Source organism: Kitasatospora sp. NPDC002543, from assembly GCF_053594915.1.
The window spans coordinates 1-51,179 of sequence record NZ_JBSFWR010000022.1; the positions used below are offsets into that span (position 1 = coordinate 1).

Below are 51,179 nucleotides of genomic sequence, written 5' to 3' on the forward strand. Positions count from 1 at the left end.
TCCTGGACACCGTTCTCCGCGACCACTGGGCACTAAACCCTTGGTTGGGGGGGGGCTGCGGTCGGGGGGGGTGAAAAGTACTCCGCCGCCGCCGCTGTTTGGTCACAGGTCCGTCACACCATGCGGGCTCAGCCACCACCGGGCGGTAGGTTCGTGGCCCACCAGACCGAGGAGGCCCCGTGCCCAAGATCGTCACCCGCCGCCGCATGGGCCCGTTCGCCCTCGCAGGCCACATCTTCATGATGCTCTGCACCTGCGGACTGTGGATCCCCGTCTTCCTCATGGCCCGCCGCGGCCGCAAGACGGTGACGAAGTACAAGGGTTTCGAGGACGGCCAGTACCCCCAGCCCTGACGTCAGCGCGGCAACCGCCGCCGCGACCTAGGCGTGACCGCCCGGGGCTCCGGTCCCGGTGCGTCGTCCGGCGCGTCCATGACTACGGTCAGGTACGCGCGCAGCCCGTCGCCGTACCGGCTCTGCCGATAAGACACCGGCCCGGCGGCGCCGCCGGCCTCGATCGCGGCGGCCGCCGCACGGACCGCCGCAGGGTGCCCGATCAGCCGCACCTCCACCGGATGCTGGGTCACGGCGCGGTGGCCCCCGCCCCACGCTGGTTCGAGGCGTTCGACAGGTACGCGGTGAACGCGTCCGCGAGCTCGGGCCCATGGTGGTGCTGCACCCATCGGACAGCCGCCGCTCGCTGCCGCATAGTGGCCGCGAGCGAGCTCAGGTTGGCCGCTGTCTCGCGATTCTCAGCGGCGACTGACTGGGCGTCGTACAGGCCGACCAGGCCGTCCCACACGCTGAGCATTTGGCGGGCGGACATGCCGGGCAGTGGCGGATGCCGGGCGAGGAAATCGGCGAGCTCTGGGGTCACCACCCCATGATGGTCGGTCCCGGCGGCCGACCGGGCCGGAACGCACGAAGTGCCCCCGCCCGGCCGAAGCCGACGGGGGCACTGCTGCCCGCGAACGCGGGCCCAAGCCTGTGGGTGAAACAAGGCCACGGGCGATCCCCGCAAGTGCGGGGCCGATGGGCATGACTGTAGCGGATGAGGTCGCCGTCGACACCCACTTGCAACTATGCCTCACGTGAGGCATAGTTAGTGCTGTCGCAGCCACCACCCACGGAGGACGCCATGACCACCGACATCTACAGCCACACCGGCAACCGCACCATCGCCACCTACCCCCTCCTCTCCGACGTCCAGACCATCACCGGGCTGGACCGCGACCAGGCCCACAACCTCATCCACGCCACCCTCGACCAGCTCATCGCCGAGGACGGCGAGGACAACGTGATCGTCACCCAGCGCCCCGACCGCCCCAAACTCGCCGCGAACAACCCCCGCGACCTCGACGTCACCCACTGGACCACCATCACCGACGACGCCGCCGAGTTCGTCCGTGCCACCGCTGCCGAATACGAGCCCGAGTGAACGCCGAACTCTGGACCGCCGACGAGGTAGCCGAATACCTCGGGGCCTCCACTGCTGCCTCCGTCAGGCGCACCCTGTCCCGCTGGGGAGTGCCCGCCGTGGACTACGTTCCGCATCCCACCAGCAAGCGCCCCCGAGCCCTCTACTCGGCCGACGCCGTCCGTGCAGCCAAGGCCTCGCGCCCCGGCCGCGGCAGTCGGACCGACCTTCGCTAGCACGACGAAGCGCCCCCGCCGGTCGAAGCCGAGCGGGGGCGCGGTGCGTTCAGCGGGGCTGCTGCTGGAGGTCCCGGACCGTCTGTTCGATCCGGTTGACGGCGTCCCTCAAGGAGCCGCCCGAGTTGGGCCGCATCTCGTGCTCGATGGCGGACAGCCGCTCCATCACCCCGGGCCGCGCCGGCACGCCCGGCCGGGCCGGCGCGCCTTGCCAGTCCTCGGACCAGGAGTCCAGCGCGCGGTGCAGCCGGCGGACCGTTCGCCAGAGCAGGCCGAGGACGGCGAGGACGGCGCCGAGGGCGGCGGCCCATGCGGCGAGCGCATCCACCGCGATAACGCCGGTCGGGTCGGCGACGGTCACTCCCGCACCGCCTGCCGCAGCACATCGGCATCCGGGTCCGGCGCCGACCGCAACCACGACGGCAGCAGCCGATCCACCACCGGCAGGGCCATCACCCTCGTGACGCCGGCCGCGACCGCGAGACCGGTGCCGACGCCCCACGCCGTCTGCGGGATCCCCGACGCGTCGATGATCAGGGGGGCGGCCGCGGCGAGCGACAGCCCGGTCTGCACCGTGGTGCGGATGGTGCGGCGGGTCGAGTCGCGCATCAGAACGGTCCTCCCTTGGCGGTGAGCTTGGCGACGGAGGCAGACAGGGCCTCCACCATGGTGGTGAGCTTCGCAAGCTGGTCGTCCGCGGTCTTGGCCCCGTTGATCGCTTCGATCGGGCTCGGCCGGTACCCGTTGGGCAAGGCCGCGAAGTCGGGCATCGGCGAGGCCAGCACCTGCCGCACGATCTCCGGCAGGTCCGCGCGGAGCTGCGCGACCTTTTCGTCCGCCTGCTTGGCGCCGTTCAGCAGCTCGGCCACGTTCGGGATGTAGCCGTCGGGCAGGGCCGCGAGCGGCACCCGGGTGGCAAGGAACTCGTCAGGGGTCATGTCGTCCTCCTCGGCGCTCGGCGCCGGGCTGGTGGTGGTAAAGCCCGGCCACGAGCCGGGGTCCTGGTGGTCGTTCTCCGGCACGTGCGCGTGCGCGTACCATCCGCCTGCGGTCTCCCACGTGCGCTCGTTCCGGCGGCTGGTGAAGTCGGTCGGCCGGCCCATCGGCCACGCGTCCGGGACGCCCCACGATGAGATCCAGGCGTGAAGCCGGTCCCACCCGGCGCACGGGGTGTCGACCAGCCGCGGGTAGACGCGGCCCTGGTAGCGGCAGTATGGGAAGAACACCGCCTCGACCTGGATGACCACACGGCCGGCCCGGTTGGTGCGGGTGCCGCCCGGCGAGTCCACGACGGACTTGGCACGGGAGGTGGCCGGGTAGAGCTGAGCGATCCGGCCGCTGAACGGATCCCAGATGATGTGCGGGGCCGCCGAGCTGCCGCTGCCGGTGAAGTACGACACCAAGCTGTCGAAGCTGCGCCAGTCCTGCGGTGCCGCGGCGGTCGCGTTGCGGTCCCACGTGATGTGCGCGATCGCCTTCGGCGGGTACTGCTGATCGGTCGGAGCGTGGTCGCCGAGGTCGTGTACCTCGGCGCCCCGCATCCACAAGTCGGGCATCGGCCCCTCCTCGCTCGGGCTACGGCCCGTCGGGGCCGGCCATGTCCCTTGCGAGCGTAGGGAGATCACCCCCAGGGGCAGCCCGGCTACCAGCCACCCCTACGAACCCAGCAGGTACGCGCCCTGCAGCTCCGCCCGGATCGTGCCGCCGTTCCCGTCCACGCCGCCCGTCGTCGCCCCAGACGTCCGCTGCACCTGCACCACCACCCGCACCCAGCCACCCGGGCCGTACCACGGCGTCATGTCGACCGTCATCTGCGGGTAGACGTACGTCCACGTCGCCGGGACCTGCCCGGACGCCACCGTTGTCCCGGCGACCACGAGCCGGTAGTCGCCGCCGGTGTTGATGCCGCCGACCTGATCTCCGACCAGCCCGACGGTCACGGTCATGCGCGGGCTGTCCGTGGGGACCTGCGCGATCAGCAGGTCCTGCCACACGGTGCTCGACGTCCGGGGCGCGGTGAAGAACCCGCCGGTGCCGAACCCGACCGGCCGCCACGGGTAGGCGGCGCCCTTCCCGGAGATGGTGTCCGCGTAGATGATCGCGTTGCCGGCCCGGTCGTACATGGCGACGCCCTGTGTCGGGAACCCGGTTGTGGACCACGAGTTGCCGTCCTGCTGCGCGAACAGCAATTCGTTGCCCGGGGTGTCCCGCTTCATCCGCATGCCCATCTGCGGGGTGCCGTTGACGTCGGGCAGGCCGATGTCCCCGATCCGGATCACCTCCCGGGTGGGGTCCTGGGCGGACATGACGATGATCGCGCCGCCCTGACGGATCCGCAGGGTGCCGTTGGTGAGCGTGGTCGTGCCGATCTGGTTGGTGCGGGTCAGCTCGGCGATCCGCCGCTCCAGCTCGGCGACCCGGTCCTCCAGGGTCTGCTGCCGCAGGTACTCGGGCATCTCACGCTCCGCACGTCAGGGCGACCGTCTCCGGGCCGCCGGTCACCGTCACCTTGATGCTGAGGATCCTCAGCTCCTGCACCCGCCCCTGCGGGTAGTACGGGCCCGGGTCGATCGCGAACACCGCGGAGTCGCCGACGGTGTACGAGCCGAGGACCGGGTCGGCGTCCGCGTCGACCACGAACGTCGGCGCCGTCGTCGCCTGCGACCGGGCGGTCAGCGAGGCCTGCGCGTGCGCCTGGATGGTGGTGGGCTGCGTCACCCCGTCGAACGTCTCCACCGCTTCCATCAGCGGGTAGCCGGCGCCCCACTGATCGGGGGCCTCAGCGACGCCGGTCACCACGTCCTGCCCGGCCCCGGACCCGCGGGCCCAGCAGCGGTTGGCGTACTGCGTGCCGTCCTCGGGCCAGTCCGGGGTGACGATGTTGCCGCCGGGCCCGTACTGGAACTGGAACCCGGTCGCGGAGGCGCGCCGTCCTCGGCGTGGGTACCAGACCGCCCACCGCCGGTACCGCGATCCGTTGGCGTTCCACCCCGACTCGACGCCCCAGTCGAATCCGTTGTCGACTGCGGCGAGTTGACGGATCAGGGTGAGGATGTCGTTCCGCTCCTGCGCAGGATCGTATGTCCGGGCCCGGGTGACGCCCGTCGGGTTGACCAGCGGGTTCGTGTCCACGTGGATCGTGCCGGCGTTGCTCGGGTCGGCCTCGGCGTACCGCAGTAGCGACCAGACGATCCACACCTGATCGTCGAACATCCGCTGGCCGTCCGGCACGTACCGGGTGTCCGTGTTGTTGGCGACCAGCAGGTTGTAGTCCGTGGACAGCAGCCGGTTGACGTACCGGCGCTGCCAGTACGACGGGAACTCCGAGCCCTGCAGCTCCATACCCCAGATGATGCCGTTCGCCGAGGTCATCGGACGGCGAGTCCAGATGATGCCGGCCCACACGATCACGCCGTCCCGGTCGATGTACAGGGCAGTGCGCGCGGGGACGGTCGCGTCCATCGGGCCGAGCTGGACGGTCTCGTCGTTGAGCGGCACCGTGCCCTTGAACGTGCCGACCCCGTTCAGCTCGGTGGAGTACTCGGCGCCGATGACGGGCAGTTCGGCGAGCGTGCGGTCCGTCATCACGTCGCAGAACAGGTAGGTGTACTGGTGCATCAGACCGCGGCCTCGTAGGTGATCGACCAGTGGACCCGGGTGTTCTGCGAGGCCCCGACCGGGGAGGAGTTCGACACCCCGGAGGAGGACTGCGAGTTGGTGCCGGTCTTGACGAGGAACCCGCAGGTGGTGGCTCCGCTGGTGATCTGCGTGAGCCCGACGTACTCGTTGTCGCCCGCGTTGACGTAGTCGCATGTGCCGGTCTGGAGGATGCCGCTGCCCGCGGCCTGGACGGGCAGCGACATCGACCACAGGCCGGTGCCGCCGTTGCTGGTGGAGCCGAGCTGGAGGCTGCCCACCCAGGTGATCATCCGGCCGACCCGGCACCAGCGGCTCGTGAGGGTGCCGTTGCCGAGCGTGGGGTTCGTGGTGGACGCCGTCCACGCCGGGACGAACGTGGTCCAGGCCCCGGCGGTGATCTGCTCGTCGGTGATGACCTGTCGAGTGGTGCCGTCCTGGCGTCCGTAGCGCAGGACGCTGGTGTCGGTCAGGTACATCACCTGCCCGGGCGCCGGGTGGTCGGGCACCGCGGTGGAGACGACGGGCAGGATCCCGCCGGCCGCGACCTGGAACACGCGGGCGTCGGTGATCTTCGCGTTGGTGATGGAGGTGACGCCGGCGTCGACCGCGATGTCCGCGAGCACGGTCGAGTTCGGCGGCAGAACGCCGCGGGTTGTTGCCCCGGCGGACGCGGCGTACGGGCCCTGCACCACCACCAGTGCGCCGGCGTTGACGGTGCCGAGGGTCTCGGCGTCCAGCACCTGCACGCAGATCGTGTCCTTGCGGTACTGGCTGCCGGACGACGCGGCGATCGGCAGCGTCACCGCCCCGTCGTTGACCGCCACGTACGCGCCGTAGTTCGCCAGATCCTTGTTCTGTACGTACGAGATGCCGGCCGACACGGAGACGGTCATGTTCGGCGTTGACTGCGCGGTCACCTGCATCTCGCGGCCCTGGTACGACGGGCGAACACCGCCGCGGGTCCGCAGCGATGCCTCGTCCGCGCTGCTGCCGTGGTAGCCGAGCAGGCCCGTGATGACCGACAGGCGGTCGGTGCGGGCGGAGTAGGTGCCGCCCTGCTGGTACGCGGGCGGGCTGATGATCGCCATCGGGTGTCCTCTCTACAGGGTGGCGTCGCGCCACGTCACGGTCAGGTAGGTGGGGGTACCGCCGCCGCCGTACGGATCGCTGCGGTAGACGAACGTGTTGGGGCCGGGCTGCATGATCGGCCAGTCCGACCCGGCAATCACCCAGTCCCGGCGCGGCGTCGACCCGTTCGCGAGGACGGCCCGGGTCGCCGTGTTGATCAGCACGAACTCTCCGGGCGCCAACGTGGCGTTGAGCTGGAGCACGGCGCCGGTCTCCGACAACTGCACCGACGGCCGCACGCACGGCCCGTCGATCCGCAGCACCGGGAACGTCTCGGAGGCCCCGTTGCTGGTGCAGGTGATCGTGCCGCCCGTGCCGCCCGTGCCGTAGAGCCACGGGTAGGTGCGCGGGTACGAGCGGCCGGACGCCGGCGCGTACGCCGCCACCGGGCCGCCGGTGTACTGCGCGAGGGAGTACAGCCGCGGGTCGGCGCAGTAGAACTGCACCTGCGCCACGGCCAGCCGCTGCAACGAGGTGGCGTCGTACGGGATCCGGCGCCGCCGGACCTTGCCGTAGACCATCAGCCCGCGGTCGGGGAACTGCAGCTGCTGCGGCACGACACCGGGCTGGAACGCGCGCTTCAACGCGATGGTCAGCCGGCCGAGGTCGTCCGGGTCCTGGCCGCGCAGGGTGATGCCCAGAGTGATCACGCGGGCGCCGACGTAGTCCGGGCCGGTCCACGTGCCGTGCGCGCCGGTGCGGTCGACGTCGTACGCACGGACGTCGGGCATGTCGTCGAGGTCGGGCAGGTCCGAGATGGCGTAGGGGGTGCCCGGGCCCATGGTCAGGCCGTTCCACACCACGCGTCCGACAGCGGCCATTACCGCACCCCCAGCCCGGCCTGCCAGGACAGCTCACGGCTGACGTCCTGGGCCGACACGCTCGTGCCGTACATGTTGATGGTGTTCTGCTGCATCACCGGCCGGCCGATCCCGGCGTACGCCCCGGTGAGTGCGCCCGGGCTGCCGGCCAGCATCAGGCTGTCGCCGTTCAGCGCACCGGAGATCTCAGCGGTGATGCCCTGCAGCTGGTCGCGCAGGGCGGGTACGCGGGCGGAGATGCCCTGCATGAGGCTGTCCATGATGAGCCCACCGGCCGGGGTGAGGATCCGACGGTCGCGCTCGGGCGGGCCCTTCCAGCTGGGCAACCAGTCGGTGAGCCCGCTGAGGGTGTCCTTGACGCTGCTGAAGCCCGACTTGATGCCGTCGACCAGGCTCTTGATGATGCGCTTGCCGACGTCGAGCAGGCTGTTGGCGAGCCGGGTGAAGGCCTCGCCGAGCTGTCCCGGCAGGTCCCAGAAGATCGAGACGACGGCTGAGGCCAGCCCGGCGAGTAGCTGCTTGCCGGCCTGGACGGCCCCGGACAGGTCGCCCTGCAGCAGGCTGGTGACGAGCCGCAGCGCGGGCACGATGATCGCGGTGATCGCCTGCCCCAGTTCACCGGCGAACACCGACGCGAGACGGACGACTAGCGAGATGATCGGCTGCAGGATCGGCATGATCGCGTTGATGAACTGCCCTGCCAACGTCGCCAGTTGGACCAGCACCGGGGCCAGCGCGGTGGCGATCTGCACGAACGACTGGGCCAGCATGGGCAGCGGCAGCTCCTGCAGCAGCTGCGTCAGCACCGGCAGTAGGGCGCCCGTCAGCGTGGTCACCAGCAGGATGAACGGCTCCAGCAGTTGCGGCAGGACGCCGATCACCGGGGACAGGGTCTCGCCGATCACCTGTGCCAGCACGGCGATCACCGGGGCCAACTGCTGGCAGATCGTGGACACCCCGGCCAGCAGCGGCGTCAGGATCGGCAGGGCCGCGGCCACCAACTGCCCGACCACGCCGAGCAGCGGAGCGGCGGCGATCGCCACCTGGGACAGCGCCTGACCCGCGGCCTGCAGCACCGGGCCGAGAGCGGCCATCACGGTGGACAGCGCCGGGCCGAGGGCAGTGATCAGCGCCTGGATGCCCGGCGCCAGCGCCGTGATCACTGGGCCGAGCATCTGCAGCGCCTGGCCGAGCAGCGGGGCCGCGGTGGTGGCGAGCAGGCTCATTGTCTGGAACAGGGCCTGCAGGCCCTGCTGCACTGCCGGGCTGGCGAACGCGGCGGCCATCGCCCCGGTCAGCTTCTCCAGGGTGGAGATGAACCCGGCGCCGTCCGCCTGTGCGGCGCCGAACACCGAGCCCACGATGCTGCCGACGTTGCCCAGCACCCTGCCCAACTGGCCGACCAGAGCGATGGCCTGCTCGATCGCGGCCTGCATGCCGCCCGACTGGAACGATGCGTTCAGGCGCTGCTGCAGCCCGTCCAGGGCGCCGCCGGCCGCCGCCGATAGCCGCTCGAACGACGGCCCTGCCGCGGCACCGATCTGGGCCAGCGCCTGCACCACGGTGGCCGGCACCTCCCGCATGTCGTACAGGCCAGCGGTGGCGGAGGCGAGGGCCTGCCCGAGGACGCCGCTGCTGGCCATCGTGGACGCCGTGTCCAACGCACTCTTGGCCATCAGGTTCAGGGCCGATGCGGCAACCGTCAGCCGTTCCTGCAGCACCGGCAGTACCTGCTCTGCCGTCGACCGCAGGGCATCGCCGAGGCCCAGGAACAGGGCCTGCTGCACGTCGAGCTTGAGACCGTCCAACTGCGGCTTCAATTCGATCAGCGTCTCGACGAACGCCTGCGCCGACGGGGCCAGCTTGGCCATCGCCTCCGCCAGGGGGTCCACGGCGCCGGCCGCCCCGGCCGCCTGCTGGGTCAGGGCCTCCTGCGCGTCCGCAATCGAACGCAACCCCTTCTCCGCGGTCTTCACCTGCTCGGCCTGCGCGTCCGCCAGCGCCTGCCGGCGGTCCCCAAGTTCGCGCTCGGCCATGGCAACCCGGTCGGCCGCAGCGACCTGGGCGTCCGCAACGGCCTGGGTGCGGTCGCCGACGGTGCGGGCGCTGTCCGCGACCTTCTCCTGTGCGGCCACGACCCGCTGACTGCCCTCGACGCCAGCGGCGTTGGCCTGTTCCACCTGGGCCTTGAGCCGGTTGTAGGCGATGCCCTGCTCGTGGAGGCGCTGGGTTGCCTGGTCGAGCGCGAGCAGGGCCTGTTCCTTCTGCCGCTCCGTCGCCGACGGGTCTGCGAGCACCTTGTTGAGGGACTCCTGTGCCTCCTGCACTCGGAGGGTGTTCTCACGCTGGTCGAGCCCGGAATCGGTGAGCCGGTTGTTCAGGTCCTCCAGGTCCTGGCTTGCCGCCTTGCGGGCGTCAGTGAGGGCCTGCTGGGCGGACAGGGCCGCCTTCTGGGCGTCCGCCAAGCCCCGCTCCGCCTGCGACACCGACCGAGCCGCCTGCACCTGAGCGTCCGCTGCCGCCTTCGTCGCATCACCAACCGACCTCTGGGCGTCCGTCACCCTGCGGGCGGCCTGCTCGTTGGCGTCCGCGGCCTGCGTCATCGCGTCGCTGACCGCCCGCTGGGCCTTCGCGGCCTGCTGAGCCGCACCGGCCGCCGCCGCGGCACCGCCCTCCGCCGGCGCCCACGCCGCGGACAGAGCCTCGCTGACACCCTTCGTGCCGATCTTGATCGCGCCGATCGCCGAACCCACCGACAGCATCGCCGTCGCCGCAACGCCGGCGGCCGGCGCCATGTTCGCGAGCGCCGCCGCCAGCCCGGCCACCACCGGCACCACGGCCCCGAGCGTGGCCGCCATCGACCCGGCCGACGCCCCGACCGAGGCCATCGGCCGCAGAGCACCCGCCGCCGACGCGCCCAGTCGCTCCAACCCGCGCCCTGCCCGGTCGGGCCCGTCGGAGTCACCAACGTGCTCAGCGACCTCGTGGACGGCCTCCAGCTCGGCGATCGCCTCGCCCGCGTGGACCTCGACCTCGACCAGGGCGCGCATGTTGTCGATGTGTTGGACGGCGCCGACCACGCTCTCCAACTCGGCGAGGATGGTGCTGGTGTCGAGATCGAACCCGATGTCGGGCTGCTCCGCCGCAAGCCGCCGGAAGTCCACCTGGATTGCCTCCAGCTCCGCCCGGGCCTGCGCGGTGTCGACCTCGACGTTGACCGGGCGCTGCCAGATCTCGACCATCCGGGCGCGCAGGTCCTGCACCTCGCGTTGGGCGTCGGTTGCGTCGGCGTGCAGCTCGATGTCGGGAATTGCCCGGAACGCGGCCTGCAGCCGGACCTTGGTGGCGTCGTCGATCGCGGCGCCGAGGCGGCGGCCGATCGCGGTTCCCTCGCGGGTGGCCGCGGCCTCGGCCCCCGCGACGCCGGACAGGTCGATGTCCAGGCCGGTGACCAGCCGCGGCAGGTCGATCCGCTCTCCGGCCATCGGGGTCAGCCTCCTATCGGCATCTGGGCGAGGGCCATCAGGCCCTCGCGGGTGGCGTACATGCCGGGGTTGTCGTCGGGTTCGTCGTCCTGCTCGACGGCGCCGGTGGCGATGCGGTGCCGGTCGAGCAGGGCGTGCAGCAGGGCCGGGCTCATGTCCCAGAACTCGGCCTCGCTGCGGCGGAGTTGGACGGTACCGATGTAGATCAGGTCAGCCCAGGAGATGCGGTCGTCTCCGGGCTGCCGGCGTTTCCCGAGCTGCCAGAGCCGAATGCTGCGGCGAACGCGGTCTGCATCGCGGCGGCGTACTCGCGGACGCGGGCGAACTCCAGCAGATCGCCAAGGTCTCGGCCGTCGGCGCCCCGCTTGTAGATGATCTCCTCGACGGTGCGGTTGCCCGCCACGTCCTGCCGGTGGCGCAGGTGCGGCGTGAACCCTCCGTCGTGGCCGACCAGTCCGGCACCGATCAGCTCCAGCAGCGGGCCGAACGCGGCGCCGGTGCTGGTGGTGTCGATGGCGGACTGGATACCGGTGACGCCGCCGAACCTCTGCTCCAGCAGCGCGAGCGAGCGGAAGCTGTAGTAGAGGCCGGCGGTGGTGCCGTCCCGGAGGATGATGGTGACGGGCTGGCCGAGAGCCTGGGCGGGGGTGAGGTCGCTCATGTGGGTTTCCCCTGGGGTGAGTTGGGAGGGCGGGCCGTGCGCTACGGGATGGCGACGGCGGTCTCGTTGAGGGTGATGCTCAGCCACTTGCCGGTGCTGGCGAGCGGCACGGCGGAGACCTCGAACGCGGGAATGCGGTAGTCGTCCTGCGCGAAGCCGAGGTCCGGGAACTTCGAGAGCATGCACTTGGAGAGGGTGACGTGGACGTCCCCTCCGATCAGGCTGGAGCCGCCGGGCGGGGTGACGCCCTCGATCTTGAAGTAGGTCGGGGCGCTGGTGCTCGTCAGCTCCCAGACGGCCTTCTGCGCCGGGGTCGCACCGGAGTCGGTCACGACTCCGCCGAGCATCGCCGCGAGCGCGTCGAGGCTGAGCAGGGCGTGCTTCGCGGACGCGGTGACCCCGTCGATGTAGCTACTGGTGTCCAGCAGGGTGTTGTCGCCGCGCAACGTTTTGGACTGGATGCTGCCGGAGATGGCCAGCTCCTGGATGCCCGGGATGTCGATGCTGGTCGCGGCGTAGGTGGCGGTGCCGCCGGCCGGGTCGCTTGTGAGAACGGTCAGCTTGCAGTCGACGATGCTGAACAGCTTCGTCACGTGGGAGAGGCCACCGGCCATGTCAGTTCCCTTCGGGGTCGGTCTCGGCGGGTTGGCCGAGGGTAGGCGGGGTGATCGGCGGGGTCGCGGGCCCCGGGACCGGGGCCGCGGGCGGCGGCTCGACCGGGGCGGGGTTGGGCTGCAGGAGACCGAGGTCGGCCTGCATGTCCCGGATCGTGAGCCGTACGGCGGCCGGCCATTCGTCAGCGGCGTTGTATCGGTCGGCGCCGGTCTGCCAGGGCAGCCAGCCGCCCCACACGAACTGGCTGGTGCCGGGCAGCCCGGGCGGGCCGGGGATGGCGAGGGCACCGGTGCGGCCGGCGTACCAGGCGGGGAGGCGCCAGGCGGGCCACGTCGGGTCCATGTGCGCAGGGTCGGCGGGATGCCACCAGCCCTGCTTCTCGACCAACTCGCGGGGATACCACGTCTGGCCGTCGGGGGTGGGCTCGGCGATGGGCCCGGTCGGCGTCGGGTCGGTGGGGTTGCCGCCGGTTCCCGGGTCGGTGGTGCCCGGGTCGGTGGGGGTGCTCATCAGGTGGTGCCCTTCTGCAGGGTTCGGGTGACCAGGACGGTGATGACGTGGCGGACGGCGTTGTCGGCGATCGGCTCGCGGTGCGCGGTCTGGAACTGCACGGCGACCATGTCGCTACTGCCGGGGGCCGGGACGACGGGCTGCGAGCACAGCCACATCACCCGCTCGGCAAGCTGGTAGTCCTCGGTACTCGGCGCGGTCCCGCCGGCCTGCGTGCGGGCCTGCTGAACGACGTCGACCTGCACCAGCTCCTGGATGGTGACGACCCGGTTGGGGTCGCCGTAGTCGCCGTTCGCGGTCGGGTGGAGGGCGTAGTTGGTGCCCTCCTGCACAACGACGTACGGCAGCGGCTGGCCCTCGGCCGGGCCATCACGGAACACCGGCACGGGGCTGATCAACGGGGTGAGGTAGGCGCGGAACGATCCGGATGTGGTGGCGGCCATCAGCGGATCCCCCTCGCGTGCTGGCGAAGGAACGTCTCCGCCATGGCAATGGCCGGCCGCATGAACGGCTGGGCCCTGGTCCCGGGGTGGTTGACCCGGGCGACGGGGTGTCGGGCCCCGGGCCAGAAGAGCGCCTTCTTGTCCTTGGGGACGATGACGTGCGGTGCGGTCCCGTACTCGACGTCCGTCGCGTACGTCACGTTGGTGCCGATCGTCACGCTGAACCGAAGCCGGCCGCCGGACGGCACGGCGACGATGCTCGACCGCAGGCGCCCCGTGTCCACCGCGCAGAGGCTCTTGGCGTGGTTGACCATGTCGTTGGCGGCGCGCTCGGTCGCTTCCCGGGCGGCGCCGGACAGCCGGTCCAGCGCGCCGCGCAGGGCGCCCTGGAAGTCGGTGCTGCGGACGGTGTACTGGATGCCGGCCATCACGCACCCCCGATCAGCTGGTAGGTGTTCAGGTAGGGCGCGAGGAGGACGTCCGCCGTCGTCACGCCGGTACCGGACCGCGGCGGCGCCGCACCGTCCTCCGTGCCACTGGCGGGCTCGATGACGACGTTGTTGCCCTCGTCGTCCACGCGCAGTCCGCCGGGGGCGATGCCTCCGCCCGGGGTGCCCTGTCCCGTCGTGACGGCCTGCACCCACACCGCGACCTGGGCCGTCGCCAGGGCAACCCCGGGCGGAGGAGTCTCGTAGCCGTACGACCCGGCGACCGACGCCAGCGTGCCCCAGCGGCGCCACAGGTTCGGCCAGCCGCCGGAGTACGACTCAGCACCGGCGATCAGGTCGTCGAAGCCGTACAGCGCCAGCTGCACCGCGTCGACCTGCCCCAGCGTCGCCGAGCTGGTGACCCGGTACGCGGACGGCGGGACGACGTAGTCGGTCGTCCCGGGCCCGGCGGACAGGGTGACCGTCGCCACGGCCCGCACGCGGCGGGGCAGCAGGATGCGCGCTTCGCCGCCGACCTCACCCGACACGGTGAGGTCGGTCGGCTCGAACGCCTGCTGGCAGTAGGCGTCAACTCGCTGCTGCGCGACCGCGATCCACGCGGCGACCTCGACATCGGTGCCAGTGCAGCCGGCGGCGCGGGCCTGGGCGACGGTGCAGTACACGAGGGGTCAGTCCTCCTGTGGGGCGTCAGCGGCCGTCAGCGCGCGCATGACGCCGTCGGTGACGGTCGATCCGGCGACGCAGTGCTGTACGGCGCCGCCGCCGGGGTGGGTGGTGTAGGCGGGACCGGTGAGCCCGCCGTCGGGGTGGAGGGCCTGGTAGGCGTCGGTGGGGGCCGGGCGGCCGACCTCGAAGCCGACGAGGCTGATCCGCTCTGGGCCGGCCGGGGCCTGCTCGGTGGCCGGGTCGGCGTCGAGCTCGACCGGGTCCGGCTCGACCTCGGGCTCGACGGGGGTGGGCTTGACGGCCATCAGCTGCCTCCGATCACGCCGCGGGTCCGCAGCGCGGCCAGCAGGTTGTTGAAGTCGGCCTGGGTCGGGGCCGCCGCGATGTTGTTGACCACCGGGAGGGTGGCGCCGGACAGCAACGCGGCGCCGCCGGAGATGACCTGCACATCGACGGTGGCCTGCTCCGGGCGGCGGGTGCCGCCCTTGGTGAGGTTCGCCTGCAGGGGGACGCCGGCCATTACGGCAGCGCCTGGAACGTGACCTTGGTGAACGCGGCCGGGGTGTGCACCGCGAGGTTCGCGCGGCGTTCCGCCAGGATCACCAGGGTGTTGGCAATGAAGAAGTCGGCATGCGAGTCCGACATCAGGATGGTGACGCCCTGCCGCTCCCACAGCGTCGCGCCCATGCGGAACCCGCCCATCAGCGCGGTGCCCGCGGCCATGGCCACGGTGCTGACGACCGTCAGCCCCCAGATCCGCGGCGGGCCGCCGGCGTCCTGCACGTTGGCGATGACCCGGAACTCGCCGGTCGCCGTGGTGTCCAGCTCGATGTCCTGCCAGTCGCTGGGGTTGAGCACGACGGCGTCCGGCGGGTACAGCGCCAGCTCCTGGACCGTGCGCGCCTTGCGGATGGTGATGAGCTTGGCGTCGGTGTTCCCGCTGCCCGGCTGGTAGGTGTTGATGCCGGACGTGGTGAGGATGCCCTGCATCTCCGTGGTGCCGTTGCCAGTCAGCAGCTGCCGGTCCATCTTGAAGTCCAGGCCGTAGCCGAGACGTCCGTTGATGTAGCCGACCAGCTGTCCGTTGTCGTCCGCGGCCTGCCGGGTGATCGGCACCCAGTGCGCGCAGGTCTTCAGCGAAGTGGTGATCAGGTCGAACTGGAACGGGCCGCTCATGGGCTTGTTGGTGCCCTCTGGCACCACGGCTGCCTTGTTCCACGTGCCCGCCCCGGTGACCGGCCCGGACACGTCCCGCATGTACTCCAGGGTGGTGCCATCGCTCGTCTGCCGGTCCAGCAGGTTGGCGATCAGCAGCGGGTAGTCCGGGCTCTGCGGGATGATCCCCGGCTGCCTGTTGTTCTGCTTGAGCGGGGTGGCGGTGGTGACGGTGCCGGCCGGGGCGTCCCGGTGCTCGACGGCGATCTTGCCGACCATGCCGGACGCGCGGTAGTGCTCCAGCGCCTTCGACCGGACGAACGCCTCGGCCGCGCTGACGGCCGGGTGGTTGCCGTCATCGGGCTGCTGGCCGGGCTGCACCCGGGTGCCGGTGCCCTGCGGGGCGTCCGGCAGGGCGGCGGCCTGGAGCGCGCGCAGTCGGGCGTCGCGCTGCTGGGCCTGCTCGATCTGGCCGGTGATCTGGTCGGCGCGGGCGAGGAGTTCGTCCATGTCGCCGGTGTAGGTGTCGTCGGCGAGGAGGCGGAGCACCTCGTCGCGCTGCTCGGTGAGCGTCGGCGCGCCACCGGCGATCGGGTAGATCGGGTAGCGCTTGGTGGGGTCCTCGCCCCGGTGCGGCCGGCCCTTGCGGGTGCCGATCGCGCGGCGGGTGTTGCTCATCGCCGGGTCCTCTCGGTCCGTGGGACGCGGACGCGCGTCCCAGTGGTATCTGGGTCGCGTCCGTCTTTCACGGCCGGTGGAACGCCCCGGCAGAACCCGTGGCTTGTACGTCCGGTACGGGCGGCCCGGATGGGGAGCACAGTACGGCGGGGCCCGCCGGGGGCAGCTCGGCTACCAGCGGCGGGCCCCGGGTAACGGGCGTCAGCGGCCTGCGGTGGTGAGGCGGAGGCGGGCGGCGGCCCGACGGCGGGCGGCCTGGTCGGCGAGGCGCGCGCGCTCGGCGGCGACCCGGGCGTCGAGGTCGTCGGCCGGTCCGTCGTCGAAGAGCGCGCCGAGGGCGGCCCGCACCGTCTTCAGCTTGGAGCCCGGGACGGCGGCCATCCGCGCGGTGATCTGGCTGACCTCGACCAGCCGCGCGCTGCGGATGTTCCTCAGCTTCTCCTTGTACTCGTCCTCGGGCAGCGCGGCCAGCGCCTCCCAGCTCGGCAGGTCGGTGCGGACGAAACCGACGGACAGCTCCGGCGCGCTGCCGGAGCGGGCCATCGCGCGGGCGTCCCGGCCGGCCTGGGTGTCGTCGTAGCGGCCGGAGATGGCGAGATGGTCGCCGCGCTCCTCCGCCCGGAACGTGCCGACCGGCCGGGCCGGGTCGTGCATGAAGAGGAACGCGAAGTCGCCGCGCAGGCCCTTCCGGAAGACGCCGGGCTGGAACGTCGTGCCGTACGAGTCCTCGACCCCGTACCGGCAGGCGATCCCCTCGAACGTGCCGTCCTCACCCTCGGCGACGCGCCACTCCACCGCGTCCAGCTGCCGCAGCTCCAACTCGGCCATCAGCCCTGCTCCCTCTTCTTCAGGTTGTGCTCGGCGTACACCTCGGCGACGCCGTCCATCAGCCCGCGGTGCGCGGGCGACAGCCTCGGCGAGTACCGGTAGACGAGCGTGCCGTCCGGCCGGGGCCGGTCCAGCTCGTAGACGATGCGGTCGTTGGCCATGGCCAGCACGCGCGGCGGTTCGCCGTTCGGGTCGCGGCGGACGGCGATGCGGGTTCCGTCGTAGGGGCCGCGGCGGACCTCGGTGAGCGGGATGCCCGGCGGCCGGTACGCGCCCTGGTACTGGGCCAGTTCGGCGGCCTGGAGGATGGCGGGGGCCTCGCCCCGCAGCAGGGTGGCCATGTCAGTTCTCCTCGTACTCGAACAGCAGGGTGCACCTGCAGTTGATCGACTGGTTCGCGGGGGCGGCCGGGTCGCCGGGCCACCGGGACTGCGTGGCCGTGAACCGCTTGTTCAACGGCACGGTGTCGCCGTTCGCGACCCGATGCGACTGGCGGGTCCTGGTGTCGTTGGTGGCGAGCCACTTCTTGCGCACCGCGCCGGCGTCTAGCGCGGCCATCACCGCCGCGGCGTTGTAGGCGCCCACCGTCTCGGTGCGGGCGATCATCGTGGCCCGGTAGTCCGACAGGTCCGTGAACACCTTCTGCAGGCGGGCCCGTAGCTGGGGGATCGACTCGCCTTCCGCGACGCCGTGCTGCAGGAGCTGGGACTCCAGCACCTGCCGGGTGGTTGCGGTGACCTGCCCGGCCAGTTCGTCGACCCGGTCCTGCAGGGCCTGCGCGACGGTGGGCTGTTCCAGGTCGAAGCCGTCCTGGACGCCCTCGGCGCCGCGCTTCCACGCACGGCGGATGAACGGGGCGAGCGCCTCGGCCGTCCGCCGCTTCCAGTACCGGGGGTCGAACAAGTCCCGCGCGCGGATGCGCTCCTCCCAGCCGTCCGGGCCCGACGCGACGTCCAGCCCGGTCATCTCGGCGGCCGGCGCCTGCTCGGGGTCGGGGGTGGTGATGCGGACCCGGCCCTCGACGGCCAGCGCGGCGGCCTGCCCGCGCAGACCGGCGAGCCACTCGGCAGAGCGCTGGGGCTTGCCCATCAGCCGGTCGAAGTCGCGGAGGACGGCGGCGGCCTGCTCCTTGGCGAGGCGGCGGATGGCGGCTCGGCCCTCGGCCTCGATCGCGTCGTAGGCGGCGTGCACGTCCTGCGCTGACGGGGTGCTGACGCGCGTCACCTGCGGCGGCCCGGGGGCGATCGGGAGCGGCCGGTGCGGGGCGGCGAGCGCGGCGGCGACCCGGGCGGCGAGCTGCTCGACCAGGTCATCCGGTGCGGCCAGCAGCTGCAGCAGGCCGAGGTCGGCGCGGGCGCCGGCGGCCGGGGCGGGTACGGGGGCGAACTGGGCGCGGTAGGGGGTGATGGTCTGGTCGCCGATGCCGCCGGGCAGCGCGGGTCGGCCGATCTCCGCGCGGGCCTCGTCGATCGTCAGGAGGTCGGCGGCGGTGTTGTCCCGGACCCGGGTGGCGCGGGAGTCCTGGGTCTCCTGCAGCGCGTCGACCGCGTCGTACGCCCACCCTGCGTCCTCGGCGTCGGATGGCAGGAGCCGCAGGTCGACCTCGGAGGCGATCACGTCCAACTTGGGCTTGATCGTGTCGGACCACAACGTCGCCTTGCTGGCCGCCCGGTTCTCGTAGGTCGCCCCTCCCATCAAGTAGTCCCGCGGCACACCGAACGCGAGCATGACCTCGCTCGCGTTGGCCATGCGCGATTCGAGGTAGTCCATCTCCTCCGCCGTCAGCCCGACCCTGGAGTACGACGGAGCCGCCCCGGCCGAGCCGGGCGGGGAGGCGACCAGCAACGCGCGGCCGGCGTTGGCCGGTCCGGCCACGCTGGACTTCCACGCGGCGCGGGCCTGCGCGTACTGCTCCTCGGCCATCTCGCCGAGGTACACCACACCGGTCGGGCTCGCGCCGTTGCGGTAGCTGGAGCGCTGCCACTCGCGGGCGTACGCGTCCATGTCGACGGCGTGCCGTGCGGCCTTCCACGGGGCGAGGCAGCCGAGCGGCTCGAAGGGGTGCGGGTAGCGGATCCACAGCACCTCCTCGGGGAGGAGGGGGATGCGTTGTCCGTCGGACCGGTTGACGACGTAGCCGAGGATGTCGCGGGCGGTGGGCCGGTCGGCGGCCGGCCGGTCGACGACGACCTGCACGGGGTCGTAGATGTTGTACGCGGCCTGGACGTCGCCCTGCCGGGTCTCGCCGCGGTCGAGGTAGACGAAGGCCTGTCCGGCCAGTTCGCCCTGCTGCAGCACGACCGACTTGAAGACCCTCGCGCTGACCTGCTCGTTGGGCCGCTTGTTGAAGAGGTGCGCGACCGGGTGCCCCACGATCTCGTCGCCCTCGGCGTTGCGCACCACCATGTCCACCGAGGCGCCGTTGTCGGCGATCGCCGCGACGCACCGGTACGCCACCGCGCTGTTGGAGTAGCCGCGGGACTCCGCGTCGAGGTCGAGGGTCAGCGTGCTGCCGGACGACAGCACCAGCGGCCGGCGGTCCCGCAGGGTGTCCAGGGCTGCGGGCGCGGTGGAGCGCCGTCCGAATAGGGCGTGACGGGCGTCAGCGAGGCGTCCCACCAGCGTCATCCTCTCGTCAGGCCGCGGCGGCGTAGTTGCCGGCGGCGGTGAGCATCAGGTGTGTCAGGGCCCAGACGAGGGCGTCGAGGCGGTCGGGGCTGTCGGCGAGGCCGGGTACCCAGGTGGTGAGCTGGTCGTCGAGCGGGGAGGAACGGACGACGAGGTGGGCGGCGTGCTGCTCGAACAACGCGGCCACCGGCTCAGCGCGGGTGAGCTTGCCCCGGGAGGCACGCACCACGCGGTAGTTGATGGTCGGGTCGACCTGCCGTAGAACGGTGCCGATCCACTCGCCGCCGTTGTTGACCTCGGCGACGATCGCGTCCGCCCGATGCGCGTGGTACGCCTCAACGGCCTTGCGTGCGGCATCGATCGGCCGCATCCGGCCGGACAGGTCGTCGATCACGTAGCCGTGCTGGCGCATCGTGCCGTTGATGTCGGGCACGCGGGCGGCGCCGAGTCCGGCCACGATGATGCCCATCTCGTCGGCTTCCTCGGTGGAGGTGGCGGCCGGGTCGACCGCGACGACGACCCGGGCGAACGGCGGGGCCGCACCAACGCGGGTGGAGTCGAGCAGGCCGACCGACCACAGGGCGCCCTCGACGTCGGTGAGGATCTCGCCGTTCAGTTCCTGCCTCTCCAGACGGGTGCCGGCGTACTGAGCCAGGAGCTTGGTGCGCATCATCTCGGGCAGGTGGTGGGCATCGCGGGTGCGGCCGCGGGTGGTGATGACATCGTCCCGGGCGAGGAGGTCAACCAGCTCAGGCCGGGGCTTCGGGGTGGTGGACGCGATGTAGTGGGGGTTCGCGCCGATGCGCAGTCCCATGGCGGAGTGCGCGAGCGCGGCGCCGAGGTGTCGCATCGCGGCGGCCTCCTCCAGCCAGACGAGGCACCTGTTGCCGCCGGAGCGGAGGCGTTCGACGTCGTCCGGGCCGTGCGCCCCGAAGAGCTTGGCCTCGGCCCCACTGGGCCACTTCGCGTAGGTGCCGCCGACGGTGGTCCGCAGCATCACCCGGGCGTCGTGGGCCTTGAGCCCGCTGGGCCCGTTGACGGCCGACTCGACGGCGTCACCCTGCGTCGGAGCGATGATGCTCATGCGGTGCCCGCCCGGCAGCCGGGGGTCGCACGGCGGGCCGTTGACGTGCGCGACCATGTACCTGGCACAGCCGTCGGTCTTGCCCGTGCCGCGGCCTCCGAGCTGCAGCCACATGCCGTGCGTCTCGATCTCCCCGGGCGGGACCTGCCACGGGTACGGCGTCCAGGCGTTCCACCGCTTCTGCCAGAGCTGGGCCGCGAGTTCCCGCTCCAGCACCTCCAGCTCTTCGGGGGTGTAGGTCTCCAGCTCGGCCAGCAGCTCGGTGGGCAGCGTCACTGGCCGGCCTCGGCGATCTGCTCGGCCAGCGCCCGGATGCGGGCGATGCGCTCATCGGTGGGCTCGGTCTTGATGCGCACGGGGGCGTCGAGGCCCCACAGGCGGGCGTGCCGGTCCATGGCGCGGATGACGACCTCGGCGGCGCGCGCGTCACCGGCGGCGGCCTTGGGGAGTAGGCCCTCCATGACGGTCTCCAGGACGGTGATCTGCTCGCCGATCAGGGCGTCCCGGTCGGGGGCGGTCTCGCGGGCGCGCTCGGCCAACGCGTTCTGCACGTACCGCCACGCCGTCTTCGGGTCGACGCCGAGCTGTGCGGCGATGGCGCGGTAGGACATGCCGGTGCGCCGCAGTTCGACGGCGTCGGACGCGGCGAATCGGGCCTGCGTGATGTCGGCTCGCTGGTGCGGCATGAAAGGACCTCCCTGCCCAGGGAGGGTAGGGAGGTCTCGGGAACGGGCAGCTCGGCTACCGCGTGTCCAGAAGTTCCTGGGCTGCGGCTCGCTCCGCGGTGGAGAAGCACGTGGGGTTCTGGACGATGACCTGCATGGCCATGCGTGCGTTCCGGCGCCCCTCGTCGCTGCTCTTCGGCGCTGTTGTGGCGCTGTTCAGGAAGTCGGAGAACGACTTGGTGACGTCAGCACACGATGCGGCGGTTGGCGCGGGGGCAGGTGTGCTGCTGCCGGTGGTGCTCACCCGCCCGACGGCAACTCCGGCTACGAACAACACGATCGCGCCTACGACCATGGCACCGGTACGTCGCGCTTCAGCCCGGGCACGGCGGTCAGCCGATCTTGCGGTTTGGGAGGTGAGCTGGTCAGGGATGTCGTTCACGATGCTGCTCTCGGATCAGGCGGCGCGGAGCTGCTGCTCGGGCGGGTAGGTGGCGAGGACCGGCTCCAGACGTTCAACCTCGGCGCGCAGGGTGCCGCGGATCAGCCCGTCGGACAGAGTGCCGTGTCCGGCCTGCTCCAGTGCGGTGCGCATCGTGGCGGTGCCGGGCCGACGGCCGCCGTCGTACAGGGGGCGGAGTACCGCGCACCGCGGGTCCGAGTACGCCGGCGGCAGGGCGGGCGGCGTGGTCGGGCGGGGCGGCAGGACCGGGGCGGTGACGGCCGTCAGCCCCGACTCGGTGGGCGCCGGCCGCCGGTCAAGGGGTGGCTGCGGTGCGGTCGGCTGGCCGATCAGGGCCCGGTACAGCTGCCGCATCAACGCGGTGAACGCGAGCAGGGCGGCGGTCGGGGGGATCGCGGCGACGACCTGGGTGGTGGTGTCGACGTCGGCACCGACGCTCACGACGTTGAGGACGATGGAGCCGGCCGAACCGGTGGCGACGAGGATCATGGCGAGCCAGTCAAGGCGGCGCATCAGCGAGGCCCGGAGGACGAGCAGCTCACCGGACACGACGAACGCGTCCAGGGTGGCCGGCCACGCCCACGCGCGGGCGCCGGTGAGGTGGTGGTCGAGCGCCAGATCGTGCAGGGCCTCGTAGCTCAACCAGAACGCCACGCCGGTCAGCGTGATGGTGACGAGGGCGGCGCCGATGGTGAGGCCGAGGACGGCCCGGTGCCGGTCGACGGCGCGGGTAGGCTGGGTGATGGCCATGGGAGTGCATGCTCCTGCGGTCAAGGGCCGGGCCGGGGCTGCGATCCCCGTGCCTGGCCCGCCTTGTTGTTGCTGGTCAGTCTACCGGTGACGGGCGTCAACACGCCCACGTGGTGCGGGTGTTCACGCGGCGAGGGCCGCGCCACGCTTGTACGGCTGCACCTGGGCCGAGTGCGCCGCGAGGCATGGCGGACAGGCCGGGACACCGAGCAGGAGGTGCAGCCGGTAGCCGCGGCGGGTGGGGCCGTCCGGGCGGGCGTGTTCGGCGTCAAGGGCGGAGGCCCGGTCGTCGCGGACGCGGGCGTCGTACGCCCGGTCGCAGACCCGGCACTGCTCCTGCCGACCGATGTGGCGGCGGCGGGCCTGTTCGGTGCCGCAGCGTGGGGCCGGGTCGACGGGGATACGGGGGAGGTCGGGGAGTTCGGTGCGGGGGGTGCCGCGGTCGTTGTCGGTGCGGCCGGCCCAGGTGCCCCACTCGGCGTGCTCGGTGGCCCAGGTGTTGCAGGCCTGCCGGACGGGGCAGGCGGCGCACAGGGCGGCGGCCTGGTCGAGGGTGTCGGGGGTGTCGAACAGCTCGGGTTGGCCGACGCAGGGGAGGAGACCAGCCTCGGTGCGGGGGATGAACGTGGGCAGCATGGGGTCGGCCTCCTCAGGGTGACGGGTGTCAGCGGTTGCGGGTCTTGCGCTGCTGGCGTTTGAGGGCGCGGCGTGCGGCCCGGTTCGGCTGGGGGTTGGGCGCGTCGTCGGGGACGACGGTCTCGGTGCGGGTGGTGGTGGTCTCCCAGGTGCGGCCGGGGCGGGGCGTGTGCTCGGTGGTCACTGGGGCTCCAGGGTGGTGATGATGCGGGCGAACTGGTCGTCGGTGGCGGCCTGCTCGGTCTCCTCGGTCTGCTGCCGGGTGTCGAGGTGGCCGAGGAGGGCTGACCCGAGGCCGGCGCCGAGGAGGGCGCCGGCCAGGACCAGCCACGGGAACACGGTCACGTGGGCGGCTCGGCAAGGATGTGGCGGGCGAGGCGTTGGGCGGCCGCGTGGACTGGTACGTCGCCGGGGCCACCGGTGACCTGGATCTCGGTGCCGACGTAGGTGTCCATGTCGGTGGCGATCTCGTTGAGGAGGTCTGCGAGTTCGGGCGGCCGGGCGACAGCGGCGGCTTTGCGGACCTGCCTGGAGATGGCGAGGGCGGTGGTTCGGGGTCGGCGTTCGCGGATGCGTTCGCGGGCGGCGTCGCGGTCGTAGGTGGTCACTGGTCGCCTCCGTCGGTCCAGATGATGCGGGTGTGGCCGCCGTGGCCGTGGACGGCGGTGGCGTGGTCGATGTGGGTCCAGTTGACGGTGGAGGGCATGTCGCCGGTCCAGCGGATGGTGACGGTGCCGTCGGGCCACTGGACGCCGTGGGCGACGATGCCGGTGCCGCTGATGCCGGTGATGTCGGTGTCGCGCTGGAGGTGGAAGAGACGGGGCTTGGTCACGGTGGTCTCCTTCGGGGTGGGCTGGTTGTGGATCTGGATGGCGTGGTCGAGGCTGTGGGCGCCGAGCGCGCGGACGGCGCGGAGAACGGCGTTGCGGACGTCCCGTTCGGTGCGGCTTAGGGCGCGGGCGATCTCGTAGTCGCGGTAGCCCTGGGTGCGGTAGCGGAGGACGTCTGCCTCGAAGGCGGTGAGGGCCCTGGTCACTGCTGGCCGCCGTCCTGGCTGAGCACCACGCGGGCGACGGCGAGGGCGTGCTCGGAGTCCTCGGAGCCGGCAGCGGCGTGCCGCTGGAACTCGGCCTCGTCCTCCAGCCACGTGGCGATCAGCAGGCCGGTGGCGGGGTCCATGGTGGCGATCCACTCGCCGTACGGGCGGATGATGCCGGGGGCCTGGCGGTGGCCGGTGACGGCGCCGCCGCCTGCGACACGGTGGCCGTCGGCGGTGCGAACGGTGCCGTAGCCACCGTGCTGGTCGGAGTCGAGGGTCTGGCGGTAGGTCCAGGTGGGTCCGCCGTGGTTGGCGGCGGTGGTGGCGCGGTTGCGCAGAAGGTGTGCTGCGGCGGCGAGCAGGTCGGCGGGGGTCTGGTCGGTCACGGGCGCTCCTCGGGGGCTGGGGCCGCCCGCGGGGTGCGGGCGGCTGACGGGCGTCACCGGGGTGTCAGCTGGTCGTGGCGCGGACGGCGGCGAGGATCGTGGCGGTGGCGCAGGGCCACGCGCGGGCGGTGCGGCCCAGGTGGCTGCACTCTGGACAGATCGTCCAGCCGCCGTGCTGGCGGGGCTGGTGGAGTCGGTCGACAGCGGCGAGGGTGTTCAGCTCGGGCTGCACGACGGTGAGCATCGCGTTGACGAGGCCCTGCCGCTCGCCCCAGGGGCGGACGGAGTCGGCATCGAGGGCGGCGACCAGTCGCTCGCGGAGGCTGGCGGGCGGCGGGGTGTTGGTCACCGGGCACCGCCGGCAGCGCTGTTGAGGCGGACCTGCACCTCGGCGACGGTGTCGAGGTGCCAGCGGGGGCCGATCACGGTGCTGGCGATCTCGGCGGCCTCGGCGAGCACCTCGGCGCGGTACGAGTCGAGCAACTCGGCGGCCTGGTCCTCGGGCAGGCCGAGGACATCGGCGTCGTGCTCGGTGGGGTCGCACAGCGCGGTCAGCAGCTGCTCGCGGATGGTGGGCATGGTGTGCTCCGTGGTGGGTGTGTGTGGTGGCCGGTGGGTGCCGATCGCGGGGGTAGTCAGGTGGTGGTCTGCTGCTGCGCGGCGAACTGCTCGCGGAGTTCGGCGCCGTTCTGGAGGAAGTGGTGGATCATCTGCGGGTCGAAGTCGGTGCCGTGGATGGTGATCATCTCGGCGATGTTGTCGGCGGCCTGTCGGTAGCCGGCGGCCTTGGCGGTGGCGAGTTCGGCCTCCAGCTGCCGGACCCGGTTGAGCAGGGCGGGCACGTCGGCGGCGGATTCCTGCGAGGGGCAGGTCATGAAGGCGGCGCCCCTGCTCTGCTCGTGCAGGACGGCATAGGTGTCGTAGCGGGCCTGGATGGCGTTGAGGTCGAGGGGCGCGTCGGGCTGGGTGCTGGTGCCGCGGCAGGTGAGGCAGGTCGAGCTGTCGTAGCCGTGGCAGGTGGTGCACTCGGCGGCGGGCTGGGGCTGGTTCATCGGGTGGTCTCCTGGGTGGCGGTCGGAGCGGGCTGGTGGATGCGTATGGCCTGGGGGCCGGTGCGGGCGGTGAGGAGCAGGCCGGTGCCGTCGGCGGGGGCGGCGGTGCCGATGCGGATGGGCGCGGTGTCGGGGAGGCGGTCGAGCCAGGCGCGGAGGGCGGGGAGGTCGTCTGCGGGGATGGTGTGGGTCCAGGGGCCGCCGGTGGTGGGGGTGTGGCGTGGGGGCTGGTCGGGGGCGACGGCTTGGAGGGCGGGGCCGAGGACGTCGTGGTGGACGGTGGTGAGGGTGATGGAGCCGGGTTGGCGGAGGAGCCAGGCGAGTTCGGTGGCGAGGAGGGTGGTGCGGCCGGGGGTGTTGGTCATCAGGTGTCCTCGGTGTTGGGGCAGATGGTGGTGTCGCAGAGGAGGTGGGTGTCGTAGCCGGCGGTGGCTCGGTAGGCGGGGAGGGGGTGTCCGCAGTTGGTGCAGAGAGGCTCTTGGGTTCCCCGGTGCGCACCCCCTTCCCCCTCCTTAGGGAGGGGGCGGGGGAAGGAAGGTGCTGTTGGCACGGTTCCCCCGGGTTCCCCAGATGTTCCCGGGGAATGGTTGACCTGCGGTTTTGTCTGGGGATTCCCCGGAGCCGGGGGAAGGTCTGTGGCGCTGGGCGTTTCAAGATCGCGGGGAAGGTGCGGGGGAACCTTATTTGTCGCTTTTGTCGCCTTCGCCTTGCGGACCCGGACCGCCTCCTCGATTCGGTCCTTCCGCACCCGGATGCCGTTCGCCCCGCACCACTCGCGGACCTTCGGATTGCCCCACGTCGGATCGACGCCGGCCGTGTCGAGCTGGTCGACGAGCCACTCGGTGGTGCCCTCGATCAGGGCGGCGCGGTCGGCGAACGTCATCGGTTCGTGGCGGGTGGCTCCGGCGACCCAGTCGTCGCCGATCTTGCGGCTGTGGCGGATCAGGGTGAACTCGTCCGGGCCGATGCCGGTGCGGGAGTGGGTGCGCTTGAGGGAGAGGATGCCGCCGCCCTGGGCGCGCAACTCCCAGACGTGGTCGACGTCCTGGACCTTGGCGGAGGAGCCGCGGGCGCCGCGTTCGTTGTCCTTCCCGAAGTGGTCGAGCCGGATTGAGGCGATGCCGGCGGCCTTGAGCGGCATGAGGGTGTGGCGGTACAGGGCGAGCCAGGTGTCGGCGGTGTTCTCCTCGCCGGAGATGAACCGCGACACGGTGTCGATGACGACGACCTCGGCGCCGACTGCCTTGGCAGTGGCGAGGAGGTCTTGGCCGCCGGCAGCGGTGTCGAGGGGGCGGATCGGGGGGAACGACAGGTAGGTCAGGGCGCCCATGGTCTGGGGGCCGGCGCCGAACGAGCGGAGGCGCTGCTGCAACTCCGGGTGGCCGTTCTCCGCGTCGATGTACAGAACCCTGACTACGGGCTGCGGGGTGTCGCCGAGGGCACTCTGCCCGGTGGCAACCCGCCACACCCACTCCTGCATGAACAGCGACTTACCGGCCTTGCCGTCGCCGACGACGGCGATCTGCTGGCCGGGGGCGAGGAGCCGGCCGGGCAGCAACTGCACGTTGGTGTAGTCGGCGGCGAACAGAGCGCTCCAGTCGAGGGCAGCGGCGAGGATGTGCGCGGGGCCGCCGCCGGAGGCCTGCGCGGTGCGGGCGGCTTCGTGCTCCTGGTAGCGGGCGATGATGGCGCCGACGTCGTCCGGCCCGGCACCAACGTGGGCGGCAGCCCGGATGCGGATGCCGAGGTCGTCGGCCCGGCGGGTGGCGGCCTTGTCACGGACGATCTCCGCGAAGTGGCCGACCGCGCCCGGGGGGACGTTCAGGTTGCTGATGTCGTTGATGAGCATGCCGCCGGCCACTTCGCGGAGTCGGCCGAGCTTCTCGACCTTGTCGCGGACGGCGACGAAGTGGGTGGGCGCCCCTTCGCTGACGAGCTGCCCGATGACATCCCAGATCAGCTGATGCCCCAGACGGTGGAAGTCCGTCCGGTCGAGGCCGGCATCCATGGCCTCGGCGTAGGCCAGAGCGTTGCCCATCGAGCTGCCGAGCACCAACTGCTCGGCGTGCTCGTCCCACGCGACGTCGCGGGTGATGTAGTCCTCGCCGTCGTCCTCCGGCGGGGCCGGGAAGGGGTGGACGTTGCTCACGGTGCGGTGCTCCTAGAAGAGGGTCGGCTGCTCGGCCGGCGGGGGCGGGTTGCAGCCGTAGGGGCCGGGGCGGTGCGGGTGGTGCGCGCGCGGCGGCTGCTGGCCGAGGAGGATCGGCAGCGCGGCCGCGGCGTCGAGCTGGCCGCCGTCGGGGAGGTAGATCGCGAGGGGGTGAGGCTCGGGATCGAGGTGTCGGCCGTCGGGCGTGCGGAGGGTGGTGGCCCCGCACCGCGGGCAGGCGGTGCGCTCCGGGGTGCGGGGCCCGCTCATCACGCCGCGTCGTCGATGTGGAGTCCGACGCCGTTGCGCAGGAGGTCGTCGGCTCGGTAGGTGCCGGCGGCCTCGTCAAGTGTTCCGGCGGCGGTGCGGCGCCGGTACATGTCCTGCTGGGCCTGCCGCAGGCGCTCGTCGGTGAACTCGTCGGCGGCGACCTCGATCGAGGTGATGCGGACCTTGACGGCGCGGTCCTTCTCCTCGTCCGGGCCGGGCTCGGTGCGTTCGGCGTGGGCCAGCTCGATGACGGCGACCCACCGGCCGGCGCGCTGCTTGAACATGGCGTCGGCGAACGGGGCGAGGGCCCGGGAGACGTCGGCGACGACCTTGGAGTCGAACTTGATCTCGGTCATGTGGTGCGCTCCTTCGAGAGGGCCGGGCAGACGGCCCGGTGGGTGAGGGGCAGGTCGCGGGCGCCGTAGACGATGCGGTCGCGGCCGGTGAGCCGCTGGTGGTACCAGCAGCGGGTGCAGAGGTAGTCCGCGGTCGGCGGTCGGGTGTCGGTGGTGATGGTGAGCCCGCCGACCCACCCGGTGGCCGTCACGCGGCGGCCCGGGTGCTGCCGGTCTGGTGCAGGCGCCGGTCGGCCGCCGAGTTCGCGTTCCGGCACGGCGTGCACGCGACCTCGCCGTTCTTGCGGTGCCGCAGGTAGCCGCTGCGGGTGCCGCATTGCGCGGGGCCCCGGTTGCGCTTGCGGGCGACGTTGGCGTGCGACTCCGCGGACAGGCACGGCCTGCACGGCTTCTCGTCGCTGCGGCGGTGGCGCTTCGCCCCGGCCTCGGTGCCGCACTCCGGGTGGTGGGCCACGTAGAGGGCCGGGCGCGGCTTGAAGCCGGCGGCCTCACGCTCGTCGTCGTCCTCGCCGCCCCACACCCCGATCTCGCGGAGCTGTCGGCCGAGGGTGCGGCACGCCACGATGACCGGGCAGGTGAAGCACAGGGCCTTGGCGGCGTTGATCCGGGCCAGCGCGGCGTTGGCGTGCTCGCGGCCCTCAGGGGCGTGGAACAGTTCGGGCTCGTCCTGGCAGGGGAACCGGGTGGTGACCTCGGTGGCGATCATGCGTCGCTCCTCTCGGGCCAGTCGACGCCGGCCAGCGCGCGGGTGTGGGTGGGGGGCAGGGCGGCGCCGGGGTGGCCGAGGTGGGCGAGGCCCATCTCCGCGAGGACCGAGGCGTCGGCCTGGTCGTAGCGGCCGGGGCCGGTGCACTCGACGCCGTAGCGGCGCTGCACCTCGTCGCGGACGCGGCCCTTGACCTGCGTCGGGGTCTCGCCCTTCCAGCGGGCCCGGCCGGTGGCGTAGATGGTGCGGTTGTCGGGCGGGACGACGGCGTACGGGATCTGGCGGCGCCACAGGTCGTGGCGGACCATCCAGCGGATCGCCGCCAGTTCGTCGTGCCCGCGCTGGAGCGCGCGGGAGAACGCCGGGCCCTCGATGACGACCAGCTCGGCGTGCCGGTAGTACGACTGCATCTCGCCGAGCTGGTGGGCGAGGCGCTCGTGTCCGGTCCGGGCGCCGGAGCGGATGGCTTCGGCCCAGCCGCGGCCGGCCACCCCGGTGCACGAGAGGGAGACGTCGAGGCCGATGACGAGCGGGACCGGGGCGGGGGCCCCCGCCCCGGCCGGAGCCGGGACGGAGGCGGACGTGGGCAGCGGGAGGGTGAGCTGGGCGGCCATCAGGCACCGGCCCGTGGGCGGGGGATGAGCGGCCACGCGGCCTCGACGACGGCCTGCGGGTCCTTGCGGCGCAGGTACGCCTGCAGGTCGATGGCCTGCTCGCGCGCCCACGTCTTCTGCCGCAGGTGCAGGAGTTCGAGGCCCGGCGTCTGCAGTTCGGTCGGCCACTTCTCGGCCTGCCGCCACGCGATCCGCGCAGCCGCGAGGGCATCGGCGCCAGCGTCGTGCGCATCACCCTCGGCGAGGCGGATGCCGTACTGCTCGGCGAGGTTGACGAGCTTGCGCGGGCCCTTGCGCCACTTGTCGAGCGCCTTGTCGATGACGAAGACGTCGACCGCGAGCGGCTCACGGCCGGCCTGCTCGGCGAGGCTGGGCAGGCCGTACCGCATCAGCTCCCGGTCGAGGGTGGTGAAGTCGAACCGCAGGTTCATCCCGACAACCGGGATGCCGGCGGCGACCTGCTCGGCCAGCAGCGCGGCCACCAGGGCGACGACCTCCGCGGCCGGGCGCCCCTCAGTCTGGGCCCGCTCCGTGGTGACGCCGTGCACCGCACTGGCCTCCTGCGGGATGTCGATCCCGGGGTCGGCCAGCCACGTGTGCGGCACGGTGGGCTGGCCGCCGCCGACGAGGAGCACGGCGGCGGTGACGATGCGGTCGGACTCGACGTCCACGCCGGTCGTCTCGGTGTCGAAGGCCGCGAGGCGGCCGAGGTGCCAGCTCACTGGGCACCGCCCTTGAGCCACATCAGGAACCCCTGCAGCTCAACCGTGTTGGCCGACCCCGGCATCGTCCCGCCGTTGCGCTCGGCGAATGCCTGCTCGGTCGCGTCAGTCGTCCAGCCCCGGGCGCCCGCGGCGGCCATGATCTGGAACCACACCTCGGTCGGGTCGCCGTCGTCCACGATCTCCGGCTCGATGACCTCCTCGGCCTCCGCCGGCTCGGCCACGGCCGGGGTGAACCGGTCCGCGAGGGCCTTGAGCGCGGCCGACAGCTCCGGGGTCATGTGGCCCTTGCCGTTCGCGGTCTTCCAGATGTCCCGGACCGCCCCGGCGTCCCGCGAGAGCTTCGCCAGCGCCACGTAGTCCGGCACAGGCACGGCCGGCGCGGCCTCGATCGCGGCTCGCTCGGGGGCGCCCGCGGCCACCTCGACGGCGCCGCGGATCTGCCCGGACATCAGCTCGGTCGGGGTGATCTCGACGTCCAGCGTCGGCACCATGAACCGGTTGGTGCCCCGGTCCGTGGTCACCGACTTGGCTTCCATGCCGAGCCACCCGGCCACGTACCCGCCGACCTGGGCCAGCAGTTCGGCCGCGGGCGGCAGCTCAACGGCCGCGTAGTACCCCTTCGAGACGAGCAGCCACTGCCCGAGCGCCGGCAGGTCGCGCAGCATCACGTTGACCCGGGTGGTGATCGAGCAGTCCCGCTTCTCCGGGTTGCACAGGCACGCCCGGTCGAGCTTGTGCTCCGTCACCCCGTCACACCGGCGCACGCACTTGCTGCCCTGGTACAGCTCGTACCACTGAGAGACGGCGTCGGCCGGCGGAACGAGCACCGGCAGCCGGTCGACGGTCGAGTACACCTCGAACTCGGCCGGGCCGCCGTTCGCCGGGGTCCACGGCCGCACCTCGCCGCCATACAGGGCCGCGACCTGCTCCAGGATCGGGCGGCTGGGGGAGGTGAAGCGGAATGCCTGCAGCTTGGCCGGGCGCTTGATCGCCTTGCCGTTCTTGTCGGTTCGGCCGGTGTCGACGGTGTGGCCGATGCGGATCTCGCCGAGCTGCCGCATGCGGCGCTGGAGGTCCAGGATGGGCATCAGGCGGCCCTCTTCTCGGTGCTGGTCGGCAGGCTCAGGGCCTCGCCGACGACGGACTTGGACAGGCCGGACACCCACTCGGCGGCCTGCTGGGTGATGCGGAACGCGGCGAACACGGCGTCGTCGCAGACGACGGGGATCAGCCGGTAGCCCTCCGGCCGCAGGTGCAGCACCACGCCGGTGGTGTGCACCGCGGGCATCGGCACGGTGCTGCCGTCGCGCATCCACGCGATCTCGGCGCGCCGGTACGCGGCCATCTGCAGCGCGGCCTCGGGGTAGACGCCCTTGACGTCCAACTCGCCGCCGGTCTTGGTGTCGCCGATCAGCGCGAGGTTGGCGGGGATGCCGAGCCGGGCGGCGATCAGCGGGGACCGCAGGATGTAGTCGAGGGTGCCGGCGTACCCGAACTCGGGGCTGCCGACGACCATCTCGGACGCCTCGAACGTCACCTGCCAGTCCCGTACAAAGGCGAGGAAGTGGCGCAGGTAGGGGGCGAGTTCCGGGTCCTCGACCAGCTCGGCCGGGACCGGCTGCCCGAGGACATGCGCTTCGATGATGCGATGCACCGCGCTGCCGACCTCGGCCCGTTCGTCCCGCTTGCGCAGCGCGGCCCGGGACAGCCAGTCCCGTTTCTCGGCGCGCTCGTCCGGGCGGAGCGACGCGGCCACCAGGGTCGGGAGGTGATCGAACGCCGCGTCGGCGACGACGCCGGCAGCCCAGCGCGAGAGGACGTCGCCCTTGGTGGAGCCCAGCGACAGGATGGTGGTGACGCGCCGGTACTTCGCGCCGGTGACCTTGTCCCGGTACCAGCCAGCGGACGGCCGCGGGACGCGGTCCGGCCCGGTGGGCTGCGGGGTAGTCTTCCGGCGCCGCCCGGCGGCCGGGGCCGAAGCCCCGGCCGACACGGTGGTGGTCATCGAGGTGTCGCCCCTTCGTTGATCCGCTGGATGTCCTCGGGCGTGTAGCCCAAGGCGCTCTCCAGCTGGGTGGTGAGGCTGCGGATGGTGGTCGCTTGCCGGTCGATCACCATCCGCAGCCGGGCGTTCTCCTGGTGCTGGCCGCGGTGCGCGGCCCGGACCGAGAACGCGGCCCCGGTGTTCTGGGCCTCGGCCGCGACGGCGCGGGCAGCGAGGCGACCGTTCGCGCGGCCCTGCTCCAGCAGGTCAGCCTCCAGCTGGCGGGCCCGGTCGCGGAGTCGGGTCATCGCGGCGGCCTGCTCGGCCAGCGCGCGGCGAGAGATCCACGGCATCACGCACGCTCCTTCCGGGCCCGCTGGTAGTCGCGCGCGGCCCTCTTGCAGTCGTCGCAGGCGTCCTGCTGCCGGTACCGGTGCTGCTGGTAGCCCGCGAGGGTGCCGTGAGCAACCGGCTTCCGGAGACCCGGCGTGGGCGTGGCCCGGCCCGCCCGACTGCGCTTGTACTCGGCGTTCGCCTTCCGGCACGGGGCGCACGGCTCGTCGCTGTGGCGTAGGTGCCGCAGGTAGGCGTTGTACGTGCCGTGCGGCGACAGGTTCTTGCCGCTGCCGCGACGCAGGCCGACGGCGTACAGCAGCTGCTCAACCTCGGTCTCGGTCAGGTCGGCCATCAGAAGTCCCCCTTCTCGATGGCCTCGGACGCGGCCCGGATCAGGTCGCGGGTGTTCTCGGCCACCGTCGTCAGCTCTTCCAGGCGGGCGGTCGTGTGTCCCAGCTCCTCCTGCGTGGACTCCAGCTCGGAGCGCAGGTTGTCGCGCTCCGCCTCCAGCTCGGCGATGCGGTCGTTCAGCTCGTCGATGTCCATCAGGAGGCCCTCCTCTGCTGCTGCGGCAGGGCCGGACCGACCATCGACAGCAGCACCTCAGCCAGCCGTCGGGCGTCCGCCGTTGCGTACCGCGCGTCCGTCCCGCCCAGCCGCGTCAGCAGCTGTTCGACCATGGCGTCCTGCTCCGGGCCGGCGGCCTCGGCGATCGTCTTCAACTCGGCAACCACGCCGTCCGGGTCCTCGACCACCTCGGCGGCGAGGGCCCGGATCAGCGCGGAGACGAGCGGGTGCGCGTCGATCGCGACACCCAGGCCGGTCGGCCGGACCCACAGCGGGTACGCGCCGGTGATCTGCTCGGCCGGCCGCCGGAGCACCCCCGCGGCGTCGAGTGCGGAGGCGATCTCCTCCGGCGTGCCGGAGGTGTTGCCGATCAGGATGGCCGCCCTGCGGACGACCGGGTTCGACGGCGTGCTCATCACGCACCGCCCTTCCGGGAGTTGGTGGCGCGCTCGGGCGCACGGTCGGACCACGCCGCCCGGCGGATCAAGGCCCGCTTGCCGAGCGCGTTGGAGTCGCAGTCGACGGTCAGGGCCCTGTCCGTCGCGTGTTGAACGGTGCCGGTTCGCCAGTACAGGCCGAGCCCGCCGAAACCGTTGTCGTTGGTGAGGAAGCGGATCGGGTCGCCCGGCTGGAAGTCGGCGAAGTCGGCGGGAACGAAGATCATCGGGGGCCGCCCCTCAGCCCGGTGCGGATGATGTCCGCGAGTTCCTCGCGGGCCAGGAACAGCCCGGCGCCGAACCAGCCGGCACACACCAGCAGCAGCCAGATCACGCGACCCACCCCATCCGCCGTGCCGCCGCCGCCTCACGCTCACGGATCGCCCGCAGCCGGGCCTCCGCCGGGAACATGGCCCGCACCAGCGCCGTGTCCGGGAGCGTCTCGTCCTCGGCGGACTCCGTTCCGACGGTCAGCGACACCCCGGGCACGACCTGCCCCAGGTGCAGCTGCCACACCAGACCGCCGCCGGGCCGCGACGACACGGCGACCCCAGCCGTCGGGTACGACGTGAACCAGCTCGACAGTTCACGGATCGACCACGCGGTGAGCGTGACCGTACGGCCGGACACGGCGACGTCGGACGCGTCGAGTGCGACCCCGGGGGAGTGCACGGCATCGCGCAGGACCACCAGCTGGGCGAGCACCTCCGGGGAGAGGACCGGCGCCAGTTCCTCGCGGGTCCACCGCGGGAGGGGGATGCTGCTGGGGGAGACGGCCGCGACGGCGGATCGGATGATGGTCGGGTGGATCGGGGTAGGCTTCATGTGGCCTACCTCCTTCCGTTTCGGGTGTTGATCGGTGGGCCGGGGCCGCCCTGGTGTGGAGCCGGTGGGCGGCCCGACCCGTGTCTGGGGTCAGGCGGCGGCCGGGGCCGCCGTGCGGGACGGCGCCTTTCGGCCAGTTCCGGCGAAGATGGCCCGGAGCCGGGCGATCTGTCCGGCGTCCGGCGGCTGGTCGGTGGCGGAGTCCCGCTCGACGAGCGCCATGCCGGCCGGGCCGAGGATGCGTTCGCGCTGTTCGCGGGTCACGCGGCGACGCTCACGAGGTCGTCGAGCTTGACGCCGTAGGTGCGGGCCAGGTGTGCGGCCGATTCGAACTTGGGCTGTCGGCGGCCGTTGATGATGCGCGAGAGGGTGCCCTCGCTGAGGCCGGTGCGCTGGGCGATGGCGTAGCCCGTGTGGTCGCCGGCGGTGGCGGCGATCTCGATCAGCCGGGTCGAGTTGAAGCGGTACCGGTTCGACACGTGGTTTCACCTCCTTGATTGTCAGGAGTACTGCTTGACTGCTGACAAGAAAGCTACGCCGCTACTTGGCAGACGTCAAGCAAGTAGTGCTGTAAAGGTTTGGTCAGGGCTGGATCGAACATTCGTTCTGTGATGCTGGTGGGTGGCGTGAACCTGTCGCCGAGGCGTTGACCAGCTGGCTTGTCAGCTGACAAGCATGCTCCATGGTGTCAGCTGACACGCTAGCCTTCACCGCATGGATGAGAAGACGCCCCGAAGCCGGGCCGGCGGCCTCCCACCAGGGCGACTGGCCGCCTTCGCCGCCTACGTGAAGGACGCCGCACGCCGCGCCGGCTACGACATCGACAGCCCCCGCGGCGGCGGGAAAACGCAGTTGGCCAAGGACGCCGGCATCGACCCGAGCACGCTCAGCCGATTCCTGACCGGCGCGCGGTCCATCGAGCCGGGCAGCTTCGAGGGACTCGCACGCGCACTCGGAGTGCCCGTCCGTGAACTGCTCGTACGGGGCGGAGTCGTCTCCTCCGAATCCCTCCCCGAGTGGCCGAATCCCGATGTACGATCACGACCCATCACCCCCAGCGAGGCAGCAGCCGAACTCGGCATCACGGATCCGGTCAACCGCGAGATGTTCCTCGCCATGGTGAACCGCCTCCGCGCCGAACGGGCCGCCACGCGCGACGACGCCGACGGGGGTGCGGCAGCCGAGGCATAGGGGCGGTGCATGCAGGTGCAGGGCAGTCGGATGATGGCGGCGGTCGGTGCGGCGACCGGAGTCACAGCCATGGGGGTAGGCGTCACGACTGACCAGCTCGGGCTGGCGGTCTCCGGCAGCGCGCTCCTCATCGTCTCCGCCATGGCCATCTGCGTCGGGGTCGTCCTCCAGGCCCTGCGCGACACCGCCGCCGAGCGCGCCGCACTCATCGAAGAACGCGAGCTCGCAGTGGCCGCGCAGGTCGGCATCACGAGCGAACGCGAGCGCATGCGCTCCGACCTCGCCCGCAGCCGGCGAGCCGCACAGGACCTGCTCGCCCGCGAGCGTGACGCCATGTACCGCGCACTGGAGGAGGAACGTTTCTCCATCCAGCGTCAGGCGTTCGAGGCGGGTGCCCGAATGGCGTTCAGCGGCAGCCTCGACCAGATGCCCGATTTCGCCACGGGCACCATCGTCCACTTCCCTGCACGTCAGCCGACGCTGGACTCCGTACGGGCCGCGTCCGACGACTGATCCGGGCGCTTCGGACCGAGCGTCATCACGATCCGGCCGTCCTGCAGGCTGGGATCTCCTCGACGGGCCGCGCGGTTCAGTGTGATCGTCGCCGTCTCGCGCAGCACGGCCCGCTGCTGCTCCAACGTCAGCGCCTCCCACCGCTCTTCGACATCCTCGCGCCCCATCAGACTGACGAGCAACGGCGAGGCGGCCGTGAACGCCTCCGCCGTAGCCTGGGCTGTTGCGAGCCGGGGCAGCGTCCCTGCCTCGACGGCAATCAGGCTGGCAACGCTGAGCGTGCCGGCCTTGGCGGCGGCTCGGGCGGCGTCCAACTCACCTGTCAACTTGGCCACTAGCGCCACCGCCTCATCGACCGCGGCCTTCCGGTTGGGGTCCTGGAACGCTGCAGCCGAGGCCGGTGTCGCGAGCCAGCGAAGGATCCGTTCCTCGACGTACGCCTCCAACACGTCGGCCACGATGCCGACGCAGAACCGCTCACGGCAGCCGTACTTGAGGCCCTCCGGGCTCTCTACGGACCGCAGAGGGCCGGTGCAGACGCCACACCTGCCGATGCCGACCAGCAGATAGGCAGCCGCAGCCCGCCATGCCTGATCCATCTGGCTATCCAGAATCGTTTGGGCCTGCTGCCACATCAGCTCTGGGACCAACGGAGGCCACTTGCCCTTCCCGATGATCTTCCCTCGGAACACCCTGAACCCCGCGTACGCGGGGCGCCGGAGGACGGCCAGGATGCTGCTGTCGCTCCAGTCCTTGCCGTTGGCAGTGAGGATGCCGTCACGTTGCAGTCCGCGGCGGATGCTGTAGCGGGCCTTCCCGGCGACGAACTCGGTGAAAATCCGTACGATCACGGGTGCCCACTTGGGATCGGCTACCTGCTCCAGCAGTTCACCGGTCTCGGGGTCGTAGCGGCGCGCGTACCCGAGAGGCGGTCGGCCGTGTGGCCGCATCGCCTCGGCGTTGAGCCTGACCGTGCGGAGGTTCCGGTCTCGGATGACCTCGACCTCATCCTCGGAGGCCACGGCGTCGAGTGCGGTGCGCTTCCGGTCCTGACGGCGGCGCATGTCGTAGACGTCGCCGCCGTAGCACCAGAGCGTGCCGGTCTCCATGCAGAGCTGGCGGATCTGAACGTACACCTCCAGGTCGCGTTGAAGGCGGCTGGACTCCCAGGTGACGATGACGTCTGCCTCGCCGGCGCGGACTCGGTCGACCATGTCGGCGAAGCGCTTTCGCTCCCGTTTGGCGTAGCGGGACGCCGAGCGGTTGTCGTCGGTGAACTCGCCGACGACGGCCCAGCCGCGGTCTTCGGCCTCGCGTCGGTTCTCGGTCATCTGGGCTGTGGTGCTGCTGCCCTTCCCGCGGAGGTCCCGGCTGGCGCGGGCGTACAGGAACGCCCTCAGCTGTTCGCGCTGGGGGCCGTGGTCATGGCGGGGGATCTGCATGGTCTGAGGCTAGCGGAGCAACGTGCATTGCAACATGTCTCCAGTTCCATGTGATGGACGTTGCTGCTGTTGTGCCGGACGAACCGGGCCCGCTCGGCGTGGCCCTGGGTCGCCAGCCAGGAGGCCGTCACGGTCAGCAGCAGGACGTACGCGGTGGTGAGCCGCAGGCGGACGGCGGCTCTCAGCGCGGGGTGCCGGGAGACGACGGGGCCCGTCGGTGTCCTCGTCGCGAGGCGATCGCTCATCGTGGCTGGTGCCCTTGCTCGGTGGTTCCCGGTGCCGGCTCGCCCCATGGTGCGGGGCAAGGCCACGACCGGGCGGTCCGAGCGTCAGCGTACGCGAGCGGTCGCCGGGCGGTCGCCGGGTGTCGGGGTCGGTGGGCTGGCCGGGGTCGAGGCCGGGGCTTGGGGGCCGGGCCGGGGTCAGGTCGGCACGGGGGTGGCGGGTGGCGGCGGGGCCGGACGGGGGTCAGGGTGAGGGGAAGGAGTGTCGAGGAGGCGTCGATGGCCGGTAGCACCGCCAGGCACTCCGCGGCGCACCGCCGGCCCCGGTGGGCACGCGCCGTCCACGCGGTGTGGGCCTATGTCCGGCGCGCGCCCGGCACCTACATCTGGCTGGCGATCCTGCTCGTCACCACGCAGGTGATCCGGCACGTCGATCCGGCGACCGCCGACCGCATCCTGCAGCGGCGATCGACCAACCTCCACCACCTCCAGGTCTCGCCGGTACGGGTCCTGGTGACCAGTGCCCTGTGGATCGCGGGCGGCGGCTGGCCGTTCTACTTCCTCCTGTACAACCTCTTCCACGTGCCGGCCGAACGTTGGCTCGGCACGCTGCGCTGGATATCGGTGGCGGCGCTCGCGCACATCGGCGCCACCTATCTCAGCGAGGGCGTGCTCGGCTGGGCGATCCACCGCGGACTGGCCCCGCCGAGAGCCGTCTACACCCTGGACTACGGCGTCAGCTACGCCCTGGCCGGCGTCGTCGCGGTACTCACCTACCTGATCGTGCGGCCCTGGCGCTACCTGTACGCGCTGGGAGTGCTGGTGGTCTACGGGGTGGGCGTGCAGCAGAGCCGGGACTACACCAGCATCGGCCACTTCAGTGCGGCGCTGATCGGATTCGCCTGCTACCCGCTGACCCGCGAACGCCCGGGCGCCTTCGACCCGGTCGCCTCGGCCCGTACGGTCTGGCGGTGGGCCCGCAGGCGGTGACCGGAGAGGTCGACGCCGGAGGCCGGTCCGGGCCGTGGACCCGCCGCGCCGAAGCCGACGGCTGCGGCGCGGCGGGTGTGAAGCGGTCGGGCGCGGCGGGTCGGCGGGCGGGTTCCGGAGCCGCCCGCAGACCGGGGGCGGGTCGGCTACTGGCCGACTCGCTGGGACACGCAGAGGATGTTGCCCTCGCTGTCCTTGAACCAGGCCGCGCGCATGCCTTCGCCCTCGGCGACGCCGTCGACGGTCTTCAGACCGGGGAAGTCGTACTCCTCGAAGGTGATGCCGCGGCCGCGGAGGCCGGCCATCTCGCCGTCGAGGTCGGGGACCTTGAAACTGGCGAGGGTGTGGGCGGCCTGCCCGCCGCTGGGGGTGCGGTAGACGGTGAACCGGGTGCCGCCGCTGTCGCAGACGAACTCCTCCTCACCCTCCTCGGTGAGCTTGAGGCCGAGGGTGTCGGTGTAGAAGGCCTTGGCGCGGGCGAGATCGGTGGCGGGGATGACTGCTTGCAGCGGAGCGTCTCCAAGCATGGTGTTTCGCCTCCTCTCTGTCACCAGGCTAGGGACGTGCGGACTCGGCCGCCCGGTGGGCGCGGTACTGCTTCGGGCCGTGTGCGAGAGGTCGCCGGGAGTCATGCGGGGACCAGCCTCCAGAGCGAGGTGATTTCGGCGGCGCGGGCCGCGCGGAGGACCGGATCGGCCCGACCGGCCCGATCGGGAGCGGTGGCCCGGGGATGGCGGGGGACGGTGTCGAGACGTCCGGCGACGCGCAGCCCGGCCTGGGCGACGGCGCCCAGCAGGTCTGCGCGGGAGCGCAGTCCGAGGCGTTCGGCGAGGTCGGAGAGGACGAGCCAGCCCTCGCCACCGGGCAGGAGACGGCTGGCGAGGCCGTCGAGGAAGCCGTGGAGCATGTGGCTGTCCCGGTCGTAGACGCCCTCGTCGAGGGTGGAACTCGGGCGGCCGGGCAGCCACGGGGGGTTGCACACGACCAGGGCGGCCCGGTCGCGCCCCTGAGGGTAGAGGCCGGTGCCGGCGGGCTTGACGCGGTCGGCGAGACCGAGCCGGCGGGCGTTGTCGTGGGCGCAGGCGAGGGCGCGCGGATTGGCGTCGGTGACCAGGACCTCGCGCAGTCCGCGCCGGGCGAGGAGCACGGCGAGCACACCGGTGCCGGTGCCGAGGTCGTGGGCGGTGGCCGTGGCGGTGATCCGGGCGACCGGCGGCAGCGGCGCCCGGGCGACGAGGTCGACGTACTCGCCGCGGACGGGGGAGAAGACCCCGTAGTGCGGGTGGATGCGGGCGCCGAGGGCCGGGACCTCGACGCCCTTGGTGCGCCACTGGTGTGCGCCGATCACACCGAGGAGCTCGCGGAGGGACACGATTCTGTTGTCAAGGAACGGTCCGTAGGCGCCCAGACAGGCCTCGCGGACGTCGGGTGCCCGGCGGAGCCGGACACGGTGATCCGAGCCGAGCGGCACCAGCAGTGCGCCGAGGACACGCGCGAGGCGGGCGCGTTCCTGCCGGTGCTGCCGGAAGGCCTCGGCCGGTGAGCCTGCGGCGGACGGGGGCCGGCGCCGCTCGGCGCGCCGGCGCATGGCGTGCAGGAGGCGCAGTGCGCCGGGGTAGTCGCCCTGCCAGAGCAGGGCGGTGCCTTCGCAGGCCAGGCGGTAGGCGGCCCCGGCGCTCAGGGTGTCGTCGGCGGCGATCAGCCGCCGTGGTGGGGGCGATCCGTTCTCGCTGTGCCAGGACGCGGGCAGGGCGGACATGGTGGGCAGGGTGACGATGCTGGGCCGGTGGGTGTCGGACACCGGGGCTCCTCGTGGTCGAACGTGCAAAGGGCACGAAGAGCACTTCGACGAGGAGGTGAGCAGCGGGCACACCGGCGGCTGATCGCCACCGAGCGAAGGGCGCGGGGCGTCAGGCCGGGTGCGGCTCACGCGTCGAAGCGCGAGCCGGTGTGTCACCGAGCACGAGGCCCGGCACGGCGGCGAACCGTATGCCACTGATCATCTGCGGGCCCCCTTTCCAACGAGCTGGTCCTGCGCGGTTGTTCGTACGCTTTCACACAGGGTGGTCGAATGGCAACCGATTTATCACCGGCCCGACGCCCAGCCCTGCGGCACGCGTTCCAGCACGCCCGCACCGAACAACTCGTACAGCGGCAGGGACTCCAGGTGGACGTAGCCGATGTGGCAGTCGCAGACCGGCAACGGGCAGGCGCGCGGCCGCAGTCGGGCACGGTAGCTGCCGTCGTAGAGGTTGCCGAGGACGTCCCGGACGAAGTGGCAGCGGCGCACCGTGCCGTCGCCGTCCACCGAGAGCACGGACTCCCCGGTGCGGCACGGCAGCCCGGCGCTGGGGTGGGCGTTCCGGCTGTAGCCGAAGTGCGGGTCGAGGGCGGTCCATTGGGCGGCCTCGGCCTCGGTGTAACCGAGGCCCTCGGCGGCGTTGACCCACAGGTACACGTCCTCGGAGAGCCCGGCGCGCAGCCGGCGGGCCTCGTCGAGGTGCTCGGGCAGGCCGACGACGCCGACGCTGTAGCGCACGCCGAGCGCGTCCAGCTCCCGGCACTTGGCGAGGAACCGGTGACGGGTGATCTGGCCGGGGTGGAAGGTGACCCACAGCGCGAGGGCGTCGAGGTCCGCCTCGGCGAGCCAGCCCGTGCGACAGCTGAGGTTGGTCTGGATCGCGACGCGGCGCACGTGCGGCAGGCGGCTCAGTTCGACCAGCGCGCGGCGGTACCAGGACCGCACCAGCCCCTCGCCCCAGGGGGTGAACAGCAGCGACAGGGTGTCGCCGGTGCCCGCGCGACCGGCCGCCCAGGCGGTGAAACGCTCCAGTGCGGCCCGGTCGGAACGCAGTTGCTCCGGGCTGTCGCGCCGCTTGGCGAACGGGCAGTACGGGCAGTCGTAGTCGCAGGAGGCGAGCGGGCCGCGGTAGAGCAGGGTGAGGCTCCGACCGCCGTCCTCGGGCCGCGGTGCGGCGGAGGGCATGCCGAGGAAGGTCATTTCGCCTCGTACGCCGCCATCAGGGCCCGGACCTCGGGCGAGAACAGCATCGGCCCGACGGCGTCCGAGTGGGCGAGCCCCTCCGGGCTGAGCCGCAGGAACTCCGCGTCGCCTCCGGCGAGCCAGCCGCGCTCGGCGAACAACGCCAGCTCCGCCGGGAAGTCCTCGGCCGGCGAACCGCCGAACCGGGCACGGTAGTCGGCCAGCGGCATGCCCTCGGCCTGGAGCAGCGACTGCACCAGGTGCCGTCGGCGGGGCTCCGCGCCGCCCATCAGGTGGCCCACCTCGGCATGGTCGAAGTCCCGGGTGGCGACGTAGTCGTCGATGATGCCGCGCACCTCGGTGGCGTTCACCGCGTAGTCGAAGGAGTAGTGCAGCCGCGAGGTGTAGGAGCGGGCGCCGCAGCCCAGGCCGACCATGCCGTCGGTCTGGCAGGCGTACTCGCTCGCCCCGGCCTGGGGGGAGGCGGCGCGGCGGAACATCCGCATCGACACCTGCTGGTAGCCGTGGGCGAGCAGGTGGTCGCGGCCGGCCCGGTAGAGCGCGAGCCGGCGGGTGTCCCAGGCGGAGTGGCTCTCCTGCTCGCCGCGCCGGGCCAGTCCGGTCAGCGGGCGGACGTACAGCGGGTAGAGGTAGAGCTCCTCGGGCTGCCAGGCGAGCGCGGTGTCCAGCGAGCGGAGCCAGCTCGCCTCGGTCTGGCCGTCGATGCCGTAGATGAGGTCGATGTTGAGCACCGGGAACCCGGCGGCACGGATCCGGCCGAGCGCGGCCTCCACCTCGGCCCGCTTCTGCGGGCGGACGGCGGAGCGCGCCTCGGCGTCGTCGAAGGACTGCACGCCCAGGCTCAGCCGGGTGGTGCCCCGGGCGGCCAGCACCTCCAGCCGGTCGGCGGTCGCGGTGGCGGGCGAGGCCTCCACCGAGAGCGGCACCGCCCGCAGGTCGGCGCCCATCCGCCGCTCGGCGATGTCGCACAGCCGCTCCAGCTCGGCGGCCGTCAGATAGGTCGGGGTGCCGCCGCCGAACGCGGCCAGGGCGAACCGGGCCCCGTCGTCCAACGCGGAGCGCACCGCCGCGGCCTGGCGCTCCAGGGCGTCCAGGTAGGCCGTGGTCAGCCCCTCGGGGCTGCCGATCCGGGTGAACAGGTTGCAGAAGCCGCAGCGGACCTCGCAGAACGGTATGTGCAGGTAGAGCGAGAGCGCGTGCTGCGCCTCGCCGGCCCACAGTTCGCGCAGCGGCGGGCGCTCCGGCAGCGGGCGGTAGGCCGTCTTGTGCGGGTACGCGTAGACGTACGACTGGTACGGCGATTCGGGGCGCGGGGGTGCGGTGGTCATGCGCGCTCCCCGGAGGTCGCGGTGGCGCTCGCCGCTCGGGCGGGGAGCGTGAAGTGCGCGTACGGGACGGACCAGACCACCTCGTGGCCGATCCGGTGACCGGTGTAGCCGTCCTCGCCGTAGGCGGTGCCGTGGTCGGAGCAGACGATCGCGAAGCAGGGGCGGCGGGCGCTCATCGCGGCGAACAGTCGGCCGATGTGCGCGTCCACGTACTCCAGGGCGGCGGCGTGGCTCGCGCGGGAGTCCCCGTGCTCGCGGGTGGCTCCGGGCAGGTGGAACCAGTTCGGCTGGTGCAGCGCCGACACGTTCAGGAAGAGGAACAGCGGCTGTTCGGCGGACTGTCCGGCGGCGACCCGCTCGGCCCGGGCGACCTGCTCCTCGAAGGACGTCGGCGAGGCCACACCCAGCTCCGGCGCCCAGTGGCTCTCCTGGAAGAGGCCGGGCAGTACCGAACCCAGCGGGCCCTGCTTGTTGAAGAACCCGACGCCGCCGATGCACACCGTGCGGTACCCGGCGGCGGCCAGGGCCGTCGGCAGGTCGGGGGCGTCGAAGACCCAGGTGCGCGGGGCGGTGCTCTCGGAGCCGGCGAAGCGGGCCGCGAACAGGCGCGGGTGGGGGCCGTCCGGGGAGGCCGGCGTCGGCAGGAAACCGGCCAGGATCGCCTGGTGGGAGGCGTAGGTGAAGCTGCCGGGCGCGTGCCGGTGCTCCCAGCGGCCGTCGGGGAGGACGGCGGCGAGGTTCGGGATGCGGCCGGCGGCGGCCAGCTCCTCGGCGACGTCGAGGCGGAGCGTGTCGAGGGTGACGAGGAGGAGGTCGTGGGTGCCCACGACGGCGTTCATGTCGGGGGACGGGGCGGGAGTCCGGTGGTTCATCGAGCGGGTTCCGTGATCTGGTGGTCCGTCGCCGCGGGCGACGACGGGGAGGGGGCGGTGAGCGCGGCCAGTTGGGCGCCGTAGGTGTCGAGGCCCTCGGCGGGGCCGCCGGGCAGGCCGGTGAGGTTGGGGAGCAGGTCGCCGAAGGCGTTCACCTCGCCGACCAGGGCGCGCCGCCAGCCGGTCGTGGGCAGGACGTCGACGCCGACCATCGGTGAGCCGGGGAAACAGGCGGCCGCGCGCTCGGCCGTCTCCAGCAGGGTGGGCCAGGCCGGGCCCGCGGCCTCCCGGGCCAGCTCGACGCTGCCGCGGGCGCCGCCCAGGTGCAGGTTGGTCATCGGCCGGCCGCTGGTGCGCACCACGGCGTGGGTGGCCCGGCCGGCGACCACCACGACCCGTAGGTCCGCCGAGCGGCCGGACTGCGAGGCCTTCGGGATCCACTGCTCGACGTGCAGTCCGTCCGGTGCCAGGGCGTCGACGATCGTGGCGACCTCCCGCTCGGTGCGGTAGCGGCGCACCCGCAGCGAGTTGTGCAGCCGGCCGTCGGCCAGCTCGACCGAGGTGGTGGCCTGCAGCTGCCCGCGCGGCCCGAACTCCAGGGCGACCACCCCGGAGGCGGAGGAGCCGTGCGCCGGCTTGACGAAGACCCGGTGCAGGCCGGCGTCGGCGAGGCGCTCGCGCAGGTGGTCCCACCCGGCGACCTCGCCGCCCAGCGCCCTGGGCACCGGCACCCCGGCCCGGTCGAGCAGCGCGTGCGCCCGACGCTTGTCGAACATCACGCCGATCTCCTCCGGATCGCCGAGCAGCCGTACGCCGGGCCGGGCGGCGAGCGCGCGCAGTGCGGCCATGACCCCCGCGTACCAGGCGGCCGTGCCCTCGACCCTGGTGGGCGCGTAGCCGGGGCCGAGCGCCGGGCCGCGCAGCAGCCGGTCGACCTCCGGCTCCTCGCCGGGCGACTCGATGCGCAGCAGACCGGTCTCGGGCAGCCGGTAGCTGCCGCACAGCACGTCCAGCCAGGGCAGGACGGCGGGCTCGGGCAGCCCGGCGGCCCGGGCGGCGGCCGCGAACAGCGTCACCCGCCGGTGCCCCGGATTGCCGAGGACGGCCAACCGCACGGTCATCGCTTCCTTCCCCCGCCTACTCGGAGACCGAGACGTAGCGGTCGTCCTCGTCGTCCGGGTCGTCGCCCTCGGCGTCGCTGAGATCGAGCTCCACCCCGGACAGGGCCTCGCGCAGTCGCTCCTGCATCGCGTCGCTCAGGTAGTGGTGGTGCAGGTCGAGCTTGCGCAGATGGGTGAGCGGCTGGCCCTCCAGCAGGGCGGTGGCGCCCTCGTCGGAGAGCACGCCCATGGAGAGGTCGAGCGACTCCAACCGGGCGACCACCGGGGCGTGGGCGGCGGCGGCGGCGATCTCGTCCTGGATCTCGCTGTTGGCCAGCCCGAGGTGGCGCAGCCTCGGCAGCCGGGTGCCGTCCAGGAAGGGCGCCAGGTCGTCCGCCGTCGCGTCACCGCCGTACTCGTCCACGCCGAGCCAGAGGTCCAGGCGCTCCAGCGCGGGCAGTTCGGAGCCGGCCACCGCGCGCACCACCGTCGCCGGGAGGCCGCCGGACTCGAGGCGCAGGCTGCTCAGCCGGTCGTGCCGGACCGGCTCCAGGACGAGACCGCTCCCGCCGCGCACGGCCAGCGACCGCAGCCCGGGGAAGGCGTGCAGCAGCGGAGTGACGTCGGCCATCTCCATCCAGGAGATCTCGCACTCGTCGAAGGTCACCTCGCCGAGGAACAGCGCCTCCAGGGCGGGCAGGCGTGGTGCCTGGGCCGTGACGGCCTCGACCGCGGTGCGCACCGACGTGTAGCCGTCCTGCCACCAGGCGCCGATCACCACGGCGCGGACGCCGGCCGGGTCGACCTGTTCCAGGAAGGACTGCCAGAGCTGGACGAAGTCCTGCTTGGACCCGTACTCGAGGGACAGCCGCCAGGCGACGGCGCCCGCGGCGGGCCGCGGCCGGGCGTCGGCGGGCGTGAACTCGTGGATCGGCAGCTCGTGGAAGCGTTCGATGTGGCGGGAGACGGCCATGTCGGATCCTGATGGGTCGAGTGGTCGGACGGGGGCTGGACGGGGGTCGGACGGTCGGGAGGGCGCGTGCGGGAGGTGACGGTTACTCGGCCACGGCCACGTAGCGCCACCGGTCGTCGGGCTTGCCGGGCTCGGAGAGGTCGAGCTCGACCCCGGGCAGGGCCTGGCGCAGGCGCTGCTGCATCTCCTCGGTGAGGTAGTGGTGGTGCAGGTCGAGCTTGCGCAGGTGGGTCAGCGGCTGGCCCTCCAACAGGGCGGTGGCACCCTGGTCGGTCAGCACGCCCATGGAGAGGTTGAGCGACTCCAGCCGGGCGACGACCGGCGCGTGCGCCGCGGCGGCCGCGATGTCGTCCTCGAACTCGCTGTTCTGGAGGCCGAGGTGGCGCAGCGCGGGGAAGCGGGTGCCGTCCAGGAACGGGGCCAGGTCGTCGATCGTCGCGTCGCCGCCGTAGTTGTCCACGCCCAGCCAGAGCTCCAACCGCTCCAGGGCCGGGAAGTCGCAGCCGGCCACCGAGCGCACCACCGAACCCGGCAGCCCGCCCGCCTCGAAGCGCAGCGCCTCCAGCGCCTCGTGCCGCAGCGGCTCCAGGGCCAGACCGCCCTTGCCGTCCCAGTCCTGCGACGCGCCGCGCACCACCAGCTCGGCCAGCCGCGGGAAGGCCGTCAGCAGCGGCGTGATGTCGCACTGCTGGATCCAGGAGATCTCGCACTCCTCGTAGGTGATGTCGCCGACGAACAGCGCGCGCAGGGCGGGCAGCCGGCCGGCGGCGGCGACGATCGCCTCCATCGGCTCCTGGAAACCGTCCGGCTCCTCCGGGGCCCACTGGCCGATCACCAGCGCGGTGACCCGCTCGGTGTCGACGGCGCCCAGGAACCGCTCCCAGAGTTCGGCGAAGGTGACGTCGGACTCGTAGTCGAGACCGACCTTCCAGGCGACCGAGGCCGCGTCCGGCAGCCGGACGGCGCCGGGCCCGCCCTTCTCCTCGGCCGCCTCCGGAGCGTTCGCGAAGTCGAGGACGGGCAGGCCGTGGAACCGCTCGATGTGGTCGTTGACAGTCATGCGCTGCTCCTCCGGGGATCTGGGCCGAACAACTGTCTACCAGCCGGGACTGACAATCCGGTGGTCGGGTCGCCGCCCGGGCGCGTTGTCAGACCCTTGCTCTACGTTCTGGTCCTGGCTCCGGAGAGTGACCGCGGCAGGTGCGGTGGAGCCGTGGGTTCCGGCGTCCGCCGGGGTCCGGCCGTACGGCGAGGGAGGACTGATGTACCGCCAGGGCGATGTGCTGATCGTGCCGGTCGAGGAGAGCGCGGTGCCGCCGAGGGCGGCGGAGTCGGCCGTCCAGCCCCGGGACGCGCGGGGCCGGATGGTGCTCGCGCTGGGCGAGGTCACCGGGCACGCGCACGCCGTGGTCGGCCCCGGCGAACTGCGACGGGAGGCCGGGCCCTTCGGCGCGGGCTGGCTGCACCTGCCCGAGGGCGGCCGGGTGGTGCACGAGGAGCACGCGGCGATACCGCTGCCCAAGGGCTGGTACCGGGTGGTCCGCCAGCGTGAGTACGTCCCGGGCGCGGTGCGGATGGTCGCGGACTGAGTCCAGGACGCCCGCCGGGCCGGGGGCCGGAGGGCGGAGCGGGTACGAGGGCGGAGCGCGGCCGGGGCCGCGGCACGGAACGGGAACGGACGACCGGGCGGGGAGCCCGGCCGGGAACGGAGCAGGGATGGAGACGGTGATCCACGACGAGGTCCACGGCGGGGCGGCGCAGGCGCCCGCGCCGCCCGGGCCGGCCGAGGTGACGGCCCGTTGGCGGGCGGCCGCGGCGGCCACCGGGACGGGCGACCGGACGGAGGCCGAGCGCGCCGTCCGGGCCGCCTACCGGGCGGCCGGGCTGCCCGAACCCGCGGCGATCCGCTGGTTCGGCTCGCCGCTCGCCGCGACGGAGGCCGCGCTCGAACTGCGCGCCGCCGGAGCGGAGAGCGTCCGCGAGGCCGTGCGCACCCGGCCCTGGGAGGAGGCCCGGCGACGGGCCGTCGCACGGGTCGGTGCCACCGGGTGGGCGGGCCACTGGGCGCTCACCGGCGGAGAGCTCGGCCCGGTCACCACCCCGCTCGCCGACCGGCTGCGCAAGGCCGTGCTCGACCGGCTCGCCCCCGAGGCGGACCGGGAGGCGGATGTCGCCGTGGCCGAGGAGGCCCGGGCGCGGCGCACCACCGTCCGGCTGGCCCTGCTGGACGCCGTGCGGGGCCAGCACGACGCGCCGTGGTTCGCCGCCCTGGAGGCCGCCGGCTCGGTCGCCGACGCCGTCGCACCGATCGCCGAGCTGGCCCGGCAGGCCGGCTGGTGGTGGCCGTACCGGGAGGTGGCCCTGCTCAGCGAGCGGCCGACCGCCCTGCACCGTGACGAGGCGGGACGGCTCGACCGGGCGGACGGCCCCGCCCTGGAGTACGCCGACGGCTTCGCCCTGCACGCCTGGCGCGGCATGCCCGTCCCGCCGGAGTTCCTGGCCGGACTGGCCGAGGCGACGGTCGAGCGGATCCGCACCGAGGAGAACGCCGAGCTGCGGCGCGTCCTGCTGGAGCACTACGGCTACGAGCGCTACCTGGCCGACTCCGGAGCCGAGCCCGTCCACCGGGACGAGACCGGGGTGCTCTGGCGGATCGTCCTGCCCGACGACGAGCCGGTCGTGATGGTCGAGGTGGTCAACTCCACCCCCGAGCCGGACGGCACCCACCGCACCTACTGGTTGCGCGTCCCCCCGAGCACCCGCACCGCGCGCGCCGGGGTCGCCTGGACGTTCGGCATACCCGAGAGCGCCTACCACCCGCGGCGCGAGACCTGACCGATGACGCTTCCCGGCGTCCGGAGCAGGCACCCGAGCCGCGTGTGTTGACCCTTACCCCACGTCAGGCCGCACGGTGGGGGCGCAACGAACGCACGGACGATCGGAGGGACGCATGAGCTGGTCGGTGGGACAGGTCTCCGGCTTCGCCGGGGTCACGATCCGGACCTTGCACTACTACGACCGGTCCGGGCTGCTCTCGCCCAGTGAACGCAGCCCGGCCGGGTACCGGCTCTACAACGGGGCGGACCTCGCCAGACTCCAGCAGGTCCTCTTCTACCGGGAGCTCGGCTTCCCGCTCGACGAGATCGCCGAGATCCTGGCGGACCCGCAGGCCAACGCGCTCGACCACCTGCTGGCGAGACGCCGGGCGCTCACCGAGCAGATCACCCGGCTGCAGAAGCTGGTCGACGTCGCCGAGCGGGCCATCGAAGTCCGGCGCACCGGCGTCGAACTGACGCCGGAGGAGCGCTTCGAGGTCTTCGGGGACGTGGTCTTCGACCTCAGCTACGCGGCCGACGCCCACCTCAAGTGGGGCGAGCGGGGCAGCCACCAGGAGGCCCTGGCCCGTGCCGCCGGCCACTCCAAGGAGGATTGGCGGCAGCTGATGGCGGAGGCCGCCGAGTGGCGCGGCAGGCTGCTGGAGGCCTTCGACGGGGGGCTGCCGGTCGACGACCGCGCCGTCCTGGACCTCGCCGAGCAGCACCGGCAGCACATCACCCGGTGGTTCACGCCCTGCCCGCCGGAGATGCACTGCAGGATCGCCGACGACTACGAGGCGGACGCCCGCGCCTTCGCCCTCGTCGTCCCGCCGGCCGAGCAGCGCCCCGGCCTGGCCGGTTACCTCCGCGCGGCCATCGGCGCCAACGCCGAGCGGTGCGGCGGGACCGGCGACGAGGAGGCGGCCCGGTGAGGATCCTCGTCATGGCCGCCGGCTCCCACGGCGACGTCGCCCCCTACACCGGTCTCGGGGCGCACCTGCGCGACGCGGGGCACGAGGTGGTGCTCGCGGCGCCCGAGACCTTCCGCGAGCTGGTGGCCGGCAGCGGCCTCGACTTCCGCCCGCTCCCGGTCGATCCGCGCGGGGAGGGCACCCGGCCGACGGGCGGGCGCTCCGAACTGCTCGCACGGGCCGCGGCCTTCATCGGGCAACTGGGCGACGGGCTCGCGGACGCCGCGGCGCCCGGAGCCGATCTGCTCCTGCTGAGCACCACCACCGCGCCGCTGGGCTGGCACCTGGTGGAGGCCATGGGTGTCCCGAGCATGGGGGTCTACCTGCAACCCACGCTGCCGACACGGGAGTTCCCGCCCGTCGTCGGAGGTGCCCGCCCGCTGGGGAGCTGGGGGAACCGGGCGGCGGGAGCGCTCGGCCAGCGGGTCGTCGACCGTCTGCACGCCGAGGCCGCACGCCGGTTGCGGGCGCGGCTGGGCCTCCCCGCGCTCTCCCAGACCGCGCGCCGACGGGCGGTGGAGCGGGCGAACTGGCCGGTGCTGCACGGCTTCAGTCCGACCGTCGTACCGAGACCGGCCGACTGGCGGCAGGAACTGCGGGTGGTCGGCAACTGGTGGCCGCACGTGGCGGAGGACTACCGCCTCCCCACCGAGGTCGAGGACTTCCTGCGGGACGGGCCGCCGCCGGTGTTCATCGGGTTCGGCAGCATGGCGGCGGGTCAGGGGGAGCGGCTGAGCGCCCTGGCGGTTGAGGCGCTGCGGCGGGCGGGCGTCCGGGGTGTGGTGCAGGCCGGCTGGGCCGGGATCACCGGGGCGGGCGACGGTGTGCTGACGGTCGGCGAACTGCCCCACGCCCGACTGTTCCCGCGGATGGCGGCGGTGGTGCACCACGCGGGTGCGGGCACGGCGGCCGCGGCGCTGCGCGCGGGTGTGCCGAGCGTCCCGGTCCCGGTGACGGCGGACCAGCCGTTCTGGGCCGACCGGCTCACCCGGCTCGGAGCCGCCACCGCTCCGGTCCGGTTCGCCGAACTGACGGCCGACCGTCTGGCGGAGGCCATCCGCCAGGCCGTCGAGGAACAGCGGCTGCGGGCCCGGGCGCAGGGGGTGGCCCGCGCGATGGCGGGGGAGGACGGCGCGGGCCGGGTCGCGGAGGTGGTGGTGGCCATGGGCCGGTAGCGGAACCGCGGGTGGTCGGGCCTCGGGCCTGCCTGCCGGGGCAGGGCAGACCGACCCGAGCCCCGTTACGGGATGCGCGGGTGTCACACCGAGGGGAGTGCGGAGGCCGTCGGGCGCGGCGCGGACGTCAGGCGCGCAGGCCGTGCCGTCTGGTGTACACGAGGTGGAAGGCGAGCAG

Annotated in this window: 72 protein-coding genes (1 of these 72 running past the window's edge); 9 read left to right on the forward strand and 63 right to left on the reverse strand. The window is 72.7% G+C overall.

The annotated features are described in order from the left end of the window. The first annotated feature begins 179 nt into the window (after window positions 1-179). Window positions 180-353 carry a hypothetical protein gene (locus ACWD4P_RS12565; protein ID WP_449779543.1) on the forward strand — a complete coding sequence of 58 codons (174 nt, stop codon included), beginning with the start codon at window positions 180-182 and terminating at the stop codon, window positions 351-353. Between the two features lie 229 nt (window positions 354-582). Here ACWD4P_RS12565 and ACWD4P_RS12570 read toward each other — a convergent pair whose 3' ends face one another. After that, on the reverse strand, window positions 583-876 hold the full coding sequence (locus ACWD4P_RS12570; protein WP_449779544.1) for a hypothetical protein: 294 nt from the start codon (window positions 874-876) through the stop codon (window positions 583-585). A 261-nt stretch (window positions 877-1,137) separates the two neighbouring features. On the opposite strand from ACWD4P_RS12570, the gene ACWD4P_RS12575 reads away from it, so the two are divergent. Further along, window positions 1,138-1,437: a hypothetical protein gene (locus tag ACWD4P_RS12575; RefSeq protein WP_449779545.1), complete on the forward strand. Its 300-nt coding sequence runs from the start codon at window positions 1,138-1,140 to the stop codon at window positions 1,435-1,437. Window positions 1,438-1,701: 264 nt separating this feature from the next. Here ACWD4P_RS12575 and ACWD4P_RS12580 read toward each other — a convergent pair whose 3' ends face one another. The 52 genes from ACWD4P_RS12580 to ACWD4P_RS12835 form a co-directional block, all read right to left on the reverse strand. Beyond that, window positions 1,702-2,013 (reverse strand): hypothetical protein, encoded by a 312-nt coding sequence (locus ACWD4P_RS12580; protein ID WP_449779546.1) that lies wholly within the window; start codon window positions 2,011-2,013, stop codon window positions 1,702-1,704. Further along, a complete protein-coding gene (locus tag ACWD4P_RS12585; RefSeq protein WP_449779547.1) occupies window positions 2,010-2,261 on the reverse strand; it encodes a hypothetical protein in 252 nt (83 codons plus the stop codon). The genes ACWD4P_RS12580 and ACWD4P_RS12585 overlap by 4 nt, the downstream gene beginning before the upstream one ends. Continuing rightward, window positions 2,261-3,208 (reverse strand): hypothetical protein, encoded by a 948-nt coding sequence (locus ACWD4P_RS12590; protein ID WP_449779548.1) that lies wholly within the window; start codon window positions 3,206-3,208, stop codon window positions 2,261-2,263. Before ACWD4P_RS12590 ends, ACWD4P_RS12585 begins: the two co-directional genes overlap by 1 nt. Window positions 3,209-3,307: 99 nt before the next feature. Next, window positions 3,308-4,108 (reverse strand): hypothetical protein, encoded by an 801-nt coding sequence (locus tag ACWD4P_RS12595; protein ID WP_449779549.1) that lies wholly within the window; start codon window positions 4,106-4,108, stop codon window positions 3,308-3,310. 1 nt (window position 4,109) lies between these two features. Continuing rightward, window positions 4,110-5,270, reverse strand: coding sequence for a hypothetical protein (locus tag ACWD4P_RS12600; RefSeq protein WP_449779550.1), 1,161 nt, complete (start codon window positions 5,268-5,270; stop codon window positions 4,110-4,112). Next, window positions 5,270-6,379: a hypothetical protein gene (locus tag ACWD4P_RS12605; RefSeq protein WP_449779551.1), complete on the reverse strand. Its 1,110-nt coding sequence runs from the start codon at window positions 6,377-6,379 to the stop codon at window positions 5,270-5,272. Before ACWD4P_RS12605 ends, ACWD4P_RS12600 begins: the two co-directional genes overlap by 1 nt. Window positions 6,380-6,391: 12 nt before the next feature. Continuing rightward, a complete protein-coding gene (locus tag ACWD4P_RS12610; RefSeq protein WP_449779552.1) occupies window positions 6,392-7,240 on the reverse strand; it encodes a phage distal tail protein in 849 nt (282 codons plus the stop codon). Continuing rightward, on the reverse strand, window positions 7,240-10,725 hold the full coding sequence (locus ACWD4P_RS12615; protein ID WP_449779553.1) for a hypothetical protein: 3,486 nt from the start codon (window positions 10,723-10,725) through the stop codon (window positions 7,240-7,242). Before ACWD4P_RS12615 ends, ACWD4P_RS12610 begins: the two co-directional genes overlap by 1 nt. A gap of 5 nt (window positions 10,726-10,730) precedes the next feature. Beyond that, the gene (locus tag ACWD4P_RS12620) at window positions 10,731-10,880 is read right to left on the reverse strand and encodes a hypothetical protein (protein ID WP_449779554.1); all 150 of its coding nucleotides are present in this window, start codon (window positions 10,878-10,880) and stop codon (window positions 10,731-10,733) included. Window positions 10,881-10,930: 50 nt separating this feature from the next. Then, entirely contained in the window at window positions 10,931-11,386 is a 456-nt protein-coding gene (locus ACWD4P_RS12625; protein ID WP_449779555.1) for a hypothetical protein, read from the reverse strand. A 41-nt stretch (window positions 11,387-11,427) separates the two neighbouring features. After that, window positions 11,428-12,000 (reverse strand): phage tail protein, encoded by a 573-nt coding sequence (locus ACWD4P_RS12630; RefSeq protein WP_449779556.1) that lies wholly within the window; start codon window positions 11,998-12,000, stop codon window positions 11,428-11,430. 1 nt (window position 12,001) lies between these two features. Next, window positions 12,002-12,511, reverse strand: coding sequence for a hypothetical protein (locus ACWD4P_RS12635; protein ID WP_449779557.1), 510 nt, complete (start codon window positions 12,509-12,511; stop codon window positions 12,002-12,004). Continuing rightward, on the reverse strand, window positions 12,511-12,954 hold the full coding sequence (locus tag ACWD4P_RS12640) for a hypothetical protein (RefSeq protein WP_449779558.1): 444 nt from the start codon (window positions 12,952-12,954) through the stop codon (window positions 12,511-12,513). The genes ACWD4P_RS12635 and ACWD4P_RS12640 overlap by 1 nt, the downstream gene beginning before the upstream one ends. Then, the gene (locus tag ACWD4P_RS12645; RefSeq protein WP_449779559.1) at window positions 12,954-13,382 is read right to left on the reverse strand and encodes an HK97 gp10 family phage protein; all 429 of its coding nucleotides are present in this window, start codon (window positions 13,380-13,382) and stop codon (window positions 12,954-12,956) included. Before ACWD4P_RS12645 ends, ACWD4P_RS12640 begins: the two co-directional genes overlap by 1 nt. Then, a complete protein-coding gene (locus ACWD4P_RS12650) occupies window positions 13,382-14,065 on the reverse strand; it encodes a hypothetical protein (protein ID WP_449779560.1) in 684 nt (227 codons plus the stop codon). Before ACWD4P_RS12650 ends, ACWD4P_RS12645 begins: the two co-directional genes overlap by 1 nt. A 6-nt stretch (window positions 14,066-14,071) precedes the next feature. Further along, entirely contained in the window at window positions 14,072-14,374 is a 303-nt protein-coding gene (locus ACWD4P_RS12655) for a hypothetical protein (RefSeq protein ID WP_449779561.1), read from the reverse strand. Continuing rightward, window positions 14,374-14,589 (reverse strand): hypothetical protein, encoded by a 216-nt coding sequence (locus tag ACWD4P_RS12660; RefSeq protein ID WP_449779562.1) that lies wholly within the window; start codon window positions 14,587-14,589, stop codon window positions 14,374-14,376. The genes ACWD4P_RS12655 and ACWD4P_RS12660 overlap by 1 nt, the downstream gene beginning before the upstream one ends. After that, window positions 14,589-15,902 carry a phage major capsid protein gene (locus tag ACWD4P_RS12665; protein ID WP_449779563.1) on the reverse strand — a complete coding sequence of 438 codons (1,314 nt, stop codon included), beginning with the start codon at window positions 15,900-15,902 and terminating at the stop codon, window positions 14,589-14,591. Before ACWD4P_RS12665 ends, ACWD4P_RS12660 begins: the two co-directional genes overlap by 1 nt. A 201-nt stretch (window positions 15,903-16,103) precedes the next feature. Continuing rightward, complete coding sequence (locus tag ACWD4P_RS12670; protein WP_449779564.1) at window positions 16,104-16,730, reverse strand: HK97 family phage prohead protease; 627 nt, start codon at window positions 16,728-16,730, stop codon at window positions 16,104-16,106. Then, window positions 16,730-17,071, reverse strand: a complete 342-nt coding sequence (locus ACWD4P_RS12675; RefSeq protein ID WP_449779565.1) for a hypothetical protein — start codon at window positions 17,069-17,071, stop codon at window positions 16,730-16,732. Before ACWD4P_RS12675 ends, ACWD4P_RS12670 begins: the two co-directional genes overlap by 1 nt. 1 nt (window position 17,072) lies before the next feature. Continuing rightward, entirely contained in the window at window positions 17,073-19,349 is a 2,277-nt protein-coding gene (locus ACWD4P_RS12680) for a phage portal protein (RefSeq protein ID WP_449779566.1), read from the reverse strand. Window positions 19,350-19,365: 16 nt separating this feature from the next. Next, window positions 19,366-20,718: a phage terminase large subunit family protein gene (locus ACWD4P_RS12685; RefSeq protein WP_449779567.1), complete on the reverse strand. Its 1,353-nt coding sequence runs from the start codon at window positions 20,716-20,718 to the stop codon at window positions 19,366-19,368. Next, a complete protein-coding gene (locus ACWD4P_RS12690; RefSeq protein ID WP_449779568.1) occupies window positions 20,715-21,128 on the reverse strand; it encodes a helix-turn-helix domain-containing protein in 414 nt (137 codons plus the stop codon). The genes ACWD4P_RS12685 and ACWD4P_RS12690 overlap by 4 nt, the downstream gene beginning before the upstream one ends. A 55-nt stretch (window positions 21,129-21,183) precedes the next feature. Next, on the reverse strand, window positions 21,184-21,549 hold the full coding sequence (locus ACWD4P_RS12695; protein WP_449779569.1) for a hypothetical protein: 366 nt from the start codon (window positions 21,547-21,549) through the stop codon (window positions 21,184-21,186). A gap of 15 nt (window positions 21,550-21,564) precedes the next feature. After that, entirely contained in the window at window positions 21,565-22,320 is a 756-nt protein-coding gene (locus ACWD4P_RS12700; protein WP_449779570.1) for a DUF2637 domain-containing protein, read from the reverse strand. 123 nt (window positions 22,321-22,443) lie between these two features. Further along, a complete protein-coding gene (locus tag ACWD4P_RS12705) occupies window positions 22,444-22,956 on the reverse strand; it encodes a WhiB family transcriptional regulator (protein WP_449779571.1) in 513 nt (170 codons plus the stop codon). 28 nt (window positions 22,957-22,984) lie between these two features. Further along, window positions 22,985-23,140 carry a hypothetical protein gene (locus tag ACWD4P_RS12710; protein WP_449779572.1) on the reverse strand — a complete coding sequence of 52 codons (156 nt, stop codon included), beginning with the start codon at window positions 23,138-23,140 and terminating at the stop codon, window positions 22,985-22,987. Continuing rightward, the gene (locus ACWD4P_RS12715) at window positions 23,137-23,301 is read right to left on the reverse strand and encodes a hypothetical protein (RefSeq protein ID WP_449779573.1); all 165 of its coding nucleotides are present in this window, start codon (window positions 23,299-23,301) and stop codon (window positions 23,137-23,139) included. Before ACWD4P_RS12715 ends, ACWD4P_RS12710 begins: the two co-directional genes overlap by 4 nt. Then, on the reverse strand, window positions 23,298-23,564 hold the full coding sequence (locus ACWD4P_RS12720; RefSeq protein ID WP_449779574.1) for a hypothetical protein: 267 nt from the start codon (window positions 23,562-23,564) through the stop codon (window positions 23,298-23,300). Before ACWD4P_RS12720 ends, ACWD4P_RS12715 begins: the two co-directional genes overlap by 4 nt. Next, window positions 23,561-23,992, reverse strand: coding sequence for a hypothetical protein (locus ACWD4P_RS12725; RefSeq protein WP_449779575.1), 432 nt, complete (start codon window positions 23,990-23,992; stop codon window positions 23,561-23,563). The genes ACWD4P_RS12720 and ACWD4P_RS12725 overlap by 4 nt, the downstream gene beginning before the upstream one ends. Beyond that, window positions 23,989-24,381, reverse strand: a complete 393-nt coding sequence (locus ACWD4P_RS12730; RefSeq protein ID WP_449779576.1) for a hypothetical protein — start codon at window positions 24,379-24,381, stop codon at window positions 23,989-23,991. Before ACWD4P_RS12730 ends, ACWD4P_RS12725 begins: the two co-directional genes overlap by 4 nt. A gap of 64 nt (window positions 24,382-24,445) precedes the next feature. Beyond that, a complete protein-coding gene (locus ACWD4P_RS12735) occupies window positions 24,446-24,730 on the reverse strand; it encodes a hypothetical protein (RefSeq protein WP_449779577.1) in 285 nt (94 codons plus the stop codon). Further along, a complete protein-coding gene (locus tag ACWD4P_RS12740) occupies window positions 24,727-24,960 on the reverse strand; it encodes a hypothetical protein (protein ID WP_449779578.1) in 234 nt (77 codons plus the stop codon). The genes ACWD4P_RS12735 and ACWD4P_RS12740 overlap by 4 nt, the downstream gene beginning before the upstream one ends. Before the next feature lie 56 nt (window positions 24,961-25,016). Further along, the gene (locus tag ACWD4P_RS12745; protein ID WP_449779579.1) at window positions 25,017-25,433 is read right to left on the reverse strand and encodes a hypothetical protein; all 417 of its coding nucleotides are present in this window, start codon (window positions 25,431-25,433) and stop codon (window positions 25,017-25,019) included. After that, a complete protein-coding gene (locus ACWD4P_RS12750; RefSeq protein WP_449779580.1) occupies window positions 25,430-25,798 on the reverse strand; it encodes a hypothetical protein in 369 nt (122 codons plus the stop codon). Before ACWD4P_RS12750 ends, ACWD4P_RS12745 begins: the two co-directional genes overlap by 4 nt. Continuing rightward, window positions 25,798-27,582, reverse strand: a complete 1,785-nt coding sequence (locus ACWD4P_RS12755; protein WP_449779581.1) for an AAA family ATPase — start codon at window positions 27,580-27,582, stop codon at window positions 25,798-25,800. The genes ACWD4P_RS12750 and ACWD4P_RS12755 overlap by 1 nt, the downstream gene beginning before the upstream one ends. A 12-nt stretch (window positions 27,583-27,594) precedes the next feature. Then, a complete protein-coding gene (locus tag ACWD4P_RS12760) occupies window positions 27,595-27,852 on the reverse strand; it encodes a hypothetical protein (protein ID WP_449779582.1) in 258 nt (85 codons plus the stop codon). Next, window positions 27,852-28,208, reverse strand: coding sequence for a hypothetical protein (locus ACWD4P_RS12765; protein ID WP_449779583.1), 357 nt, complete (start codon window positions 28,206-28,208; stop codon window positions 27,852-27,854). Before ACWD4P_RS12765 ends, ACWD4P_RS12760 begins: the two co-directional genes overlap by 1 nt. Further along, window positions 28,205-28,399, reverse strand: a complete 195-nt coding sequence (locus tag ACWD4P_RS12770; RefSeq protein WP_449779584.1) for a hypothetical protein — start codon at window positions 28,397-28,399, stop codon at window positions 28,205-28,207. The genes ACWD4P_RS12765 and ACWD4P_RS12770 overlap by 4 nt, the downstream gene beginning before the upstream one ends. Next, window positions 28,396-28,914, reverse strand: a complete 519-nt coding sequence (locus tag ACWD4P_RS12775; RefSeq protein ID WP_449779585.1) for a WhiB family transcriptional regulator — start codon at window positions 28,912-28,914, stop codon at window positions 28,396-28,398. Before ACWD4P_RS12775 ends, ACWD4P_RS12770 begins: the two co-directional genes overlap by 4 nt. Beyond that, window positions 28,911-29,528: a hypothetical protein gene (locus tag ACWD4P_RS12780; protein ID WP_449779586.1), complete on the reverse strand. Its 618-nt coding sequence runs from the start codon at window positions 29,526-29,528 to the stop codon at window positions 28,911-28,913. Before ACWD4P_RS12780 ends, ACWD4P_RS12775 begins: the two co-directional genes overlap by 4 nt. Beyond that, on the reverse strand, window positions 29,528-30,250 hold the full coding sequence (locus ACWD4P_RS12785) for an exonuclease domain-containing protein (protein ID WP_449779587.1): 723 nt from the start codon (window positions 30,248-30,250) through the stop codon (window positions 29,528-29,530). Before ACWD4P_RS12785 ends, ACWD4P_RS12780 begins: the two co-directional genes overlap by 1 nt. Then, on the reverse strand, window positions 30,247-31,341 hold the full coding sequence (locus tag ACWD4P_RS12790) for a recombination directionality factor (RefSeq protein WP_449779588.1): 1,095 nt from the start codon (window positions 31,339-31,341) through the stop codon (window positions 30,247-30,249). Before ACWD4P_RS12790 ends, ACWD4P_RS12785 begins: the two co-directional genes overlap by 4 nt. Next, on the reverse strand, window positions 31,341-32,258 hold the full coding sequence (locus tag ACWD4P_RS12795) for a hypothetical protein (protein WP_449779589.1): 918 nt from the start codon (window positions 32,256-32,258) through the stop codon (window positions 31,341-31,343). The genes ACWD4P_RS12790 and ACWD4P_RS12795 overlap by 1 nt, the downstream gene beginning before the upstream one ends. Then, window positions 32,255-32,590, reverse strand: coding sequence for a hypothetical protein (locus ACWD4P_RS12800; RefSeq protein WP_449779590.1), 336 nt, complete (start codon window positions 32,588-32,590; stop codon window positions 32,255-32,257). Before ACWD4P_RS12800 ends, ACWD4P_RS12795 begins: the two co-directional genes overlap by 4 nt. Continuing rightward, window positions 32,590-32,925 (reverse strand): hypothetical protein, encoded by a 336-nt coding sequence (locus ACWD4P_RS12805; protein WP_449779591.1) that lies wholly within the window; start codon window positions 32,923-32,925, stop codon window positions 32,590-32,592. Before ACWD4P_RS12805 ends, ACWD4P_RS12800 begins: the two co-directional genes overlap by 1 nt. After that, the gene (locus ACWD4P_RS12810; RefSeq protein WP_449779592.1) at window positions 32,925-33,119 is read right to left on the reverse strand and encodes a hypothetical protein; all 195 of its coding nucleotides are present in this window, start codon (window positions 33,117-33,119) and stop codon (window positions 32,925-32,927) included. Before ACWD4P_RS12810 ends, ACWD4P_RS12805 begins: the two co-directional genes overlap by 1 nt. Then, a complete protein-coding gene (locus ACWD4P_RS12815) occupies window positions 33,119-33,556 on the reverse strand; it encodes a hypothetical protein (protein WP_449779593.1) in 438 nt (145 codons plus the stop codon). The genes ACWD4P_RS12810 and ACWD4P_RS12815 overlap by 1 nt, the downstream gene beginning before the upstream one ends. Beyond that, a complete protein-coding gene (locus ACWD4P_RS12820; protein WP_449779594.1) occupies window positions 33,556-33,804 on the reverse strand; it encodes a hypothetical protein in 249 nt (82 codons plus the stop codon). Before ACWD4P_RS12820 ends, ACWD4P_RS12815 begins: the two co-directional genes overlap by 1 nt. 103 nt (window positions 33,805-33,907) lie before the next feature. Beyond that, window positions 33,908-34,402, reverse strand: coding sequence for a hypothetical protein (locus ACWD4P_RS12825; protein WP_449779595.1), 495 nt, complete (start codon window positions 34,400-34,402; stop codon window positions 33,908-33,910). A 90-nt stretch (window positions 34,403-34,492) separates the two neighbouring features. Beyond that, a complete protein-coding gene (locus tag ACWD4P_RS12830) occupies window positions 34,493-34,666 on the reverse strand; it encodes a hypothetical protein (RefSeq protein ID WP_449779596.1) in 174 nt (57 codons plus the stop codon). After that, complete coding sequence (locus ACWD4P_RS12835; protein WP_449779597.1) at window positions 34,663-34,881, reverse strand: helix-turn-helix domain-containing protein; 219 nt, start codon at window positions 34,879-34,881, stop codon at window positions 34,663-34,665. The genes ACWD4P_RS12830 and ACWD4P_RS12835 overlap by 4 nt, the downstream gene beginning before the upstream one ends. A 235-nt stretch (window positions 34,882-35,116) precedes the next feature. Here ACWD4P_RS12835 and ACWD4P_RS12840 point away from each other — a divergent pair, with 235 nt between their 5' ends. Both ACWD4P_RS12840 and ACWD4P_RS12845 read left to right on the forward strand, forming a co-directional pair. Next, on the forward strand, window positions 35,117-35,593 hold the full coding sequence (locus ACWD4P_RS12840; protein ID WP_449779598.1) for a helix-turn-helix domain-containing protein: 477 nt from the start codon (window positions 35,117-35,119) through the stop codon (window positions 35,591-35,593). Window positions 35,594-35,602: 9 nt separating this feature from the next. Beyond that, window positions 35,603-36,106, forward strand: coding sequence for a hypothetical protein (locus ACWD4P_RS12845; RefSeq protein WP_449779599.1), 504 nt, complete (start codon window positions 35,603-35,605; stop codon window positions 36,104-36,106). Here ACWD4P_RS12845 and ACWD4P_RS12850 read toward each other — a convergent pair. After that, window positions 36,064-37,548, reverse strand: coding sequence for a recombinase family protein (locus tag ACWD4P_RS12850; protein ID WP_449779600.1), 1,485 nt, complete (start codon window positions 37,546-37,548; stop codon window positions 36,064-36,066). The genes ACWD4P_RS12845 and ACWD4P_RS12850 overlap by 43 nt on opposite strands. Window positions 37,549-38,051: 503 nt before the next feature. Between ACWD4P_RS12850 and ACWD4P_RS12855 the strand changes: the two genes are divergently transcribed. Further along, window positions 38,052-38,762: a rhomboid-like protein gene (locus tag ACWD4P_RS12855; protein WP_359831171.1), complete on the forward strand. Its 711-nt coding sequence runs from the start codon at window positions 38,052-38,054 to the stop codon at window positions 38,760-38,762. Between the two features lie 146 nt (window positions 38,763-38,908). On the opposite strand, the gene ACWD4P_RS12860 is transcribed toward ACWD4P_RS12855, so the two are convergent. From ACWD4P_RS12860 to ACWD4P_RS12895, 8 genes are all read right to left on the reverse strand, one after another. After that, window positions 38,909-39,289, reverse strand: a complete 381-nt coding sequence (locus tag ACWD4P_RS12860) for a VOC family protein (protein WP_359831726.1) — start codon at window positions 39,287-39,289, stop codon at window positions 38,909-38,911. A 101-nt stretch (window positions 39,290-39,390) separates the two neighbouring features. Continuing rightward, the gene (locus ACWD4P_RS12865) at window positions 39,391-40,521 is read right to left on the reverse strand and encodes a methyltransferase (RefSeq protein ID WP_449779636.1); all 1,131 of its coding nucleotides are present in this window, start codon (window positions 40,519-40,521) and stop codon (window positions 39,391-39,393) included. Between the two features lie 327 nt (window positions 40,522-40,848). Then, a complete protein-coding gene (locus ACWD4P_RS12870) occupies window positions 40,849-41,748 on the reverse strand; it encodes an STM4011 family radical SAM protein (protein ID WP_449779601.1) in 900 nt (299 codons plus the stop codon). An 11-nt stretch (window positions 41,749-41,759) separates the two neighbouring features. After that, window positions 41,760-43,094: an STM4012 family radical SAM protein gene (locus ACWD4P_RS12875; protein ID WP_449779602.1), complete on the reverse strand. Its 1,335-nt coding sequence runs from the start codon at window positions 43,092-43,094 to the stop codon at window positions 41,760-41,762. Then, window positions 43,091-43,933 carry an STM4013/SEN3800 family hydrolase gene (locus ACWD4P_RS12880; RefSeq protein ID WP_449779637.1) on the reverse strand — a complete coding sequence of 281 codons (843 nt, stop codon included), beginning with the start codon at window positions 43,931-43,933 and terminating at the stop codon, window positions 43,091-43,093. Before ACWD4P_RS12880 ends, ACWD4P_RS12875 begins: the two co-directional genes overlap by 4 nt. 29 nt (window positions 43,934-43,962) lie before the next feature. Continuing rightward, window positions 43,963-45,087: an STM4014 family protein gene (locus ACWD4P_RS12885; RefSeq protein WP_449779603.1), complete on the reverse strand. Its 1,125-nt coding sequence runs from the start codon at window positions 45,085-45,087 to the stop codon at window positions 43,963-43,965. A 16-nt stretch (window positions 45,088-45,103) separates the two neighbouring features. Beyond that, window positions 45,104-46,039 (reverse strand): STM4015 family protein, encoded by a 936-nt coding sequence (locus ACWD4P_RS12890; protein WP_449779604.1) that lies wholly within the window; start codon window positions 46,037-46,039, stop codon window positions 45,104-45,106. Between the two features lie 82 nt (window positions 46,040-46,121). Then, window positions 46,122-47,099 carry an STM4015 family protein gene (locus ACWD4P_RS12895; protein WP_359829507.1) on the reverse strand — a complete coding sequence of 326 codons (978 nt, stop codon included), beginning with the start codon at window positions 47,097-47,099 and terminating at the stop codon, window positions 46,122-46,124. 202 nt (window positions 47,100-47,301) lie between these two features. On the opposite strand from ACWD4P_RS12895, the gene ACWD4P_RS12900 reads away from it, so the two are divergent. The 4 genes from ACWD4P_RS12900 to ACWD4P_RS12915 all read left to right on the forward strand — a co-directional run bounded on the left by ACWD4P_RS12900 (window position 47,302) and on the right by ACWD4P_RS12915 (window position 51,001). Next, window positions 47,302-47,628, forward strand: a complete 327-nt coding sequence (locus ACWD4P_RS12900; protein WP_359829508.1) for a hypothetical protein — start codon at window positions 47,302-47,304, stop codon at window positions 47,626-47,628. Between the two features lie 127 nt (window positions 47,629-47,755). Beyond that, window positions 47,756-48,874, forward strand: coding sequence for a DUF6745 domain-containing protein (locus ACWD4P_RS12905; protein WP_449779605.1), 1,119 nt, complete (start codon window positions 47,756-47,758; stop codon window positions 48,872-48,874). 115 nt (window positions 48,875-48,989) lie between these two features. After that, the gene (locus ACWD4P_RS12910; protein WP_449779606.1) at window positions 48,990-49,787 is read left to right on the forward strand and encodes a MerR family transcriptional regulator; all 798 of its coding nucleotides are present in this window, start codon (window positions 48,990-48,992) and stop codon (window positions 49,785-49,787) included. After that, window positions 49,784-51,001, forward strand: a complete 1,218-nt coding sequence (locus ACWD4P_RS12915) for a glycosyltransferase (protein WP_449779607.1) — start codon at window positions 49,784-49,786, stop codon at window positions 50,999-51,001. Before ACWD4P_RS12910 ends, ACWD4P_RS12915 begins: the two co-directional genes overlap by 4 nt. Window positions 51,002-51,128: 127 nt before the next feature. On the opposite strand, the gene ACWD4P_RS12920 is transcribed toward ACWD4P_RS12915, so the two are convergent. Next, window positions 51,129-51,179: the 3' portion of a hypothetical protein gene (locus ACWD4P_RS12920; protein WP_449779608.1), read on the reverse strand. The gene runs 153 nt beyond the window's last position; the window shows 51 of its 204 coding nt (coding positions 154-204); its start codon lies off the right edge, out of view; its stop codon occupies window positions 51,129-51,131.

Bases quoted from the DNA above. Each gene is read 5' to 3' on its own strand.
- ACWD4P_RS12825 (WP_449779595.1), bottom strand. From the start codon at position 34,402: ATGAAGCCTACCCCGATCCACCCGACCATCATCCGATCCGCCGTCGCG.
- ACWD4P_RS12660 (WP_449779562.1), bottom strand. From the start codon at position 14,589: ATGGCCGGCGTCCCCCTGCAGGCGAACCTCACCAAGGGCGGCACCCGC.
- ACWD4P_RS12595 (WP_449779549.1), bottom strand. From the start codon at position 4,108: ATGCCCGAGTACCTGCGGCAGCAGACCCTGGAGGACCGGGTCGCCGAG.
- ACWD4P_RS12630 (WP_449779556.1), bottom strand. From the start codon at position 12,000: ATGGCCGGTGGCCTCTCCCACGTGACGAAGCTGTTCAGCATCGTCGAC.
- ACWD4P_RS12635 (WP_449779557.1), bottom strand. From the start codon at position 12,511: ATGAGCACCCCCACCGACCCGGGCACCACCGACCCGGGAACCGGCGGC.
- ACWD4P_RS12860 (WP_359831726.1), bottom strand. From the start codon at position 39,289: ATGCTTGGAGACGCTCCGCTGCAAGCAGTCATCCCCGCCACCGATCTC.
- ACWD4P_RS12815 (WP_449779593.1), bottom strand. From the start codon at position 33,556: ATGAGCACGCCGTCGAACCCGGTCGTCCGCAGGGCGGCCATCCTGATC.
- ACWD4P_RS12615 (WP_449779553.1), bottom strand. From the start codon at position 10,725: ATGGCCGGAGAGCGGATCGACCTGCCGCGGCTGGTCACCGGCCTGGAC.
- ACWD4P_RS12625 (WP_449779555.1), bottom strand. From the start codon at position 11,386: ATGAGCGACCTCACCCCCGCCCAGGCTCTCGGCCAGCCCGTCACCATC.
- ACWD4P_RS12640 (WP_449779558.1), bottom strand. From the start codon at position 12,954: ATGGCCGCCACCACATCCGGATCGTTCCGCGCCTACCTCACCCCGTTG.
- ACWD4P_RS12665 (WP_449779563.1), bottom strand. From the start codon at position 15,902: ATGAGCAACACCCGCCGCGCGATCGGCACCCGCAAGGGCCGGCCGCAC.
- ACWD4P_RS12820 (WP_449779594.1), bottom strand. From the start codon at position 33,804: ATGATCTTCGTTCCCGCCGACTTCGCCGACTTCCAGCCGGGCGACCCG.
- ACWD4P_RS12790 (WP_449779588.1), bottom strand. From the start codon at position 31,341: ATGCCCATCCTGGACCTCCAGCGCCGCATGCGGCAGCTCGGCGAGATC.
- ACWD4P_RS12895 (WP_359829507.1), bottom strand. From the start codon at position 47,099: ATGACTGTCAACGACCACATCGAGCGGTTCCACGGCCTGCCCGTCCTC.
- ACWD4P_RS12600 (WP_449779550.1), bottom strand. From the start codon at position 5,270: ATGCACCAGTACACCTACCTGTTCTGCGACGTGATGACGGACCGCACG.
- ACWD4P_RS12845 (WP_449779599.1), top strand. From the start codon at position 35,603: ATGCAGGTGCAGGGCAGTCGGATGATGGCGGCGGTCGGTGCGGCGACC.
- ACWD4P_RS12775 (WP_449779585.1), bottom strand. From the start codon at position 28,914: ATGATCGCCACCGAGGTCACCACCCGGTTCCCCTGCCAGGACGAGCCC.
- ACWD4P_RS12690 (WP_449779568.1), bottom strand. From the start codon at position 21,128: ATGCCGCACCAGCGAGCCGACATCACGCAGGCCCGATTCGCCGCGTCC.
- ACWD4P_RS12810 (WP_449779592.1), bottom strand. From the start codon at position 33,119: ATGGACATCGACGAGCTGAACGACCGCATCGCCGAGCTGGAGGCGGAG.
- ACWD4P_RS12850 (WP_449779600.1), bottom strand. From the start codon at position 37,548: ATGCAGATCCCCCGCCATGACCACGGCCCCCAGCGCGAACAGCTGAGG.
- ACWD4P_RS12750 (WP_449779580.1), bottom strand. From the start codon at position 25,798: ATGACCAACACCCCCGGCCGCACCACCCTCCTCGCCACCGAACTCGCC.
- ACWD4P_RS12870 (WP_449779601.1), bottom strand. From the start codon at position 41,748: ATGCCCTCCGCCGCACCGCGGCCCGAGGACGGCGGTCGGAGCCTCACC.
- ACWD4P_RS12875 (WP_449779602.1), bottom strand. From the start codon at position 43,094: ATGACCACCGCACCCCCGCGCCCCGAATCGCCGTACCAGTCGTACGTC.
- ACWD4P_RS12800 (WP_449779590.1), bottom strand. From the start codon at position 32,590: ATGCCGTGGATCTCTCGCCGCGCGCTGGCCGAGCAGGCCGCCGCGATG.
- ACWD4P_RS12610 (WP_449779552.1), bottom strand. From the start codon at position 7,240: ATGGCCGCTGTCGGACGCGTGGTGTGGAACGGCCTGACCATGGGCCCG.
- ACWD4P_RS12585 (WP_449779547.1), bottom strand. From the start codon at position 2,261: ATGCGCGACTCGACCCGCCGCACCATCCGCACCACGGTGCAGACCGGG.
- ACWD4P_RS12795 (WP_449779589.1), bottom strand. From the start codon at position 32,258: ATGACCACCACCGTGTCGGCCGGGGCTTCGGCCCCGGCCGCCGGGCGG.
- ACWD4P_RS12880 (WP_449779637.1), bottom strand. From the start codon at position 43,933: ATGAACGCCGTCGTGGGCACCCACGACCTCCTCCTCGTCACCCTCGAC.
- ACWD4P_RS12840 (WP_449779598.1), top strand. From the start codon at position 35,117: ATGGATGAGAAGACGCCCCGAAGCCGGGCCGGCGGCCTCCCACCAGGG.
- ACWD4P_RS12780 (WP_449779586.1), bottom strand. From the start codon at position 29,528: ATGGCCGCCCAGCTCACCCTCCCGCTGCCCACGTCCGCCTCCGTCCCG.
- ACWD4P_RS12765 (WP_449779583.1), bottom strand. From the start codon at position 28,208: ATGACCGAGATCAAGTTCGACTCCAAGGTCGTCGCCGACGTCTCCCGG.
- ACWD4P_RS12865 (WP_449779636.1), bottom strand. From the start codon at position 40,521: ATGTCCGCCCTGCCCGCGTCCTGGCACAGCGAGAACGGATCGCCCCCA.
- ACWD4P_RS12885 (WP_449779603.1), bottom strand. From the start codon at position 45,087: ATGACCGTGCGGTTGGCCGTCCTCGGCAATCCGGGGCACCGGCGGGTG.
- ACWD4P_RS12590 (WP_449779548.1), bottom strand. From the start codon at position 3,208: ATGCCCGACTTGTGGATGCGGGGCGCCGAGGTACACGACCTCGGCGAC.
- ACWD4P_RS12675 (WP_449779565.1), bottom strand. From the start codon at position 17,071: ATGGCCACCCTGCTGCGGGGCGAGGCCCCCGCCATCCTCCAGGCCGCC.
- ACWD4P_RS12670 (WP_449779564.1), bottom strand. From the start codon at position 16,730: ATGGCCGAGTTGGAGCTGCGGCAGCTGGACGCGGTGGAGTGGCGCGTC.
- ACWD4P_RS12905 (WP_449779605.1), top strand. From the start codon at position 47,756: ATGGAGACGGTGATCCACGACGAGGTCCACGGCGGGGCGGCGCAGGCG.
- ACWD4P_RS12805 (WP_449779591.1), bottom strand. From the start codon at position 32,925: ATGGCCGACCTGACCGAGACCGAGGTTGAGCAGCTGCTGTACGCCGTC.
- ACWD4P_RS12745 (WP_449779579.1), bottom strand. From the start codon at position 25,433: ATGAACCAGCCCCAGCCCGCCGCCGAGTGCACCACCTGCCACGGCTAC.
- ACWD4P_RS12655 (WP_449779561.1), bottom strand. From the start codon at position 14,374: ATGGCCGTCAAGCCCACCCCCGTCGAGCCCGAGGTCGAGCCGGACCCG.
- ACWD4P_RS12645 (WP_449779559.1), bottom strand. From the start codon at position 13,382: ATGGCCGGCATCCAGTACACCGTCCGCAGCACCGACTTCCAGGGCGCC.
- ACWD4P_RS12620 (WP_449779554.1), bottom strand. From the start codon at position 10,880: ATGAGCCCGGCCCTGCTGCACGCCCTGCTCGACCGGCACCGCATCGCC.
- ACWD4P_RS12575 (WP_449779545.1), top strand. From the start codon at position 1,138: ATGACCACCGACATCTACAGCCACACCGGCAACCGCACCATCGCCACC.
- ACWD4P_RS12700 (WP_449779570.1), bottom strand. From the start codon at position 22,320: ATGGCCATCACCCAGCCTACCCGCGCCGTCGACCGGCACCGGGCCGTC.
- ACWD4P_RS12855 (WP_359831171.1), top strand. From the start codon at position 38,052: ATGGCCGGTAGCACCGCCAGGCACTCCGCGGCGCACCGCCGGCCCCGG.
- ACWD4P_RS12900 (WP_359829508.1), top strand. From the start codon at position 47,302: ATGTACCGCCAGGGCGATGTGCTGATCGTGCCGGTCGAGGAGAGCGCG.
- ACWD4P_RS12605 (WP_449779551.1), bottom strand. From the start codon at position 6,379: ATGGCGATCATCAGCCCGCCCGCGTACCAGCAGGGCGGCACCTACTCC.
- ACWD4P_RS12740 (WP_449779578.1), bottom strand. From the start codon at position 24,960: ATGCCCACCATCCGCGAGCAGCTGCTGACCGCGCTGTGCGACCCCACC.
- ACWD4P_RS12890 (WP_449779604.1), bottom strand. From the start codon at position 46,039: ATGGCCGTCTCCCGCCACATCGAACGCTTCCACGAGCTGCCGATCCAC.
- ACWD4P_RS12760 (WP_449779582.1), bottom strand. From the start codon at position 27,852: ATGAGCGGGCCCCGCACCCCGGAGCGCACCGCCTGCCCGCGGTGCGGG.
- ACWD4P_RS12705 (WP_449779571.1), bottom strand. From the start codon at position 22,956: ATGCTGCCCACGTTCATCCCCCGCACCGAGGCTGGTCTCCTCCCCTGC.
- ACWD4P_RS12910 (WP_449779606.1), top strand. From the start codon at position 48,990: ATGAGCTGGTCGGTGGGACAGGTCTCCGGCTTCGCCGGGGTCACGATC.